A 52,481-nucleotide genomic window follows, 5' to 3' on the forward strand; every position below is an offset into this window, starting at 1 on the left:
TGTTCCGGGAGCGGGCCGACGCGGCCGTCGAGTTCCGCACATTCGCCTGCGCGCTGCGCCGCTCGGCGGCGCTCTGGCCGTCGATCGGAGAGCCGCTCCTCGACGAGTTGCTCGGACCCGACGCCGATGGCCGGCGGGGCCTTCTCGTCTCCGACGAGGCCATCGGGCGGGCGGCGAGCCGGCCCGAAGGGCTCGCGGCGCATCTGTCGGCCTTCGCGAGCCTTGCCCGGGCGCGCGGATTCGCCCGGCCCCGTATCGTGGCCTTCCTGCGGCGGCAGGACCACTGGCTGGCCTCGCATTACGCCCAGATCTCGGATCGCAAGCGCGGCGCCGGCGAGGCCGGGTTCCGGGCGACGGTCGCGGCCACGCTGGACCCCGCGGCGCAAAAGCACGGATTCGGCACGTTGCTCGATTACGCGGCGCTGCGGGCGGCGCTCGTGGATGTCGCCGGCGAGGACGGGGTTCTCCTGCTGCCTCACGAGGCGCTCGTGGCCGAACCCGAGCCGACGCTCCGCCGTCTTCTCGACTGGCTCGGCACGCCGCCCGCGCTCGCGGAGCGGCTCGCGACCGCGAAAGGACGCGACAATGTCCGCTCGGACACGGCCGGGAGCGTCCTGCAATGGCAATTGCGTCCGCCCTCGATCCCCCTGCCGCGCGGCCGCAGGCTGGCGCTGCCGGCCGGGATCTGGCCCGCGCGCCGGATTTCGCTCCCCGCCGACCTGTCCCGCCGCATCCTCGGCGCCTACGGGGACAGCAACCGCGACGTCGCGGCGGCGACGGGCCTCGATCTCGGCCGCTGGGGCTATTTCGCCGGCCCCGCCACGGTCTGAGCTTTCGTCTTCAGCCGGAGGGCGCCTGCCCGGACGACGCCTGCCGAGCGTGATGCCCGGCCTCGAGGCGGCGGAGACCGGCCCGCAGGGCATACGGGGCCATCATGTAGGGCAGCCAGGCCAGATGCGACCGGCCGGGCTTCTCCGCCAGCGCCGCGAGCACCAGGGCCCGCCCCTTCCACGCCAGGCCCTCCGGCTCGCGCAGCTCGCGCCGGGCGCTTTCCATCAGATAGGCCCGCGCCTGCCCGGTCCGGCGCAGGGCGTGGCGGTTGCGTCGCCACAGCATCTCGCGCGCCGTCATGTTGGCGCGGAACGCCCGGGAGCGCCGGTCCGGCCCGTCGTCGCGATAGACCACGAGCGGGCCGGGCACGGCCGCGACATCGTAGAGCCGGGCCACGCGCTGCAGCCAGTCCCAGTCCTCGATCGCGGGCAGGGACGGATCGAAGCCGCCGATCGCCGCCACCGCCTCGCGGCGGACCAGCCCGCTCGAGGTCGGGGCCCGCACCGGATTGTCGAGGAGCGCGGCGTCGAAGATGTGCCCCGACGGCCCCGCCCGGTGCGCGACCGATCCCTCCGGGCCCGCGATCTCGAGGCCGGTATGGCAGAACCCCACGCGGGGGGGCAGCGGCAGCATCAGCGCCATCTGCCGCGCGAGCTTTTCGGGCCGCCAGAGATCGTCGGAATCGAGAAACGCGATCCACGCGCCCCGGGCCTCCGCCACGCCGCGGTTGCGCGCGCGGGCGACGCCGCCATTGCTCTGCCGGATCACGCGCAGGCGCGGATCGCCGATCCGGGCGAGCCGTTCGGCGGTTCCGTCGGTGGAGCCGTCGTCGACCACGAGAAGCTCGAGATCCCGCCAGGTCTGCGCGAGGACGCTCGACGCGGCCTGTGCGACGAGGGCGGCGCGGTTCCAGGTCGGAATGACGACGCTGACCAAGGGGCCGGTGCGGGGCAGGGGGCCGACCGATGCGGGTAACGCCGCCGGCGGGGGCGGCGTCGCCGGCGGCGTCCGCCATTCGGCGCGGCGCGCGGCCAGCCGGGCGGTGAAATTCGTCGTCCGGTGGCGAAGGACGGCGCCCGGCGGGGACCCGCCCGCGCGGCGCAGGAGGGCGGCGATCTCGCCCGTGACCGCGTGGCCGCCGGCATCCCGCGCCAGTTCGCCGAGGGCCTGGGCCAGGGGCGCGCGATAGGCGCGGAGGCGTCCGGCCTCCTCGAGCGCCGCGACCGTGTTCGCGAGCGCCCGGAGCCGCGACCGCAATCCCGCCTCCGAGAAGCGGCGCCCGCTCAGCGAGACCGATCCCTCCGGCGCCCGCCGGTAGAGCGCGAGCCCGTCCCCGATCGGGATCCCCTCGACACCGCGCGCGAAGGCGCGGCGCACGAGGTCGCCGTCGTCGTCGACGCCGCAACACTCGTCCCAGCCGCCCGCGGCCTCGAGCCCGGCCCGCGTCCAGAGGATCGCGCAGGGCGGCCAGTAGCGCCCGGTGAGCCAGCCGGCGAGCAGGTCCCGACCCGGCCGGGGCGGCGGAACGGAGGGCGGCCGGGCGATCCAGGCATCGCCTTCGAGCTCGTAGCGGTCCCAAGGGCACAGGGCGAAGGCGCGGTCCCGCCCCTCGAGCGCGGCGACGAGCGCGGCGAGCGTCGGCGGAGTCACGAGGTCGTCGGCGTCGAGGAACATCAGCCGGTCGCCCGTGGCCGCTTCGGCGCCGATGTTGCGCGCCACCGTCGCGCCCCGGGCGGGGCCGGCCAGCACGCGCACCGGGGGGCCGAAACCGGCCGCGATGGCGCGGCTCTCGTCGGTGGAACCGTCATCGACCACGATCACCTCGTCCGGCGGCCGGGTCTGGTTGAGGATCGCGCGCAGCGTCTGGGCAAGGAACGCGGCGCCGTTGCGGCAGGGCACGATCACGGAGAGGCGGGTCATCCGGCCACGTCCAGCGCGGCCTCCACCGCCTCCGGGTCGACCGCAAGGTCGCGGCGGAGCGGATGGCCCGCGCCGACGCCGCGGGCCGCGACGTAGCCGTAGCGGTGGCCGAGCGCGGCGGCCATGGCGTAGAAGTTCGGGTTCGGATAGCCGGGATCGGCGATCTCGACGATGGTCGTGCCCGGGGCGCAGAACAGCATGTTCGCGAGTCCCGCGCCGTGCGGGGCGAGCAGGATCCGCGTCCGCGCCATCAGCGCGACCTGCGCGTCGAAGCCGAGCCGCTCCATCTCGACCGCCTCGAAGCCGCGCCCCCGCAGGAGCGGCAGCAGCGTCTCCTCGCCCAGAAGGCTGCGCCCGCGGGCCGACCGGCGGCTGACGAAGACCTTGTCCTCACCTGCCGACGCGTCCGCGGCCGCGGCGCGGGCGGCGCCCAGAAGCTCGGGGCGGAAGCGGTCGCATTCGAGCACGAGAAGCTCCTCGGCGGCGAGCGCCGCGCCGCGCGGCAGCTCGGCCGCGGGACGCACCCCGATCCGTTCGAGGCTCGCGTCGAGCCAGACGGGGCGGCCGGCGGGCAGGACGAGGTCGCCCAGCAGACCCCGGTCGCGCAGGAAGACGAGCTTGCCCAGATGCGCGGTGAACCAGTGCGCGTAATTGTCGAAGACCCGCTCCGCGATCCAGACGGCGCGCCGCCGATGCAGGTCGGGCGTGCGCCGCGCCAGGGCCGCGTGGAAGGGGCGGTGGCGGATCTCCCGCAGATCGAGGCTCCGTCCGGCCGCGTCGAGGATCGCGGGGGCGAAGTCGCCGGCGGGCGTTTGTCCCGCGAGCACCCGCGCATTCGCAATCCGCAGCAGGCGGGTGGGTCCGGCGGTGCGCGTCGGCACGTCGCGGAAGGCGAAGCCGAACCATCCGGGATCGGAGGAGAGATCCGACGCGGCGCGACCGAGGGGAAGGTCGGTCGCGACCGTCGTGGCGGGATGGATCGTTTCCGCGATCGCGGCCTTCGCCGCCGGGACGTGGCGCCGGTAGCGCCCGCCCAGCAGCGCGGGCGGCAGTCCGGCCTGCGCCGCCCGGCCGGCCCAGCGGTCGCGCCACCAGCGCAGCCGGCGGCCGGCCCGGCCGCGCAGGCCGGTGATCTCGGCCTCGGCGGGCGAGACGTAGAGGGGCACGTGCTGGCTCATGTCGGCTTCGTTTCCTTCACGTCGCGAGCGTCCGGAACAGCGCGGCGTAGCGTCCGTAGCAGGCATCGTCCGAGAAGTGCTCCGCCCGCGCCCGGGCCGCCCGGCGGGACAGCCCGCTTTCGGTCGACAATCCCCGCGCCAGCGCCGCGCGGAAGGCGGAAGCGTCGTCGGGCGGAACCACGATGCCGGTCCCCTCGCTCAGCACGTCCGGGATGCCGCCGATCGCGGTCGCGACCGCCGGCGTGCCGCAGGCCAGCGCCTCCAGAAGGGCGAGCGGCATCCCTTCGCGGCGGGAAGGCATGGCGAAGAGGCGTGCCCGGCGCAGTTCCTCCCGCAGTTGCTCGGGTCCGAGATGACCGGCGAGGCGGACGCGCGCGCCGAGGTCGAGTTCCGCGATCCGCCGCTCGAGCAGGGCGCGCTCCGCGCCCTCGCCGGCGATCGTGCAGCACGCCTCCGGCAGCCCGGCCAGGGCCTCGAGGAGGATATCGAAGCCCTTGATCGGCAGAAGCCGCCCCGAGGCCACGATCCGGTCGGGCTCCGGCTCCGAGGGGCCGGGACGCCAGAACGCGGTGTCGGCCCCGTTCGCGATCATGTGCAGCCGGTCTTCGGGGGCGCCGCGCGTCTGCGCCACGCGCGCGAGTTCGCGCGAGACGACCGTGACGGCGTCCGCGGCGGCGAGAAAGCCCGGAAGCCGCGCCGCCATCGCCGGCGTCGGGTCGAGCAGGTCGGCGCCGTGACCGGACAGGACCAGCCGGTACCGGAAGACCGGACGCAGCGCGACGAGATAGGCCGCCGCGCCGGTGACGAAATGCAGGTTCACCACGTCCGGCCGGATCCGTGCGAGGAGGCGGGCGAGCCGCAGGAGTGAGCGCCCCGCGTCGGGCAGCGCCCGCAGCGCGGGGCGGCCGCCCTGTCCCGCCCCGACCTCCAGGGTCAGCCGCGCGCCGGGCGCCGCCTCGTCGGGGCCGGCCCGGACCGGCGCGAGACCATGCGACGGAAGCGTCTCGACAAGGCGGTCCATCATGCGCTGCACCCCGCCGCGATCCGATCGGGGCGTGGCCGAGACGAGCAGGACCCGGGGAGGTCGCGGTGCGGTCATGTGGATCCTCGATCGGTCCGGGTCGGGACGAGCTATAGAATCCGGGTCTCGCTGCACCAGCCCGAAAGCGTCCGCTCCGGGGCCGGCATCTTCCCTGGACCTTCTGTGAAAGGACGCTCTTTCCGGCAGACAGAACGTACGCAACCGCACGAAAATCATCGTGGCGAGAAGGGAACCGCCGACGGATGTTCTCATGTTACGACACGTGTTTACAAATCCTTGAACCATGCTTAGCCGAAAAGATTAACGGCTCGGCGCTGGATGTGGTGTGAACCCGAGGGAAGTAAGGATTAACGAACTTCTTCGAAATCGGGAACAGGATCGGGCCATATCGCTTGGTCCGAAGTATGGTCCGTTTTTTTCCTGCTGATCGCCTGCGGCCGATCCTCGAGTACAGAAATTTTGGAATTATGAGGTTGCCCGATGCGAACTGCGCAGGACGTTTCGATCGTCGGAGCCGGACCGGCCGGCCTGACGGCGGCCTACGAGCTCCTTAAGAACGCGCCGGACACCAAGGTCCGGGTTTTCGAGGCGGGAAAGCTGGTCGGCGGCATCTCTCGGACCGAATCCTATAACGGCTTTCGCATCGATATCGGCGGCCACCGCTTCTTCACCAAGGTCGAGCGGGTCAGCGCGCTCTGGCGCGAGATCCTGGGCGAGGCCTTCGTCAAGCGCCCCCGCCGGAGCCGGATCTATTATCGCGGCAAGTTCTACAACTACCCGCTCAAGCTCTTCAATGCCCTGGGCAATATCGGACCCTACGAGTCCACGCGCATCCTGCTCAGCTACTTCAAGTGGAAGGTCTTCCCGAACAAGAGCGAGGAGAACTTCGAGCAATGGGTCATCAACCGCTTCGGCGGCCGGCTCTACATGCATTTCTTCGCGAGCTACACGGAGAAGGTCTGGGGCATCAAACCCAGATACATTCAGGCCGACTGGGCGGCGCAGCGGATCAAGAACCTGACGCTGCACAAGGCGGTGTGGAACGCGATCTCGGGGGCCAACGACACGGCGAGCCTGATCGAGGAGTTCGACTATCCGCGCACCGGGCCGGGCCTGATGTGGGAGCGCTGCACCGAGCTCATCGAGGAGGCCGGCGGCCGGGTCGAGATGGAGACCCGCGCGATTCGCTACGAGCGGGAGGGCAACCGCATCACCGCCGTGATCGTCGAGGGCGCGAACGGCGAGGAGCGCGTGGAGGCGGATCATTTCGTCAACACGATGGGCTTGCGCGATCTTGTCGCCGCCATCGACCCGCCCCCGCCGCCGCATGTCGTGGCGGCCGCGGAGAAGCTTAAATACCGCGACTTCCTGATCGTCGCCCTGGTTCTCGACGACCGCGACCCGTTCCCGGACAACTGGGTCTATGTCCATTCCCCCGACGTCCGCGTGGGCCGCATCCAGAACTTCCGCTCCTGGTCGGAGGACATGGTCCCGAACGATACGCAGGCCTCCATCGGGATGGAGTATTTCTGCCAGCAGGACGACGAGATGTGGGCGAAGTCCGACGCGGACCTGATCGCGCAGGCGGCGAAGGAGCTCGAAGCGCTCGGCCTGAGCCGGGCCGAGCTCGTCTCGGACGGCAAGGTGATCCGTCAGCCCAAGGCCTATCCGGTCTACGACGCGAACTACAAGAACGCGGTCGCGGTGATCGGAGAGTGGATCCAGAGCCTCGAGAACCTGCAGACGGTCGGACGCAACGGGCTGCACCGCTACAACAACCAGGATCATTCGATGCTGACCGCGATCTACGCGGCCGAGAACATCCTCGGGGCGGACCACGATCTGTGGGAGGTCAACGTCGAGCGATCCTACCACGAGGAGATGCAGGTCCCCGCCGACAAAGAGCGCGCCGCCTGACATCGTGCCGCATGTCCGGGCCGCACCGCTTCTGACGCTTCGGGGCGTGCCGATCCTTTTCGGCATCGCCGTCCTGCTCTCCTGGCCGATGGTGCTGGGCGCGGCCGCCTACGTCTTCGCGGACACGCCGAGCTACCTCAACGGCGGCGCGCGCATCTGGGACGTGATCACGAGCTTCGCGGAGGCGATCGCCCGGATCGGGGAGGGCCCGGTCGCGGCGAGCGACGACGCGCTCGCCGACCTGTCGGTCAACGCGCGGGGGCAATCGACGACGGGACGGTCGTTCCTTTATTCCTTCTTCGCCTTCGCGACGGTCTCGTTCGGCGGGGCCTTCGCGCTGGCGGTCGCGCAGGGCTTTCTCGTGCTCCTCGTCGCGGCGGCGCTGATCGGCCCCGAGGCGCTGGCCCGGCCGAAGCGGCTCGCCGCGGGCACGGCGTTCGTGGTGCTGGCGAGCAGCCTGCCGTGGTACGCCGATTACGTCATGCCCGACGTGCTGGCCGCCGTGCCGATCCTGTTCGGCGCGCTCCTGGTCAGCCGGTTCGACCTGCTCTCGCGTCCCCAGCAGGTCACCGTCACCGCGGTCACGGCCTTCGCGGCGGCCTCGCATTACGGGCACGGTCCGCTGATGTTCGGGATCGCCGCGCTGGCCGTCGGGGTGCAGCTCGTCCGCCGGTCGCTCGGCTTGCCCGCCCTGCTCGCGGCTGTCGCCGTGGTGGCCTTCGCGCCGCTCGCCAATGTGACGGCGAGCATGGCGGTTCTGAAGGAGACGAGCCTCGCGCCGAAACGCCTGCCGATCCTGCTCGCGCGCTCGCTCGAGGACGGGCCGGCGCGCTGGTATCTGGAGGATGCCTGCCCCGGGGCGGATCTGGCCTTCTGCGAGGTGTTCGGCGATCAGGTGCCCAGCAATGTCGGCATGTTCCTGTGGACGCCCGAGGGGATCGACGACATCACGCCGGCCCAGCTCGACGCGATCCGGGCCGAGGAGTTCACGATCCTGCGCCGCGCGTTCCTGCGCTACCCCGTGCAGCAATCCGTCTCGCTCCTGGGCAATTCGGCGCTGCAGATGGTCCGGGTCGGGCTGGACGAGCATCGCGCCGCGGGTCCGATCGGGGACGACATGCAATATGCGGGTCCGGCCGGGACGACGGGCGCCGCACTGATCGGCGCGTTCGACGACATCCTGCCCTGGACCACGCTTCTGGGCGCGCTCCCCCTTCTCGCGCTGGCGCTTGCGGGGCGTCTCGACGGGGCGCAGCTTCGCATCCTTGCCCTGACGCTCGCGGGACTCGTGCTGAACGCGCTCATCTTCGGAGGGCTTTCCGCCCCGGTGGACCGCTACCAGGCGCGCGTGATCTGGGTCCTGCCGTTCCTGTCGGCGCTGTTTCTCGCCGCGGCGGAGCTCAGGCCCGCCGCCGCCGCTCGCGGACCCGCGCGGCGCCGTAGCCTGCGATCATCGCGACCTGACTGAGCCCGATCAGGGCGCTCTGCCCCAGCCTCTTGTGTCCCGGGCGGCGCAGCGGATAGGCCAGCATGCCCAGATAGAAGCCCGCCCCCTCAAGCTTCGCGCGCGTGTCGGCGCGGGTGTCCATCGCCCGGTGCAGATCCCGCAGGCCGCGCCCGTAGCCGGCATGCTGGCGCCAGAACGCGGCGAGGTCGAGCGCGTGCGCATGGTCGACCACGGCGTCCGGCTCGTAGCGGAGCGTCCCGCCGGCGGCGCTCCAGCGCAGGCTCAGGTCGCGGTCCTCGGAGGCCACGGCGAAATCGCCGAAACCTCCGACCGCGAGGAAGTCCTCCCGCCGGAAGCAGAGGTTGTTGGTGGTGAAGAAGGTCATCGCGCTGCCGCGGGACTGGTAGAAATCGTAGAGATAGCTGCTCAGCGTCTGGCTCGCGGCGGAATAGACGTTGCGGTCCAGCGCGTTCTCGATCCGCCCGCCCACCAGCCGCTGCGCCGCGCCGCCCTGCGCCGCCACGAGCCGGTCGAGCCAGTCGGGGCGCGGCCGGCAATCGTCGTCGGTGAAGCAGACGAGCTCGGACCCCTCGGCCGCCCGCACGCCCGTGTTGCGCGCCTGACCCGGCCCGGCATTCGCCTGCCGGATGCACTCGACCCAGTCGAAGCCGGCGCAGACCGGGGCCAGCGGCGCGTCGCTGCCGTCGTCGACGACGATCGTGCGGACCGGCCCGCCATCGAGCCGCGCCAGCGTCTCGAGGCAGGTGCGGAGCTCCGCCGGCCGGTTGTAGCTGGCGATGATGATGGCGGTGCGCCGCCTGAGCTCGCTTGCGTGGTCCATGTCGGTCATGGCGATCCCTGTCCCTGGCCCGGTATCTGATCCCGGCGCGCTCTACCGCGATCCCGCGCCCGCCGCATCCCCGCGCCGCCCGAAGAGCCGGTCGAGGCCGGAGCGCACCCAGAAGAAGCCGAGCCCGCCGCAGAGATAGTGCACCCAAAGGACGGGCACGGCCGCGACCGCGTCGCCCGGGCGCTGCTCCCGCAGGAGCCGGGCGAGGAAGCGCCGGTTCGCAAGGCCGAGCACCGCGAGCGACGCGGCGAGGAGGGCGAGGCCCGCGCCGGGCGCAAGGGCGAGAGCCGCGAGGCCGAGGAGCGAGGCGGCGACGCAAAGGACGGAGAGGTGGCCCGCGCGGCTCACGTTCAGGGTCGCCGGCGCGGCCCCGTGGCGCGGCGCGGCGAGGAGGCGCGCCCAGGGGATCGCCCGGTCGAGAAGGTCGGTCCGCGCCATCCCGGCGAGCGACCAGCGCTTCAGATGCGTGCCCTGCAGCGCGGGGCAGATCGCGATCGGGCGGTCGCGCGCATGCAGGCGCAGGCCGAACTCCACGTCCTCCATCATCCGTTGCCCGGCATCGAACCCGCCCGCCGCCTCGAAATCCGCGCGGCGGACGGCGCCGCAGCCGGTCCAGAAGGTCGAGGCCGGCCCCGCCCCCTCGAGATGGACGTGACGATGCAGCATGTTGCGGATGCGGCTCACGCGTCCGGGCGCGGCGGGCCGGGCGTCGTAGGCGCCGAAGATCGCGGCGTGGTTCGGGTGGGCAGCAAAGAAATCCGCGATCACCCTGCGCGCGTCCGGGGCCACGACCACGTCGGAATCGACGAAGAACAGGATCTCCGCGCCCGTCGCGGCGGCGCCAATGTTGCGAGCCTCCGCCGCGCCGGCGTTCCGGGCGAGACGGATCGGCTCGACCCCGCGGGCGCGGCAGATCGCGGCGGTGCCGTCCGCGGAGGCGTCGTCGACCACGCGGATCTCGCCCGACGCGAAGCCCGCCGCGAGCAGGCCGTCGAGGCAGGCGCCGATCTCGGCCGCGCCGTCGTGGACGGGCACGACCGCGCCGATCGTCGGGTGGTTCGTCACGGCCCCGGCATCCCTACCGCGTCGCCCGCGCCAGCAGCGCCTTCAGGCGGCCCGGCAGGACGAAGTTCCCCAGATGGAACAGAAGCTCCGCCCGGCCCGGCCGCGCGAAGGCGCGCGCCTTGCGCAGGAGCGTCACGAAGGCGCGGCGGTCCCCCTGCCGCGCCGCGCGGATCGAGGGCAGGGTCAGCACGAAGGCCGAGGCCGCCGCATCCGAGACCAGATCCCGCCGCGCATCGATCCAGGCCACGTCGTCGCGCCAATTCCCCTTCATGGAGATCCGGTCGCGGTCGTCCATCCGCCAGACCGACCAGGGCCGCTCCGGCGCGGCGAAGACGAGGCCGGTCCCCGCCGCCCGCGTGGCGCGCAGGAGCCAGTCGATATCCACGAACCGCTTGCAATCGGGATCGAAGAACACCTCCTCGAACAGCGCGCGGGGCGCGAGGATGGTCGAGGTCTGCACCGCCCCGTCGCCCGTCGGCGGCTGGCGGCGGCGGAACAGGTAGTCGCCCGTGGGCTCGCCCCGGGCGGGCAGGCGGCGCGGCCAGAGGAACTCCTCGGTGTCGTTCCGCGCGAGGAACCGGCAGGTGACGATCGGGCGCGGCAGCGCGCTGTCCCGCGCGGCCGCCATCTGCGCGGCGAGCTTGCCCGGAAGCCAGAGATCGTCGTCGTCGAGAAGCGCGATCCAGTCGCCCCGCGCCGCACGGATGCCGCGATTGCGGGCCTCGGCATTGCCGACATGCGCGCCCGGACGGACGATGCGAAGACGCGGATCGTCGAGCCGCCCGAGCGCCGCGATGGCGGCCGGGTCGTCGCCGTCGGGCACCACGATCACCTCGAGCGACGGCCCCGCCTGCGCGAGCGCCGAGCCCACGGCCTCGAGCACCATGTCGGGGCGCCCGTAGGTGGGGATGACGACGGAGATCTCCGGGGCGATACCGTTCATGGCGCCGTGCCTTCCCGCTCGAGGAGGTACATCTGCCGCTGGCCCGAGCTGAGCGACGTGACCACCATTCGCCGCCCGTCCGGCGCGGGGCAGGGATGCAGGTCGCAACGGAACGGCCCGCGCGCCGGGACATGGCCCGCGAACCGGGCGACGGTCTCCGACGCGCCGGTCCGCCGGTCCCATTCGAGGAGCGCGACCTCCTCCCGGTAGGGGGTGTCGAAGACGAAATGCCGGCCCCCGGCGTCGAGGTGGCGGGCATGGACGTTGTCGGTGACGAGCCCTTCGGCGAGCGGGCCGAGATCCTCGCCCCCCCCGGCGGCGTCGCGCACGATGCGCAGGCCGCCCCGGCGCCAGTAATAGAGCGTCGTGTCGTCGAGCCAGATCACGTGGCTCGTGGCCGGGGCGAGGAGGCGCGGCGCCGCGCCGTCGAGCCCACAGGTCAGGCTCACGCCCTGCGCGTCGTTCCAGGGGCCGCCCAGGCGACGCCAGCGGAGCTTCACGGTGAAGCGCGCGCCTCCCGGCGCGATCTTGGCGTGGTTGAACCAGTAATGCATGCGCGCCCGCCGCAGCCGGTCGCGCCAGCCGCGATGCCTGTCGAGGAGGCGCACGGCCTCGCGGAGCGACAGGACCATGCGGCTCTCGCCCGTTTCCATGTCCATCGCCCGGATCCCGGCATCGTCCGGCCGCCGCGGTCCCGGCCCGGTTCCGCCGGGATAGCCGTAGCCGGGCCGCAGCCGGTCGAGACGCACGAGGTCGAGCGACAGCGCCGTGCGGCCGTCGGGCGCGACGGCGTAGACCTGCCCCGGCAGGGTCCGCGTGGTCCCCGTTCCGGTGTCGTGGACCCGCGCGACGATCCGGCCCCCTTCGCGGTCGTTCCAGACGAGACGCGGCCCCCCCGCCACCCATTGCGCGAGCGGCCCCTGCTGCCAGGACCAGGCGCGACTTTCCCCGACGCGGTGCCAGCTGCCGGGGCGGGCCACCTCGGCATATCCGACCTCCACCGCGTCCTCCGGCCCCGGATGGCGGTCCGGCGCGGGCGGTGTCCAGCCCGCGACCCGCGCCCCCGCGCCGTCGAAGACCGGGATGTCGTAGTAGGAATGCGCGTGGGCCTCAGCCCCCGAGGTGAGTTCCGTGCAGCGCCAGGTCATGTCGCCATCCTGACCCGCGCGGCGTTCCCCGCGAGGCTGGCGGCGAGGCCGGGACGCCTGCGCCCGAGCCAGCGGGCCTGCCGCCAGAGCGCACGCGCCATCGTGGCGCGCATGTCGCCTAGAACCTCCGGACCTTCGCGCCGGCGGGCGGCGGCCGCGATCCGTTCCATGCCTGCGAGGCCCGCCCGGATCGCCTCGGGCGCGAGCGGGCGGTAGCCCTGCCAGAGATCCACCGTCGCGGCGACGTCGTGGCCCGGCGGCAGGCCGCCCAGATAGGCCCGCTGGACCCGTTCGGGCACGCTCAGGCTCAGCGCCCGCCCGGGGGCCCCGCGCCTCCCCGTCAGCGAGGTGCCGTGCACCCGGTAGCGCAGGAGCGGTTCGGTCAGGTTGTCGAGGCGCGCGCCCGCGGCGAGCATCCGCGCCCAGAGATCGCTGTCCTGCGCCGTCCAGTAGGCCGCGTCGTAGCCCCCCACGGCGCGCAGGGCCGCGGTACGGATCATCGCGCCGGGATGGAGCAGCGAGCTGGTATAGAGCGTGCGGAAGCGGATGCGGTCGGGTCCGGTGACGGGCGCCATGCGCGCGAGTTCCGCGCCCGCCTCGTCGATCCTGACGCAGCCGCAGGACAGCGCGTCGAGGCGCGGATCGGCGCCGAGGGCGGTCGCCTGACGAAGGAGGCGGTCGGGCGCGTAGAGGTCATCGCCGTCGGCCCGCGCCACGAGCGGCGCCCGGACATGGCCGAGCCCGAGATTGAGCGCCGCGGCGAGCCCCATCGGCGCCGGCGCCGCGAGGACGCGCACCCGCGGATCGGCTTCGGCCCAGGCGGCGAGGAGCGCGGGCGTCGCGTCGCTGCTGCTATCGTCGACCACCACGAATTCGAGGGCGCCGCCCGGGTCGGCCTGGGCGCGCAGGCTCGCGATGGTTTCGGGCAGATGCGCCGCCCCGTCGCGCACCGCCATCAGGACGGAAACGGCCGGTCCGGTCATGCGTGCGGGCCCTGTCCTGCGATGGCCGAACCGCGAGGCGGCGCGGCGGTCCGCCCCTGTCGCCCGGAGGACGGTCCTCGCGGTCCGGATGAATCTCGTCTCATTGCACCATCAGCCCCTTCGTGCCGGCCGCCCATTCGCCTCGTGCCACAACGGAACGGCATTCCCAAGGGATCGACCTGTCTCGCCCCGGTTCGATCCTTGGCCGGCTGGACACTGCGTCACAGACGAATGCCCGTTTCTTTCGGGCGAGGGCTTCCGCCGGCCCGGTCGAAGGCGTCGGGGCGGACATTGTTCACGAAAGCGGTGGCCGCGAACGGAGGTACGGCGTTCGGATGGCTAATCGACGGCAATCCGTTCCTGCGCCCTGAGATCCGCCACGATCTCCCGCGCCGAAGCCCGGGTGTAGTGGCCGTAATCGGCAAGGTAGGGCACGCCGCCCTCCGTCAGGAGACGGCATTCGTCGGGACAGATCAGGTCGTAGAGCGAGACGTAGCTGGCCCCACCCCAATCCGTGTTCGCCATCCGGCGGTCGAGGGCGCGGAGCTCGGGGTCGAGGAAGCGCGTCATGTGGGCGCCGTCCCGGCGGAGGTTGCGCGCGAGGATCGCGGGAAAGCTCGTCAGGTATTCCGGCGTCGGCCCCAGGATCACGACCCGGTCCACATGGGTCAGAAGGTAATCGACGGTGTCCCGCAGGGGCTCGATGTCCTCGGCTTCCCAGCGGGTGGAGAGCAGGACGGTGTCGATGCCGCCCCGCGGGACGTGCTCGCGCAGGACGGGACCGATCACCCGGGGGCAGTACCAGTCGCCGGCGACGTCGATGGTCGGCGTGCAGCCGGTGCTGGCGGCGAACTGGAGATTGAGGTCCGCGAACGTCTCCTCGAGCGCCGGCATCAGGTGTTCGGCATGGCTGTCGCCCATCACGAGGAGCGTCGGGCGCGTCGGGTCCGTCGGCAGGCAGGTGTCCGGATCGAAGGCCCTGTCCTGACCCGGAACGCGCGCGTGGATCAGGCAGGGATGCACCTCGAGATCGGTGCGGTAATCGACATAGCTCGCGATCCGGCGAACCTCGGCGGAATGGCCGCCCCAGATTTCGGCCCCCGCGACGAGGCCGCCGCCCAGTCCGGCGGCGAGGGCGAGGCCGCCGAGCGCGGTGGCGTTGACGGCGAAGGCCGGCCGCCGGCGCATGGTTCGGCCGCGGAACGGCTCCTCCACGAGGGTGTAGCTGAACCCCGCCGCGAGAAGGGAGAGCGCGCAGATCGCCGCCACGTCCCAGGCGTCGAGCGCCGGATCGATGCGCAGCTTCCAGAACACGATGATCGGCCAGTGCCACAGGTAGAGCGAATAGGAGATCCGGCCGATCGCCACGAAGGGCCGGGCGCCGAGCACGCGCCCCACCGGCGTGCCCTCCGCGCAGGCGATGAGGAGCATGGCGCCCAGGGCCGGATAGATCGCGTTCGCGCCCGGAAAGACCACGTCCTCGTCGAGCCCGAAGATGCCCCAGGCGACGAGCGCCGTGCCGAGCGTCGCGCCGATCCCGCGCCACCGGGCGCTCCCCCGGTCCGCGAGGCCCGCGACCGCGGCGAGCGAACCCAGCCCGAACTCCCAGGCCCGCGTCGGCAGTAGGTAGAAGGTCGCGCTGTCGTAGCGCACGGCACCCCAGACGCTGAGCCCGAAGGAGAGGAGGGAGACCGCGACGATCGGGACGACGTAGCGGCGGCCGAGGACGCGCGCGACGAGAAGGAGGAACAGCGGCAGAAGGAGGTAGTACTGCTCCTCCACGGCGAGCGTCCAGGTATGGAGAAGCGGCGCCGTCGCGACGTCCGGCGCGAAGTAGTCCGAGAATTGCCAGAAGTAGAAGTTCGAGACGAAGAGCGAGGCCGCGGCGACCGACCGGCCGAGCGCCCGGGTCTCCTCGGGAAAGAGCACGAACCAGCTCGCCGCGACCACCGCGGCGATCACCACGAGATAGGCCGGCAGGATGCGCAGGAAGCGGCGCTTGTAGAAGGTCCAGATCGTGAACCGGTCCTCCGCGATCTCCTCGACGATGAGGGAGGTGATGAGGAAACCGGAGATGACGAAGAAGACGTCGACACCGGTGAACCCGCCCGAAAAGAGCGCGACGTCGGCATGGAACAGCACGACCGGAACGATCGCCACGGTCCGCAGGCCGTCGATATGCGGTCGGTACTTCATTCCCGGGATTTCTCCTCCATCGCGCCCACCCTCCGTGCATCGGGCTGACCGGAAGAAAGGCCGCGAGGTTCCGCCGGTCAAGTTCGCCCGCCGGTCATTCGTCATGCCTCACGGAAACGGGATCTCCGGAAATGCCGACACCATCTCTTTGACTTTCGGGAGGAAATTTGTAACAATATCATTACATTTTCCGTTCGGATATTATTGGGCGCAGAAATGGTTTCCAGAAACCCCGCCAGGATTCGGATCTGGATTTCCGGTACGGCCTTTGTCGTCAGCGTGATCCTTCTTGTCGCGACGGGTCTGATGACCTGGCAGGAATGGTCGTCGAATCTGACATGGCATCTCGATCTCGGCGTGGAGAACAACGTCGCGGCCTGGTGGTCCGGCGCCCTGCTGGCGGCTTGCGCCTTCTTCGCGTCCGACGGATATGCCCGGTTTCGTCACGACGACCGGCCCGCCGCTCGGGCCTGGCTGGCGATCGCCGCGATCCTGCTGTTCCTGTCGGCCGACGAGATCGGCTCCCTGCACGAGCGGCTGAGCCTGTTGGGAAAGGCTCTGAACCTCGGATCCTGGGCCTTGCTGTTGCCCTTGGGCGCCCTTCTGGGCTCCGCCTATGTCTGGTCCGCCATCGTTCTGTCGCGTCGCGGGGATGCGGAACGGCGGCGCGTGCTCGTCCTTTCGCTGGGCTTCGGCCTCCTGGCCTCGGTCGCGCTTCAGGAATTCATCGAGCACGCCGTCGCCTGGGAGAGTCCGGCTGCGAAAGCGCTCCGGCGCGTCGTGGAGGAGGGGACCGAGCTTGCCGGGATGCTCGTTCTCCTGCGCGTCACGTCCGGGAACAGTTTTGCTTCGGAGGAGCGGCTTCCGTTCCAGTCGTTCTTCGACGCGTTGAAGCCGCTCGGAATGATCGTCCTTTTCGCCGCGCCCCTTCTCGTGGCCGTCACGCTCTGGCTGCCCGATCACGGCATGCGCGGACGTCCGAGCGACTGGCTCGCGGCGGTGATGTTCCTCGGCGCCGGTGCTCTGGCGGCCCGTCACGCCGTCTTCTCGCGGGAGAACGTGACGGGCGCCTTCGCCCTGGTTCTTCTTTGCGGCATGGCCTCGGTCGTGTCGGTGGCGGTGGAGCCTCAGAAGACGATGGAGACGGGGCTCTTCGATCTGGGCGCCCGCGCGATGACGCTCGGCCTGGTGGTCATGGCCATGGGGGCGATCCTGACGCTCTTTACATCGGTCCACTGGCAGGAAGCGGTCCTGCTTCACGGCATGGTCCTGATCTATCTCATCGTCCCCGCGAGCCTCTTTTCAGGGCACGTCTTCCCGCTCATCCTGGGCGGGATCGCCTGCATCGGCGCCGCGCGTCCGACCCGGGAGGAAAGGCTCGCCTGTGCGGCTCCCGATGCCGTGGTCCGGTAAGGCGATCTTCGCAGGAACGGACGAGGGAGAGGATGCGGAAAGCGGGCGTCGTGCTCCCTTCAAGATCGCCTGCCGAAACCGATGCGCCGGTCTGGCCGGATGTCTCAGCTCCCCGCCAGCACCGTTCTGAGCGCCGCGTCAGGCGCGGGGCCATTCGCTGATCAAGCTTATCTGTAGCTTCGAGGCCCCGCGAAACCGGATAGGGCCGACCTTTTACGCCGCCGGATCGCCTTCCGGAATGAAGCGCGGCAACGGGTCCACCAGTTCGTCGAGGACGCTTTGCAGGCGGGCCTCGGCGGCGGCATCGTCTTCGGTGGGAGCAATCAATGTGGTCAGGCGGACCAGCGCGCCGTCGGTGCGGCCGGTGCGGATGCCGTCGAGCATCAGCTGGAACTTCGCCTCGAAGTCCCATGCGATCCGCCGCTCCTTCTGCTGGAACCAGTAATAGACCATCATCCGCGTCTCGCCCATCTGGATGATCGCGCGGTTGAGCTCGAACGGGCGGTCGCTGCCCATCTCGTCGGCGACGTCGGTCCGCTCGAGCCAGGCGATCTCCCAGCCGGAACCGGGCAGGCAGACCTCGGGCGAATGCACGCCGCCCTTCGACTGGTCGTCGTACCAGGCCATGAAGAGGCCCACCGTCTCGGCCGCGTCGGGCTGGGCCAGCGTGACCTGATGGTAATCGTCGGCGCCGAGCACGCCCTCGACCCGCTCGTCGAGGAATTGCCGCGGGCCGGCCTGCTCCCACTCTCCCAGGGTCCGCGGGAACAGCGCGAAGCTGTCGCGCGGCACCGGACCGGTATTGCGCTCGGGCAGGGCGGTGAAGGCCGCCGCGGCGCCCAGGAGCAGCACCGCCGAGGCGATCAGCGCCGCCGAGGGGCGCACGAGGCGGATGCGCAGGAATTGCGGCACCAGCCCGTCCATCTCCAGATCCAGCGCCTCCGACAGCGAGCGATGGTCGGAGCCGAGCTTCATCATCGCCCAGGCGAGGACGAAGAGCAGCACCACGCAGGCGATGAAGATCACCCAGCCCTCGAAGAAGTGGGTGAACCCTTCGAGCCAGTCGAGCCCGTAGGTGTTGGCAATGTAGCCGCCGATGGCGATGCGGACCGAGTTCATCACCACGGTGATCGGCACCGCGGCCAGAAGCAGCACCGCCTTGTGCCAGACCGGCCCCCGGTAGAGGCAGGCGAAGACGTAGGAGAAGGACATGATCGGGAACAGGTAGCGCAGGCCCGAACAGGCCTCCGCCACGTGCAGCTTCACCACGCCCAGATCGATGATGTTGCCGTCGAGATAGACCGGGACGTCGATCATCCGGAGCATCGAGACGCCGAGCTCGGAGGAGACGAACTGCAATCCCGTGGTCATCTTGTAGTAGATCACGCCGGGCAGCGGCAGCATGTAGACGAGGTGGACGACGCCGGGCCAGAAGTTCTTGCCCGTCTGCCAGCCGAAGGAGATCAGGAGCAGCCCGCCGACCCAGAGGATCAGCGCGTAGGCGACGATGTCGTCGATATTGGCAAGCCGGCCGAGGCTGCCCATGAGGACGGCGAGGAGCACCACGGCGACCCCGACCCATCGGTCCCGCTTGGGTCCCGGATCGGCGGGGTATTCCTTGAGTTGACGCAGGAACAGCAGGCCCGAGAGAATCGGGATCAGGGGCCCGTGGCTGTATTCGGGAAGCTGCCACGCCTCGAGCAGCGCCACGGTGCCGGGCCAGAAGAACAGCCCCGCGCCCAGAAGCGCGATCGCCAGCCAGACGAGGCCGGAAAGGGAGGTGCCGGCCAGCGAAAACCCGGTCGGAGAGGCGGAGCTGGAAACGGACATGCCCGAAATGCCTTTCGAAAATACGCGCGGACCGATAGCAGATGCGTTTCCATCCGCCAAGCGGCGGTGCCGCGTAGGCACCGCTCGAACGGGCACGTATCATCAAGAATTGAACGAAATCCTGCCGAATGGAAATGATTGTAGCGAAATCCGGCATCGTGAACGGGTGGACCCGGTCCTTCGTCTCGAACGGATACGCACGGGGCTTGGTTGGCGAAGTCCCCTCCTGTAGCCCTTCCGCCGGACAGAGTGTTCACTTCTCCGGGAAAGCGCAGCGATGACCGAACCCCGCCACAAGGTCCTGGCCATCGCCGAGGCCGCCAATCCCGAATGGGTCAGCGTGCCGCTGGTCGGTTGGTCCATGGCCCGTGCGCTCGCGGGCGTGGCGGATGTCCATCTGGTCACGCAGATCCGCAACCGCGAGGCCATCCTGCGCGCGGGCCTCGTGGAAGGCCGCGACTTCACCGCCATCGACAGCGAGGCCGTGGCCGAACGCATGCACCGCCTTTCCACGGTCCTGCGCATGGGGGAGGGGCGCGGCTGGACCATGAAGACGGCACTCGAAGGGCTGGCCTATCCCTATTTCGAACATCTCGTCTGGAAGCGGTTCGGCGCCGAGATCGCGGCCGGGGCCTACGACGTGGTGCACCGGATCACGCCGCTCTCGCCCACCATTCCCTCGGGGCTCGCGTCGAAGGTGGCGGCGACGGGTACGCCCTTCGTGCTGGGTCCGCTCAACGGCGGCGTGCCCTGGCCCCGGGGCTTCGACGCGGAGCGGCGGCGGGAGCGGGAATGGCTCTCCTACGTGCGGAGCGCCTACAAGCTGCGCCCGGCCCGGCTCCGGACGCTCGGGGCCGCCGCCGCCATTCTCGCCGGCTCGCGCCACACCGCCTCGGAGATTCCGGCGCGGTTCCGGTCCAAAACTGTCTGGCTCCCCGAGAACGCCATCGATCCCGCGCGCTTCGACCAAATCGCGGCGCAGGCGACGGCCCTGCCGCTCCGGGGCTGCTTTCTCGGGCGGCTGGTGCCCTACAAGGGCTGCGACATGCTGATCGAGGCGGCGGCGGAGCTATTGCGGGACGGGCGCCTCGTCCTCGACATCGTGGGCGACGGGCCGATGCGCGCCGATCTCGAGCGGCAGGTGGCCGAGGCGGGCCTGTCGGAGGCCGTCACCTTCCACGGCCAGGTGCCGCACCAGGAAGTGAAGACCATCCTGTCCCGCGCCAACCTTCTGACCTTTCCCTCGATCCGGGAGTTCGGCGGCGGGGTGGTGCTCGAGGCGATGGCGACGGGCGTCGTCCCGCTGGTCGTCGATTATGCCGGGCCGGGCGAGCTGGTCACGCCCGAAACGGCGATCACCGTGCCGATCGGGCCGCGTGCCCGGATCGTGGCGGATCTGCGCGCCGCGCTGGAGGGCGTCGCCGCGCGGCCCGAACGCTTGAAACCGATGGCCGAGGCCGCCCGGCAACGGGCACACGCATTGTTCACCTGGGAGGCCAAGGCCCGGCAGATCGCAGAGGTCTACGACAAGGTCACGGGCCGCCGCGCGGCGTGGCCCGATCCGATCGGGTAGGCCGGGTCGTTCGAAGATTCGAAACGGTAAGGCTTCTTGTGTTGGTCTGTCACGTATTCGAAGGCAGTCGAAGCTGCGAAGGCCCTGCCGATCGAAGGCGCCGCGTTGCGGAGCCGGGTCCGCGATCCTAGAGATCCCCCGGCACCCTGGAGAGGACACCATGGCCGAGATCGCCGTCATCGTCGTGAACTACAACGCAGGCGAGCTTGCCCTCGCCGCGGTCGAGAGCGTGCTGGCCCACGCGCATCCGGGCCACGACGTGCATGTCCACCTCGTCGACAACGCCTCGCCCGACGGCGACGGCGCGATGCTGTCGGAGGCGGCGGAAGCGCGTAGCTGGGGCGCGCGGGTCACGCTTCATCTCGAACGCGTCAATCACGGCTTCGGGCGGGGCAACAACCTCGTGCTCGAGACGCTTGCCAAGCGCGCCGCCCCACCGGACTACGTGTTCCTCCTCAACCCCGACGCGCAACTCGAGGGCGAGACGATCGCGACCCTCGCCGATTTCCTCGCTACCCATCCGAAGGCCGCCGTCGCGGGGGCGCGCATCCGCCAGCCGGACAGTCCGGAGCCGGTCACGGCCGCGTTCCGGTTCCCCTCCGCCCTCTCGACCCTCTCCGCGGCGATCAATTTCGGCCCCGTCGCGCGGGCTCTCGCGCGCCATCAGGTGGCGCTGCCGCCCGACATTCCCACGCGGCGGGTCGACTGGGTGGCGGGCGCGGCGGTTCTGGCGCGGTTCGACGTCTGGCGTGAGCTCGGCTTCTTCGACCCCGAGTACTTCCTTTATTTCGAGGAGGTGGACCTGATGCTCAGGACCGCGCGGGCCGGCTGGGAATGCTGGCACGTGGCCGAGGCGCAGGTCGTGCATGTCGAAGGGGCCTCGACCGAAGTGAAATCGCTGGTCCCCGAACGCACACGGCGCCCGGCCTACTGGTACCATTCCTGGCAGCACTATTTCCGCAAGAACCACGGCCGCGGCTACGCGCTTGCCTCCGCGGCGGCTTGGACGGGCGGGGCGGCGATCAACCACGCGCTCGTGCGGGCGCGGGGCGGGCGCGCCATGGCGCCGAAGCGGTTCTTCGGCGATTTCTGGGCCGCCGGCTGCCGCCCGCTCCTGGGTCTGCCCCCTGGCCGGATCTGAGGTCTAGCCCGGCGCGTTTTCTGACGTGACCGGGTTCGGGGAAGTCTCGGCTCGCCTCCCACGGATTGTCGCGGGATTGCCGATCGCCGTGGCGCCCTCGGGCACGTCGTCGATGACCAGCGCGTTGGCCCCGATGCGGGCATCGCGCCCGACGACGACCGCACCGGCGATGCAGGCGCCGGCCCCGATATCGACCCCGGCGCAGATGATCGGCAGATCGGCCACGTCGCGCCGATTGCGGACGCCGAAGGTGGTGTTCTGGCGGATATGCACGTCGTCGCCGATCGCCCGCGCGCTCAGGACGATGCCGCTGTGGTGCCAGATCCGGACCCGCCGCCCGAGCTTGACCGTGTACCACAGCGACATGCCGCAGACCCATTCCACGATCTTGAACAGGACGAGGTAAAGCAGCGTCGAGGGCGCGCGCACGATCTTCGGCTGACCCATGCGCCAGTTGCCGAAGCGATGCACGAAGACGGCCCAGAACCCCTGCTCGAAGAGGTTGCGGTCGTGGGTGGCGAAATCCTCCGCCACAAGCGCCCAGAACCCGATCCCCTTCGGATTCTCGTCGGTCCGCCCCCGCCGGTCGACGGGCGGGATCTCCATCGCCCGCTCCGCGGCGAGATAGGCTTCGGAAGCTCGGGACATGCCGGGCATCTCCTGTCGGGTAGTCCGATCCGTTGAATGATGCAGCAGGGCGAAAGGCGCAACGTATCCGGCTCGCTTCCGCGTTTGGTATGAGAACGGTGAGCCGGCCCTTAATGGCTCCACTCCGCAGCGATCCGTTGACCCTCGCAAGCAATGGGCGGGACACGGCTCCGACCCGGACTTGCGTGCCGCCGGCCCGCGGGGCAGACCGGGGTCGACGAAGCACGGAGGTCCGAGCCATGACGCCCACGCCCCCCGACCCGCGTGCCTACCTGCTGATCTCGCCCTGCCGCGACGAGGCGGACTATATGCGCCGCACCCTCGACAGCGTGGTGGCGCAATCGGAGCGGCCGGCGAAATGGGTGATCGTCGACGACGGCTCGACCGACGCGACGCCGGCGATCCTCGCTGAATACGCCGCCCGCCACGATTGGATCGAGGTCGTCCGGAAGCCCGACCGCGGCGTCCGTGCCGTCGGCCCCGGCGTGATCGAGGCGTTCTATTTCGGGCTCGACCAGATCGACCTCGACGCCTACGCCTATCTCTGCAAGCTCGACCTCGATCTCGACCTGCCGCCGCGGTATTTCGAGATCCTGATGGACCGGATGGAGGCCCGCCCGCGGATTGGCACCTGCTCGGGCAAGGCCTATTTCCGCGACGCGTCGGGCGCGCTCGTCTCCGAGCAAATCGGTGACGAGATGTCGCTCGGCATGACCAAGTTCTACGCGGTCGCCTGCTTCCGCCAGATCGGCGGCTTCGTGCGCGAGGTAATGTGGGACGGGATCGACTGCCACAAGGCACGCCAACTCGGCTGGACGCCGGTAAGCTGGGATGACCCGGAGCTGCGCTTCGAGCATCTGCGGCCGATGGGATCGAGCCAGACCTCGATCCATACCGGCCGCCGGCGGCACGGGTTCGGGCAGTACTACATGGGCACCTCGCCTACCTTCCTCGTCGCCTCGGCCGTCAACAAGGCGCGTCAGAAGCCTTACGTGACGGGGGGGCTCGCGATGTTGCAGGGCTATTTCGGTGCAATGATCAAGGGCGCCGCGCGGCACGGCGATGCCGAGCTCGTGGCCTTCATCCGCGACTACCAGCACCGCGCGCTCCGCATGGGCAAGGCCCGCGCCGTGGCCGAGATCGAGGCGGAGCGGGCGGGGCGCTGGCGGTTGGAGGCCTCCTGACCTCCCGTCCTGCGTAATCGTCCGCTGTTAGATGCCTGCGGGAATCACCTGTCGAACGCACCCTCCTTGAAGTGGTTTCGGGCCGGGATGCCCACGGCGATCGCGCCGGCCGGAACATCGGTCACGACGACGGCATTTGCCCCGATCCTCGCATGATGGCCGATCCGGACCGGGCCCAGGATACGCGCACCCGCACCGACATCGACCCGTTCCTCCAGGACAGGCGTTCCGCTTCGACCCTCCACGGTTCCGATTGTCACCTGCTGGAACAGCAAACAGTTCGGCCCGATCTGCGCTGTCGGATGAATCACGACGCCGTTGGGATGAGGAAGGATCAGTCCGCCCTCGATATTGGCATTCAGGGGAATGTCGGCCTGCGTCACCACCGACCAGAACCTGTGACGATACACGGCGATCCTCTTGCGAAAGACTGCGCCGCGGCTGTTCGCATTCTGATAGTCGCGGATCGCCTTCAGGAGGCGACGGGACGGATCCCACCAGCATCTGGGACGTTCCCGCGTCCAGTCGGGCGTTCTGTCGTCGGACGGCTTCAATTCTGCTCTCCGGGAGTAGTCGTTTTTGGTTGTCGAGCCAAAAAGGAATTACTTGCTGGGTCTTTGACAGAAGCGTTGCCTGATGAGCCTTCGAGGCGGAGTGTCTCGCCCCCTTCGTCTTGGAACAGCCGGGCCAGCCGAGCGGCTTCCCGGCGGATGTCGAAGTCCCGTACGACCTTCTCCCGTCCGGCCCGACCCATCTCCGCCCAACAATCAGGATCGTTCGCTAGATCAAGCAACCGTGCCGTTAGCGTCTCTACGTCGCCCGGCGGGACCAGATAGCCACTAATCCCGTCCTCGACCAATTCCGACACGCCCGCGACTCGCGTGGCGATCACCGGTTTGCCACTGGCCATGGCCTCCATCAGCACGACTGGCACGCCCTCGGCAAAGCTCGGCAGAACGAGTGCGTCGGCTGCTGCGAGCCGGGCCGCCACGTCCGCCTGTGACAGTGCGCCGGTGAAGGTCACAGCCGCCTCCAGCGGGGCTGCGAGACATTCGAGTTCGGCGCGGTCCGGCCCGTCGCCTATGATCGTCAGGTGCATGTCCGGCCGGGCTTCCCGTGCGCGGTCGAACGCATCCAGCAAGATGCGCAGACCCTTTACCGGTGCGAGGCGGCCTACGAAGACGAGACGGAGCCCCGCCTCGGGATTTGCCGGGGGCAGCATGCCGTAGAGTTCCGGCACGACGCCGCAATGCACGATCCGCAGCTTGTGCCACTGATCGGGATCGGCGTGGAGCATCGCCTGGCTGCGTGCAAAATGGCTGATGCAGGCGACGAAGCGGGCCTCCGAGATTTTGGTGTCGAGCCGCCAGTACTTTGCCTCGAACAGGTCCGAAGGGCCGTGCAGCGTGAAGCTGAACCCGGTGCCGGCCAACCGAGCGGCCAGCACACCGACGGTGGCGCTGGAATTGGCGAAATGGGTATGGACATGGCCGCAGCCCGTCCGGCGCAGATGCCATGCGAGGACCATCGCTTCGGCCAGATAGATCCCTTGGTAGACCAGCGCTCTCAGCCCCGGTGCCCGCATCCGCCAAGCAAGGGAAACGGCTTTGGCAAACGGACATGGGTGCCGCATTGCATGCCAGAGCGCAGCTGCGGCCTTGCGGGGCTTCTTTGCGGTCTCGATGATATGGAAGGTGCGTCGGGCAGCAGCCTTCTCGGCCGAACCGATCAATTGCTCCGGCCCCGCCCGGCGAACCGAGACAGGGCGGATGTCGAGGCCCAGATCGTCTAGGGCCTCGATCTCGCGCAGGATGAAGGTATGCGAGACGGCGGGGAACAGAGCCGTCAGGTAGGCGATTGGAAAAGATTGTTGGGTCATGGGGCAGTCGACCCTCTCGCGCGGTCGACCGCCTTATTCCTCCCCGACGCTCCGCAGGCAAGCCGGCGTGGCTTCAATCCTGCATTTCGAGAGCTCCTACGGATGGATAAGCCGGACGGACTTGTCCGGCGAGATCTACATAGACTGCATCTTCAACTACCGCTGCTCCAAGTACAGGAGATTTTTCCAACGGAGCTGCGTTCCAGACAGTGTCTGCCGGGGTCGCATATTCTGTATGGAACGAGGCATCACCCTTGTTCTTGTAGCCCTTGTGGCGGGGCGTCCAGCGCGGGGTCTGATCGAGCGGGGCAAAGTCCGTGACCGAAGGATTGAACCGGGGCGCGTGGGTAATGTTGTCCGCTTCCATGACCGTGAACGACCCGGTCTCCTTATCAACAAACGGCTCGCCTTCGCCGTCCGTAGACAGGTTGATGTAAGTATTGTTGTGGACCTTCACCGGGGCTCCGGTGTCGTGGCCCGCGACCGTCACGAAGCTGATCCAGTCCTTCCCACTAAAGACCGGGAGATTGGGCCGAATGCCGACGGTGTTCCGCACGGTCAGTCCGGACGAAGACGTGATGACGAAATACCGGGTCTGGTAGGATCCGACGAAGTAGCACATCTCCACGACCATGGGGGACAGCACCGGAGCGATGTTCCCGTTCATCGGGCCGTTGACGATTGAGACGTCTCCACCCTCCATCGAGCACCGGGAAACATGGTACATGCTGTCACGTCGCTGCGCCATGTTGGCCCGAATGCAGGGTTGCTCCGTCGCCACCTCGGGAACATTCGGGAACCAGCCGCAGCGCGTGAACATGTCGTTGCCGTCGATCTGCACATGGTGCGGGATGAATAACTGAAAGCGCATCGGCCCGTGGCCGTTGTGCAGGCGCGGGTCATAGGTCTTCGGACCACCCGACAGTGCATCCACATGTTGCGAAAGCCGGTTGCCCAGAAGCGCGATGCGCCCGCAAGCCTCCATATAGAGGCCGTAGTCCTGCCAGTTGGTTACGAAAGTGTTGTGCAGGCAGAAGCGGCCGGCTTTCGCAGCATCCCCACTCTTCTGAGTAAGCCAGAGCATCGTGTAGAAAAAGCCGCTGCTTTCGCAGTTTGTGACAAGCATGTTCACGGCCGACTGTGCGTGGAGCTTGAAGCACGGCCCCGCCTTGTCGCCGCCCGTTTCGGTCGTGGAGTCCCACGCACCCTCAAACTGCAGGCCGTCCACGATGATCTGCGAAGACGTGTAATCGTAGTGTATCTCCATCAGGGGCTGCTCATATGTGGTGCCCGTCTTGCGGATAACGGGCTTTGCCCCCGATCCAGGCGCTGCGCAGAGCATGAACCGCTTGAGGCTTCGGCAATCTAGCTTGCCTGTGGTGAACGTCTCGCCCCGCGCGAACATGATCCGGCAATCCGTCCCGGCCCCGAGCGTGAAAGCTCCGGAAGCGGTCGGGGAGTGCTTCGACCCGGCGGGACGATTGGGGTGACTGGAATTGGCCGAGACAAAGATCGTCTTGCTGCCTGAATAGACCACGTCGGGGTCCGCGACCGTAATCGGATCGAGCGTAATCGTGATGTTCTTCCCTGAGGACGGCTCGATGATGAGAACGGACGGCGTATAGGTACCCGGCTGCTGATAAACGTGGGCGACCTTGCGTCCGTAGCCCTTATTCGCGTCCTTCCACTGCGCCAGCACATTGGTAGGCGCCGTAAAGGTTGCGCCATCGTCGCCGAAATCCCAGAGATAGATCAGGTCGTGGTCCTGGGCGTTGTAACCGGTGGCGCTGAAGGGAGCGTTCCAGCCCGCGAGATCTGTTGCTTCAAAGAAGACGGATTCTGGTGCCACCTGCAGCGGGGTCCGTTCGATCAGGAGCTTAACCGAGACATCACCCGAGCCTTTCGGCGGCAAAGCTACGAAATCAGGCGTTGCCTGTATATTGTGCGTAAGCGATCCCGAAACCGGTCCCGCCGTATGACTGCCCTGCGCAGCGGAGACTGCACCAGTAACAAGAGCTGTCGATGCGAAAAAAATGGTTTTCATAGATTAGTCTCCGGCCAAAATAGCGTAGGTCTTAGCGCGTTCAGTTGCGGTTAGCGCTTTCGTAAGGGCGATGCCTCGGACGTTGCCAATGAACTTGTCTGAGAGGATGCTGAGCTTGGTTCCAACATCCGTGATGTTAGAAAGGTCGACACCGCGCATATGGAGAGTCACGTAATCTTCAGTTTCCGACCAAGCTGCGCTAACCGCGTTTTGTTTCGAGGTCACCGGTGATCCATCGACCTCGTAGATAATATTCTGTTTGGCTGCCTCTACCATATGCGGAGAGGTTTGATTGCCGGGGTTGGCGATCCCCCAAGCTGCAATGCCGCTTACATGAAGAGGAATTAGCGTAGTATCTAACGTCTTGATCCGGATGAACAACTCCATTCCATTTTCCAGCTCAACAAGAGGACTGGCGGGTTCGATCCTGTCTGTATAAGACCATTCGACGTACCCATCTCTTGCTGTAGGACATCCATACCTTGGCGCCCTGGCATAATGGTTGTCGTTGCCCGAGAGATCCTCGAACTGCTCGACGTCTTGGTCGTTGTTACTGACTTTCTTGCCGCCGATCCGGTCGGCGTAGAGGTGATCTTTCGTCCGCAGATCGAAGACGACGACGCCGTTTGGAATGGCCGCAAATCCCTTCGGTGCGGGCGTAGGGGCGGGTACTTCCACTGCAATGGGCATCGGCTCGGTCTTGATGGCGTTGGAAATCTGATAGGCGTTCCCGAGCGTCTCGCCATAGGTGATCGACGCCTCGTAATCGTCGGCCAAGGTGTAGGTCGATCCCGTGGCGTCGGCAATCGGCGTGTCGTCCTTGCGCCATTCGGCCATGATCATCGGGGCCGGGTTGGCGCCGTCGTAGACCCACAGGCCGGGCGTGGCCGTCAGGGTGCTTCCCATGATAGCGTCGCCGGAGATGACGGCCGGCTTGAGGTTGATCGCATCCTTCGCAGCGAGTTCGGCGGTGTCGACCTCGTATTCGCCGTCATAGGCTCCGGACTCCGTAACGGTCAGCGTGACCACGCCGTCATGAGCCTTGATCTCGATCGTTCCGTCTTCGGGGAAAAGGATCTCCGGCACCGGAAGCTCTTGCGACGGCGGACTCGGCTCGACAGGATCGGGTGTTGCCGGCGGCTCGGGCGTCGCCGGGGGATCGACGGGCTCTGACGGTTCGGCAGAATCGTCCGGCTCGGGCGCTGTGGGGGCCTCGACCGGATCGACGGGTTCGGACGGCGGCTCCGTCTCGACGACCGGGATCTCGACCGTGGCCGGCGGCGAAAGCGTCTCCTCGATCCTGCAGATCGTGTAGGTGCCCGCCGAAAGGAACGTCCGGACGTCCTCGCCTTGGAAGACGATGCGGCGCGTTCTTTCGTTCGTGTCGGTATTGGTGAATTGGTAAAGCGGCATAGGAGATCCTATTCTGCGGTCAAAACGAAGCTCTCGAAGATCGGCGCCTCAAGGCCTTTGAGAACGGAGACCGATCCTGGATCGACCAGCACGGAGCCGTCGAAGACCGGGGTGCTGCTTCGGTCCACGGTCAGCACAAAGCCCTCGAAGATCGGCGCCTGGAGGGGCGTAGCGGGAAAGGCCGATCCCGGCTCGACCAGCACGGAGCCGTCGAAGACCGGCACGGCGCCTTTGTGGAGGATCGGACCGATATCCTTCGTCACACGGTACGATCCGGAAGATGACAGGTTGAAGCCCAGGTTCATCATCACGACAGGACCGAGATGCCCGTCGCCGTCGTGCCCGTCGCCCAGACCCGCGTGACGCGCACCGGGAAGGTGATGCCGGCCGCGACATAGATCGTTCCCGTCGTGCCGCTCACGGTGGTGATCCGGATCGACCCGTCCACGGCCACGTTGAGCGCGCGGCTGGCGCGCGGCAGGTCGGCCTCGTCGCTGGGCGTGATCGTCTGGACGTAGGTGGCTGGGCTTTCCAGTCCGCCCGAGAAATCGGCGAAAATGTCGTTCATGGATGTATCCTTGCCTTCGGGACGCGTCGGACACGAAGAGGCCGCACCCTGCTGTCGCGGGGTCCGGCTCTCCGTCTATGGAACGTGAATGCGCGGTAAGATCTGGATAGGAGCGGTTAACGATTCGTGAACCAATCCGGGATGCGTTCCGAGAGAGTTCAGCCTTTCGCAAGGCTCGGGTGCTAGCGCGGCATAACCATATCTGTCATGACGCGGGCGAATGATCGGGCCTCGCCTTGAGCCCGAGCCGCAATCCGTCCGTGTCGCTATCTGTCGGGATCGATGCCCCCACTTCTCGCCATCTTCGCCTGGCCTGTGATCGGCGCGGTTCTCTTCCAGAAACTGCGCCTACCCCTGGCGATTCTGGTCACGCTGATCGGGGGGTTCCTCCTCCTGCCCGAACGGGGAGGGATCGACTTCCCCGTCCTGCCGCCGCTCAACAAAAGTACGGTTCCCGCGCTCACAGCCCTGCTGATGGCTATCCTGCTGGTCTCACCCCGTAGTCCGGAAGTGGGACTCGCCGGGGCCTGGTCGCGCCTGACCCTTGCGCGGTTTCTGCTACTGGGATTGATCGCCAGTGCCTTTCTGTCTGTCGCGACCAATTCGGATACGCTGGTCTACGGGGGGCGCGTCCTTGCTGGCCTAAGTCTCTACGACGGGTTCTCGATCGTCCTGAACACGTTGATGATGGTTCTGCCGATGTTTCTGGCGCGGAAATACCTCGCCACGCCCGAGGCCCATCGGATGGTGCTCCTGACGCTCTGCCTCGCCGGGCTGGCCTATTCATTCCTAGCTCTGGTTGAAATCCGGCTTTCGCCACAGCTTAATCGATGGATCTACGGGTTTTTTCCGCATTCTTTCGCCCAGCACGTCCGGGGCGGTGGCTATCGTCCGCTCGTCTTCCTGTCCCACGGGCTGGTCCTCGCCATCTTCTTTTCCGGCACGATCTTCGCCGCCATCGGCTTGGCACGGCTCGACGCGCGTCGCCGGACCCAGTTCCTGCTCGCGGCCTTCTGGCTCTTGGCGGTGCTGACTCTGTCGCGGTCCCTCGGCGCGCTCGTGATCACACTGGCGCTTCTCCCGGTCGCCCTGTTCCTCACGATCCGGATGCAGATGATCTTCGCCGTGATCGTCGCCTCCATCTTCCTGACCTATCCCGTCCTGCGTGGATCGGGCTTCGTTCCGCTCGATCGCATTACGTCCGCGGCCGCGAGCATCGACGCGGGTCGAGCCAGCTCCCTGCAGACCCGTTTCGACAACGAGGAGATGATCCTCGGAAAGGCGGAGCAGCGGCCGATCTTCGGCTGGGGATCCTGGGGGCGCTGGCGGGTCTACGATTCCGAAACCGGCGCGGACATCACCATCTCCGACGGCCACTGGGTCATCGTCATCGGCGCCGGAGGATGGACGCGCTACCTTTTCGAGTTCGGCCTGCTGACGATGCCGATCTTCCTGCTGTTCCTGCGATCGGGACAGCTCAGGGTCGGGCGCGAAACCTCGACGCTGGCCTTGATCCTCGCCGCCAACCTCATCGATCTCATTCCGAACGCGAGCGTCACGCCAATCACCTGGATTCTCGCCGGGGCATTGTGGGGCCGCCTCGAGGTCAAGGCGCCCGAACACGCCGCGGAAACCAGTGCTTCGGTTGTGGTCGACGAACCAATTCGCGCCTATGTGCGATCCGCGATGCCAGAAACAATGTCCCGACCGACAGCAATGCATACGCGCAAGGCAACGCAGACGCAGGCGCGCGACGAGAAGGAGGCGCACGCGGCACCGACCAGCCTCTACACCCGCCAGACGACGCGCATCACGCGCACGCCTGCCGGACGATCCTCCCGCCGGAAACCCACGTGAACCGGGATCCTGGAGAGACGCACCCGATCCTCGCCGCGATCGCCATCGGTCGCAACGAGGGCGCGCGGCTGATCGCCTGTCTCGATGCGCTGGTCCCGCAGGTGGACCGGGTGGTCTATGTCGACAGCGGCTCGACCGATGGCAGCGTCGCGGCCGCGCGGGCGCGGGGGGCGGAGGTGGTCGAGCTCGACATGACCCAGCCCTTCACCGCCGCTCGTGCCCGCAATGCCGGGCTGGGGCGGCTGACGGGGCAGGGGGCGGACCCGCTCTACATCCAGTTCGTCGACGCCGATTGCGTGCTGCAGCCCGGCTGGATCGGTACGGCCCGCGCCTTTCTCGACGCGAACCCGGAGGTGGCCGTGGCCTGCGGGCGGCGGCGCGAGCGTCATCCCGAAGCGTCGATCTGGAACGCGATGATCGACGCCGAATGGGACACGCCCGTGGGACAGGCCCGCGCCTGCGGCGGCGACGCGCTGATGCGGGCCGCCGCGCTCCTCGAGGTCGGCGGCTACGATCCGACCCTCATCGCGGGGGAGGAGCCGGAGATGTGCCTGCGGCTGCGCGCCCGTGGCTGGAAGATCTGGCGGCTCGACGCGGAGATGACATTGCATGACGCGGCGCTCACCCGCCCCGGCCAATGGTGGCAGCGTGCGCGCCGCGCCGGATATACCTACGCCGAAGGCGTGGCGATGCACGGGCGTGGACCCGAGCGGCACAGCGTGGCCCAGCTTCGTCGCACGCTCGCTTGGGGGATCGTCCTGCCACTCGTCACCCTTCTTGGTCTGTTCGTCACCCCTTGGGCTGCACTCCTCCTGCTTGTCTGGCCGCTGCAGATGCTGCGTCTTCACGTGCGCGGATTGGATTGGCCGCAGTCGGTGTTTTTGACGCTGGGTAAGCTGCCCGAGGCGCAGGGGGCGCTCACCTATCTCTGGCGGCGCCTGACGCGCGCCCGGGCGCGGCTGATCGAATACAAGTGAGGCCCGGTCAGGCCGCGTGGGCCATCTTCCACGATCCGAGCGTGTCGAAGGCCGCGCGGATGGTCACGTCCATGTCCATGTAGCGGTAGGTGCCGAGCCGGCCGACGAAGGTCACGCCCTGCTCGGCGGCGGCGGCCTCGGTGTAGCGCTCGAGCGTGTCGTCGCCCGCGACCTTGTGGATCGGGTAATAGGGAATGTCGTCCTCGCCGCAGGCGCGGCTGTATTCGCGGAACAGGACCGAGCCCTCGTGATCCTCCCAGGGGCTGAAATGCTTGTGCTCGGTGATCCGCGTGTAAGGCACCGACTCGTCGCAATAGTTCATCACCGCGCAGCCCTGCACGTCGCCGTCGCCCGTGACCCGCTCGAAGTCGAGCGTGCGGTATTTCAGCCGCCCGTAACGGTGTCCGAAATAGGCATCGACCGGCCCGGACCAGAAGACATGGTCGAACGCGTCCTTCCGGGCGGTGTCGAACTTGGTGTTCAGCGCGACGGAAATGTTCTCGTGGTCGAGGATGTTGCCGATCATCGCCGTGTAGCCGTCCTCGGGCATGCCCTGGAAACGATGCGCGAAGTAGTTGTCGTCGTAGCTGAAGCGCACCGGCAGGCGCTTGAGGATGCTCGCCGGAATCTCGGTGGGCTCCACGCCCCATTGCTTGCGCGTGTAGCCGAGGAAGAACGCCTCGTAGAGGTCGCGGCCCACGAAGCGCAGCGCCTGCTCCTCGAAATTGGCCGGCTCCTCGATGGTCGTGTCGGCCTGCGCCTCGATAAAGGCGCGGGCCTCCGACGGCGACATGGTGCGGCCGAAGAACTGGTTGATGGTGAGCAGGTTGATCGGCAGCGAGAAAACCCGGTCCTGGGTCCGCGCCTTGACCCGGTTCACGTAAGGAACGAACCGCGCGAACCGGTTGACGTAGTCCCAGACCTCGGCATCGTCGGTGTGGAAGATGTGCGGCCCGTAGGCATGCAGCATCACCCCCGTCCCGGCGTCGCGCTCGGTATGGCAATTGCCCGCGATATGGTCGCGTTGCTCGAAGATGCTGACCCGATGGCCCGCCTCCGCCAGATCGCGCGCGATGACCGCGCAGGACAATCCCGCCCCTGCCATACCGATATGCATCGGAAATCCACCTTTTCGTCAATGATCCCGGCCTGCCTATCGCGAGCGGGCCCCGTTTTCCAGCGGGGGCTGCGATAATGGCAAACGCCGGATCATTGACCCGGATCGGCAGATCGCCCATCCCTCGACCGATCGCCGCGGAGACGTGGCCCTACGGACCGGAGCCGACGTGACGGGAACTGAACGGACCGACCGATTGAAGCATACGGCCCGCAAGGTCGGGCGTCGGTTGCGCGCCGGCCCCCTTGGCGACGCGGCGACGAAGGCCCGGGCCCGCATGGCACGGGGCGTGGAGGCGCGGACGCTGCTCCTGGTCTCGGACCGCTCGGTCTATACCAGCGAGCAGCAATTCGCACCCATCCGGCGCTTTTCCGGCCGGATCGCGGGGCGGTACGGGCTGATCGCGAAGTTCTGCACGCTGGACGAGGCCCGCGCGATGTCCACGGAGGCATTGCGAAGCCATGCCGCCATCGGCCTGAAGCTCGACTTCCGGACCCCGTCCGAGGCGGCGGGCGCCATCGCGGGGGAGATCCTCGGGCGGGTCCGGGGGACGGCGACCAGGGCGCTGGTCTTCGACGGCGACGACGACCTGTCGGTGCTTTGGCCGGACATGCTCGGTCGATGCGACCTCTACATCAAGAAGCATGCCTATGCCGATGTGTCTGACTACACGCAGGCGCGGGTGGGAAAATCGAATCTCACGGATTACGTCGCGACGGAATTCGGAACGTCCTTCGCGGACAACATCATCCCCCGGTCCGGCGGGATCGACGCGGCGGAGGCGGCCAGAATCGTCGTCGGCTGGAACATCGCGCTCGACGACAAGATCCACGATCTGAGCCGCGACCTGCCGCCGCCCGACGCCGCGACCAAGGACATCGACCTGTCCTGCCGGGCGAGCGTCGCGCCGGATGTCTGGACCTATCCGATGCGCAACGCGGCGGTCGAGGCGCTGCGCACGCTCGACGGACGCTGGCGGGTCCACGCTCCCGTCGACCGCGTGCCGCAGGCCGAGTATTACCGCGAGATGATGCGGAGCCGGATGTCGGTGAGCCCCTACGGGTTCGGGGAGCTCTGCTGGCGGGACTTCGAGTGCATCCTGTGCGGCGCCGTTCTGGTGAAACCGGACATGTCGCATCTGAGGACCGCGCCGGACCTGTTCGTGCCCGGCGAGACCTATGTGCCCGTCGCCTGGGACTTCTCGAATCTGGAGGCGGTCTGCGAACCCTACCTCAAGGACGAGGCGCGCCGGGCGCGGATGGCCGACCGGGCGCGCGCGATCCTTCTGGAAGCGTTGGGCCCGGACTGGTTCCTCGATCGCTTCGGAGAGGTGATGCGGCGGGCCGGGGTTCTCTCGACCTGAACTTACGACCGATAGTGCTGTGGCTGCGGGCGGAACGGTCGCGTCAGTCCCGGGGCTTCGACAGCGGTGCCGGCTCGCCGCCCAGGGGGCGGGGGTCGATCAGAAGCGCCATGATCCAGCCGGCGACGAAGCCGCCAAGATGCGTCTCCCAGGCGAGCTGGCCGTCCATCGCCCACCAGAACACCACGTTGAGCGCGACGAGCAGCAGCACCGCGCGGATCACCGGCCACATCGCCTCCTCGAGCGAATAGCGGTCCACGTAGGTCCAGGCGAGGATGCCGCCCACCAGTCCGAAGAGCGCGCCCGAGGCGCCGACCATGGGACGCAGATCCGAGGCCAGAAGCCCGAACCCCGCGCCCCCGCCCAGAATCGCGGCCCCGTAGAGCAGCCAGAACCCCCGGCCGCCGACGCGGTCGATCACCGCCCGGCCCAGAGACCACAGCGTGATCATGTTCACGATCAGATGGACCGGCCCACCATGCAGGAAACCGTAGGTGAGAAACATCGTCCAGGGCTGCACCGCGTAGTTCGGCCGCCAGTTCCCCAGAAGCCCCGGCCAGAAGCCCGCGTAATCGTAGGTCAGTTGCCGCAGCCGGGGCATGCCCAGCACCCCCAGATCGGCCAGCGACAACGTCACCTCGATCAGGGTGCAGAGAAGGATGAGGCCGATCAGTCCGTGCGCCGCTGGCCTCAGCGGCGCCACGAAAAGGTTCTCTGGAGACCCACGAAGATCTCGCTGTCGGTATCGTCCTCGGCGACCTCACGGTCGTTCTCGCTGTAGCCCGCCCCGCTGACCAGCGACCAATCCTGCGTCAGCACGCGGCTGTAGGTGACGTCGAAGGCGGTGCGGCGGGCGTCGTCGGCATCGCCGCTCTGGACGGCGGTGTCCTGCAGCGAGATCGTCCCCGTCACGAAGTCGACCGGGGTCAGCTCGCGCGTGACGCTGGCCGAGAGCGTGGTGCTGATCGTCTCGTCGCCCTCGATATCGGTGAGGTAGTATTGCCGAAGCGAGACGTTCAGCTCGCTGCGCGCCAGATCCTGCGCGTAGGACAGCGAGAAGAGCGGGGAGAAGTCGTCGTTCTCGTAGACGATACCCAGCCCGTAGGCGAGCGTGGCGGTCGGGAAGTCGATGTTCTGGCCGAAATTCAGCTGCGTGCGCTGGCCGTTCTCGGTCACGTCGGAGGTGAGCCGTCCGGTCAGCGCGCCGCGCGGCTGCGCCTTGCTCAGGCCCAACCCGAAGGTGAGGCCGTCGTCGACGTCGCGGTCGCCGTCCTCGTCCACGGTGACGCGCTCGTAGCCCACGCTCGCATCGGCCTCGAGCGTCGGCGTGACGGCCAGCTCGACGCCGGTGCTGACGCGCTCGCTGCGGCGGTCGCGGTCGTCGCCGTCGAGATCGACCACGCTGCCCGAGACCGTCGCAGCGATCCGCGGGTCGAGCTGGAAGCGCAGCGACAGGCCCGCCCGGTTGGTGGTGGAATCCTGCAGCCGGTCGTCGGTCGTGCCGTCCACCCGCGTGTCGAAGCGGCTGAGCGTGAAGGCGCCGCCGAAAGGCGATTCGAGACCGAAGGCCACGGCGAGGCCGAGGCTCAGATCCCGCCGCGTGCCCTCGTCGAGGATAAGGAAGCTCGTCTCGGGATCGACGAAGCTGTCGTCCACGTCCCGCTCGGCGTAGCTCGCCGTGAGGTCGATCTCGGTTTCGCGTGTCCCGAAGCTGTAGCCCAGCTCGACCCGGGGCTCGTCGAGGCCCGAGGGGGTGTCGGCCTCGCTGCTCAGCCCTTCCTCGAGGCGACCGGTCGCCTCGAGGAAGAACTGCCGGGAAGCGGTGATGTCGCGGATCGCGAGGCCCAGGCCGGTGCGGGCGATCAGCCCGTCCTCGTTGCCGCCGTCGTCGGAATAGACGAGCTGCGGCGAGATGCTGAACGTGCCGAGGAACCCGCCGTCCCCGGCTTCCTGCGCCTGGCCCGCGGCGGTGCCGAGCAGACCCCAGAGAGCGGTGGACGCGACGGCCCCGCGGCGAACCTGTCTCAAGGTTGCCATCCCTTACTCGAAGAGCCGGCGTTCCGGGACGAGGATCACGTCCCCTTCCTGCAGGGCGAAATCCGGGGTCAGGAGGGCCCCGTTGGTGATCGCCTTGTAGTTGATGACCACGACCTGCTGGCGGCGGGTCTGCGGATCGGTGCGGCGCAGCTGGATGCGTTTCTGCGCGGCGAAGCGCGACAGGCCGCCCGCTTGCGACAGCGCCTGCAGGAAGGTGGTGCCCGGCGTGACCTGCTTGAGACCGGGGGCGGTGACCTCGCCCAGCATGTAGATGTCGATGGTCGGCCCGAGCAGCGCGTTCGGATCGATCGGATCGGGCTCGCGCGGCTGGACGCCGACGAAGACGTTGGGGGGCGAGGTGAAGTTCGATCCGATCGCCTCGGCGATGGACGCCTGGACCTGACCGATCGTGCGGCCGCCCGCCGTCAGCGTGCCCGCGAGCGGAAAGCTGATGCGCCCGTCGGGCAGCACCGTGACCGAGCGGTTGAGGCCGGAATCCTCAAGCACCTCGACGCTGAGAACGTCGCCGCTCCGGATCCGGTAATCCTGCTGCGCGACCGCGATTGTGGCGACCAGGGCGAAAACCGCCGCCAGTGCCATGCGAATTGCCATCACCATCGAAAACTCTCCTGCCCTCTGTCGCCGGCTGCGCGGCACGTCCCAGCCGGTTCTCGACGCTTCGCGGGCGAATCGGAACCCCTGACGTCCCGGTACGCCCGATTATTTCGCGACCGTAGTGTCTTCGTCACGTTTCCGGCCGCCATGGAACGAACGGCGGCCGGGGAATGGGGGCTCAGTTGCCGCTTTCGGTTTCGGCCGGCGTGGCCTCCGAATCGGCCGCGGCGATCTCGTCGGGCAGGCTCAGCACGAGGCCGCGGGCGGTCTCGATCTGCGGGCGCTGGTCGGTGGCGTCGGCGAGGTTCACGGCGCGCTCCATCCGCGCGAGCGCGTCGGCGGGCCGGCCGAGCGCGCGGTAGACCTCGCCCAGATGGTACTGGACCAGCGGGTCGTCCGGCAGGCCCGAGGCCGCGCTCTCGAGATAGGGCAGGGCGGCCTCGCTGTCGCCGCGCTTGTGGGCGATCCAGCCATAGGTGTCCTGCATCGGCGGCAGCTCGGTGTCGCGCATCCGCCGCGCGATCGTCCAGGCCCGGTCGAGACTCTCGGGGTCGTCGCGATAGGTGGCCAGAAGGCTCGCGAGGTTGTTGACCACGACGACCGAATCCGAGTTGCGCTCGTAGAGAGTCTCGTAGACCTCGATGGCCGCGTCGATCTGGTTGTCCTGTTCGAGAAAGGACGCCTTGCCCCAGAGCAGCCGCGGATCGTCGGGAAGGTGCGTCAGCCCCTCCTCGATCACCGCCTGCGACGCCGCGCGGTCGCCCGTGCGCAGCTTCAGCCGCGACAGGTCGATCCAGAGCGCGGGGCGGTTCGGGTCGGCCTCGATCATCTCGCGATAGAGCGTCTCGGCCCCCGCCACGTCGCCCGAGGCGGCCCGGGTCACGGCAAGCGCGTATTTGAGCTGCGGATCCTCGGGATTGTCCTGCTGCATCTGCGTGGCCATGGCGAGCGCGCCCTCGACGTCGCCGGTGCCGAGCCGGGCCCGCAGCAGCGTCAGCTGCGAGGACAGGTCGGCATCGGCCCCGTCGGCTAGCGTCTCGAGGTAGTCCATCGCCTCCTCGGTGCCGCTCTGCGCCTCGATCCGCGCGGCCTCGAGGCCGTCGGCGGCCTGCCGGGCCTCGGGCGAGTCGATCCGGCGCAGCGTGTCGACCACCTGCCCGGTGCGCGCGTAATCCTCCATCGCCATGTAGAGCTGGCCCAGCGTCAGGAGCAGATCGAGATTGCCGGGGGACAGCCGGAGCGCCGGCAGCAGGATGTCCTCGGCCGGCAGGTAGCGCTCCTCCTCGATGAGCAGGCGGGCATAGCGGATCGACTCCGCGGGCGCATTGCCCGACGCTTCGACGGCCAGTGCGAGGAAGTCGCGCGCGAGCTGCGGGGAGCCCGCGCGGATATAGGCGTCCGCCATCAGCGTCATCGCCTCCGAATCCTCGGCCTCCTGGTCGAGCGCGGTGCGAAGTGCTGCGATGGCCGCGTCGGTGTCGTCCTCCTCGATGTTCCAGCGGGCCTGCATCTTGAGCGCTTCGGGCTGCGTGGCGTTGCGCGCCAGCACCTCCTCGATCTGGGTGCGGGCGCCGACCTCGTTGCCCATCGCGAGCAGCATCCGGGCGAGCGTGACCTTGATCTCGTCGGTCTGGTCGGACGGCTCGGCCCCCGCCAGCACGTCCTCGACCTCGGCCACGGCCGCGTCCTGCGCGCCGCCCGTGAAGTCCATCCCGGCACGGATCATGCGGAACGGCACCGGATCGGCGGCGGTCGCGATGGCGTCCTCGATCTCGGCGCGCGCGGCGTCCTCGCCCTTGGTCTGGATCAGGAACTGGATGACGTCGACGCGCGGCCCGGCCTCGCCCTCCGGCGCGGCCTCGGCCAACTCGCGCAGGAACGCCTCGGCCTTGTCGGTCTCGTCGTTGGACATGAAGAACCGGATCAGGCGGGTCTTCGGGCCGGTCTCCTCGGGCTGGAGCTCGACCATGCGGCGGAGCTGCGCCTCGAGCGCGTCGGTGTCGCCGATTTGCGCCAGCACGCCGGTGAGCTGCTCGTTGTAGACCGGGTTCTCGGGATCGCCCTCGAGCAGCGCGCGGATCAAGACCAGCGCCTCGGAGAACTCGCTGTCGCGCAGGTGATTGTCGATCAGCACGTTCTGCAGGATCGTGTCGTCCGGCAGGTCGGCGAGCTGCGCCTCGGCCTCGGCGGCGAGCTCGCGGCGGGCGGAGGCGTCGTCGTCCTGCGCGGCGTCGCGATAGGCGCGCGCGGTCTCGATCACCCCGACGCGGGGATCCTCGGGGGCGAGTTCCTGCGCCGTCTGGCCGTGGCGGTCGACCTCGTCCCAGTTGCGGCCCTCGAAGGCCATGCGGGCGAGCTCCAGCCGCGCCTCGAGATCGTCGGGATACTGCTCCACGAGGCGCAGGTACTGGCTGTAGGCCTCCCGGCGGTTGCCGCGCTCGACCATCAGCTGCGCGAGCAGGCGGCGGGCCTCCAGGTGGCTTCCGTCGAGCTGGAACACGTTGCGGAGTTCGACCACGGCCCGGTCGGGATCGCCCTCGGAAATCAGGGCGAGCGCCGCTTCGTAGTGCTCCGCCGCCCGTTCCTCGGCGCTCTGACAGGCGGTGAGCCCGAAGCCCAGGGCCACGATGGCCGCGATGCGAAGAAACCCAGTTCCGGTCATTCCCGATACCCTCGTGACGGTTGTTTGGCGCTCCCTATACCAGAAGACCGGCCCGAGACAGACTCGGCCGGTCACGGTCAGGCGACGAAATCAGCCCAATTCGTCCTAGAATTTTAGCGGTTCAGTAACCCGTCGCGCGCAGGACGACGCTCACACTGCGCAGGATGATCCAGATATCTATCCGGAAGGACAGCGTGCGCTCGTAGACGTCGTCGAAGCGGACGCGGCCGACGAACTCGCCCTCGTTGCGCTCGGAGACCTGCCACAGGCCGGTGATGCCCGGGCGCAGCCGGTAATAGGCCTCGCCGCAATACTCGTCCTGCTGGCTGAGCATCATCGGGCGCGGGCCGACCAGGGCCATCGTGCCGTTGAGCACGTTCCACAGCTGCGGCAGCTCGTCGAGCGAGGTCTTTCGCAGGACGCGACCCGCCAGCGTGATGCGGGGGTCGTTCTTGAGCTTCTGGTTCGCGTCCCATTCGGCCTTGGCCTCGGGATCCGCCGCCAGATAGGAGGCCAGCTGCGCATCGGCGTCGGGCACCATCGTGCGCAGCTTCCACAGGCGGAAATGCCGTCCGTCCCGGCCCACGCGGATCTGGCTGTAGAACGGATTGTGCCCGTCGAGCGCCACCAGAAGGATCATCACCGCCAGCACCACGAGCGTGATCGGCGCGGTGCCCAGGATGAAGACCGTCTCGAAGACGCGCTTGCCCGCACGCCGGTAGGGGGAGGTGCGACCGGCCCGGGCGGGGGCCTTGTTAAGAACAGGGGAAAGGGCCTTCGAGAGAACCGGGTAGGACTTCGCGGTCTCCAACGTCGTCGAGAACATCGCCATATTGCAGAACCCCCGGAGAAAAATACCCGGGCCTTTTTATAAAATTGTCGAGCCCGGGACTGACTCGCTTCCCCCCGGAACGGTTCAATCCCACGCGCCAAATCGGCACGATGTCGTTCTAACATCTCTAAAAATCGACGCAAAGCCTTCTTTACGCGAAGCATCAAAGATTGCAGAAACGCAACGTTTCGAGCGGTTTCCGGAGACCCCCCGCAGAACGTGATCGAAGAAACGCCACGTCAGTTCTGAACAGGCGGAACTTGCAGGGAATTCAGTGCGTTCAGTCCGGTTTCCGTGCTCGCTGGAAGAAATCCGGGGCGAATCAAAGCGGTAGGGTCAGGCTGGCCGGTTCCGCGGTCGGGAAACACCCGACCCCCTCATCACGCGGGCGGAACGGATTGCGGGTGGTCCCGACCGTGCCAAAATTGTAGTGTAGACTCTATTTTAGCGGGTTCGCCCGCACATTGCGTTTCATCTCCTTCCTCACGAGGCTTCCGTTCCGTGACCACCGACCTCTACAGCGCACATTTCGGCTTTCGGGAACGGCCGTTCACGCTGTCGCCGGACCCGGACTTCCTGTTCTGGTCCAAGGCGCATCTGCGGGCCTTCTCGGTGCTGGAATACGGCCTCATGACGCGCGCCCCGCTCACGGTCGTCACCGGCGAGGTGGGGATCGGCAAGACCACCCTGGTGCAGGCGCTGCTCGACCGGCTCGACGACGAGGTGACGGCGGGGCTTCTGTCGAACGTCCAGGGCGACCGCGGTGCGCTCCTCCGCTGGGTTCTGAACGCCCTCGATGTGGACGACATGCCCGCGGGCAGCGACTACGTGGACCTGTTCCAGCGGCTGCAGGACTTCGTGCTCGACGAATACGCCTCCGGCCGGCGGGTCGTGCTGATCATCGACGAGGCGCAGAATCTCGGCTTCGACACGCTCGAGGAGCTGCGGATGCTCACCAACATCAACTCGGGCAAGGACGAGCTCCTGCAGCTCATCCTCGTGGGCCAGCCCGAGCTGCGCGACATGATCTCCCGGCCCGAGCTCAGGCAGTTCGCGCAGCGCGTCTCCGCGAGCTACCACCTCGATCCGATGGATCTCGAGACGACCCGCGCCTATGTCGACCACCGCCTGCGCCATGTGGGCGGCGACGGATCCGAGTTCACCCCCGAGGCGGTGGCGGCGATCCACCGCGAGTCGGACGGGGTGCCGCGGATCATCAACAAGCTCTGCGACCTCTCGCTCGTTTACGCCGCAAGCGCCGGACAGGAGGAGGTCGATTCCGACACAGTCCAGGAGCTCGTCAATGACGGGCTCGTGCTCAAGACGAGGACCGGACCCTTGCTGCTCACCGACCCGCTCGAGAACGGCGTTGCCGGAAAGGCCGCGGAATGAACCTCGATCTTCGCTTCTACTGGAGCCTGTTCCTGCGGCGTTTCCCGATGATGGCGCTGTTCATACTGGTCTGCTCGGGGCTCGGCGTGATCACCGCGCTCAAGCTGCCCGAGACCTACTCCACCTCCGCGCGGCTTCTCGTGGAATCACCGCAGATCTCGAACGATCTGGCCGCCTCGACGGTGCAGTCGAACGCGATCGAGCAGCTCGACATCATCGAGCAGCGGCTGATGACCCGCGCCAACCTGATCGACATCGCCAACCGCTTCGACGTCTTCGCCGATATCCGCGCGATGTCCCCCGACGAGGTGGTCGAGGCAATGCGCGGCAACACGCAGATCCGGCGCTCCAGCGGGCGCGACGAGGCCACGCTGATGACGATCGGCTTCGAGGGACGCTCGGCCCGCATCGTGCAGGCAGTGGTCAATGAATACGTCACCCTCATGCTCGAGACCAATGTCGAGTTCCGGATGTCGCGCGCCGAGAACACCCTCGAGTTCTTCCAGGAGGAGGCCCGCCGCCTCGGCGAGGAGCTCAGCCAGAAGAGCGCCGCGATCGTCACCTTCAAGTCCGAGAACGCCGACGCGCTGCCCGAGGACCAGGGCTACCGCCTCGATCGCCAGACCCTGCTGCAGGAGCGTCTCTCGCGGACGGAGCGCGACCTCTCTGCCGCCCAGGCCCAGCGGCGCGACATCATCAACATCTTCGAGACCACCGGCTCGGTCCGCGGCGACATCGCGCCCCGGTCCCCGGAGGAGCAGCAGCTCATCGCCGCACGCGCCGAACTGCGACTGCTGAAGACGGACTACACCGACACCAATCCCCGGGTGATCCGCCTGCAGAACCAGGTCGACCGCCTCGAAGCCGTGGTCGAGGCGCAGATCGAGGCAGGCATGCCCGAGGGCGCCGAGCGCAAGACGCCCGAGGAGGCCATGCTCGAGGCAACGCTCTCCGAGATCGACAGCCGGATCGAGAACCTCTCTGCCGACATGGAATCGACCGAGACCGAGCTCGACCGCCTCGCCGCCGCCATCTCCGCGAGTTCCGCGAACGGCATCCAGCTCGCCGCGCTCGAGCGCGATTTCGAGGCGACGCAATCGCGCTACCAGTCCGCCGTGCAGAATCTCAACGCCGCCCGCCTGGGCGAACGGATCGAGACCACGGCGCAAGGGCAGCGGGTCACCGTCATCGAGAACGCCAGCGTCCCGAACGAGCCTTCGGGGCCGAACCGTCCGAAGGTCGCGCTGGCCGGTGCGGCGGCAGGGATCGGGCTCGCGGCGGCCTATTTCGTGCTGCTCGAGTTCCTCAACCGGACGATCCGCCGCCCCGCAGAGGTGCAGAGCCGTTTCGGCATCGTGCCGCTCGCCTCGATCCCCTACATGGAGAGCCGCCGGCATCGGTTCCTGCGCCGCGCGAGCCTCGTCGCCGCCACGCTGATCGTGGTGATCGGCGTGCCGATCGCCCTGTGGTACATCGACCAGACCTATCTGCCCCTGGATCTCGTGGTCCAGAAGGGGCTGGACCGGCTCGGCCTGGGCTGAGCGCCGGCCCGCCCCACCCGAGAACCGAATCGAGGATCTGAGACCGAGATGGAAAAACTGCAAGCCGCTCTGGATACGGCCCGCAAGACCCGGTCGGGCGTTCCGAAGGGCCGGATCGCCACCCCCAGCGGGCGCCGCATCGCGCCGGGCGACGGCGAAAGCCTGTCGGTCCTCTGGCGGGAGCTTGCTCCGTTCGACGTCGACAATACCCTGCTCGAAACCAACCGGATCGTCAGCCGCGCGGCCAACAGCGCGGCCGCGCCTTTCGACATCCTGCGCACCAAGGCGCTCCTGCAGATGCGTCAGAACGGCTGGAAGCGGCTCGCCATCACCTCGCCGATGCCGAGCTCGGGCAAGACGACGATGGCCTGCAACCTCGCGCTCGGCCTCGGCCGGCAGCGCGACCTGCGTGCGATCCTCTTCGACCTCGACCTGCGCGACCCCTCGGTGCACGAGGTCCTGCAGGTCCGCCCGCAGGCCTCGATCGGCCGGGTGATGTCGGGAGAGGTCGATTTTGCCGACCAGGCGATGCGGTTCGGCGACAACATCGCCGTCTCGATGGCCCAGCACGCCGAGGTCGACCCCGCGCGCCTGCTACTGGCAGAAGAGACGGCGCATGTCCTCGACGAGATCGAGGCGCGCTACCGGCCCGACCTGATGATCTTCGACCTGCCCTCGATGCTGGTCAACGACGACACGCGTGCCTTCCTCAAGAACGCAGACTGCGCCCTCATCGTCGCCCGCGCGAACACCACCCGCTACGCCCAGTTCGACACCTGCGAGCGCGAGATCACCGAGCAGACCAACGTCCTCGGCGTCGTCCTCAACGCCTACCGCCACGCGGGGAAGGGCGGGGACTGAGCCGCGGGGCGCTGCCGCCGTTTTTTCTGGAACCTTATGCCCGACGAAGCCGTCGAACCGGAACATTCCGACCGACCGTCTCGATCGCGCGCCTGACCCACGCGTCCACGGGCCGGTAAAGAAGCCATAGAAGCGTCCCCCCGGTGACGGCTACGACCACCGCGACGAGGGGCGGCAGGGTCCCCGTGATCTTCTCGAGCAGGCCGCGGATCTGGAAGTGCGTCAGATAAATCATCAGCGAGGCGTTGGCGACGTGCCGCAGGACGGGTGTCAGCACGCGGGGCACGCTCACCGCGGGGAGGAGCGCAATCGCCAGCACCGCCACGACGACGAACCGGATCTCGGGTCCTGAAAAGGCGATCCAGCCCAGCAGGAACACCCCTGCCGTGCCGAGACGCGCCGGAAGGCCGCGTGCGAAATGCATCGCCGCGCCGCACAGGAACATCCACATCAGCAGGTGCGGCAGCCGCCGGAACAAATGGTCGGTGTCCCAGATCCGGTCGCTCGCGACCATGATCCCGACCGCTGCCACCGCTGCCCCGAGCGTCAGAAGGAAGGGACGCGCGGCCAGCGCCGCACGGCACCGCGCCGAGAAGAGCGGCAGCGACAGAAGCGTCAGGCCCTGCACGTAGGCGTCGATGAACCAGGCATCCCCCGCGATGTCGGGCCGGATCCAGTTCCCCAGAAGCGTGTAGGCGAGCGGATCGCCGTATCCCGTCCCGGCCCAGATCGCGAGGCCGACGAGCCAGGTCAGCACCACGATCCGCAAGAGCAGGGTAAAGATCGCGCCGACATCGCCGGTCCGCTCGACCGCCGGGATCGTGAACATCGCGAAGTTCAGCCCGGCAACGAAGAAGAGGGCGAAGGCCCCCGTGCCGCCGTAGTCGAAGAGGCCGAAATGGCCGATCACGACAAGGCAGATGGCGAGCGCGCGGATCAGGGTGGGCGTGTCGAGGCTCGCGAAGGGCGAGGGGGCCTTCGCCTCCAACGCGCCCGCCGGCACCTCCTGCCAGTTCTCCGGCAGCCCGCCCAGAATACGCTCCAGATCGAGCGCGACGGCCAGATAGGTGAGGCTGTCCCCGCCCAGGTCGACGAAGCGCGTCCGGTCCGTCACCGTCCGGCCGGGGAAGTTCGCGCGGAACACCTCGAGCGCGGTGCGGGGCTTCGCATGCGCGGACGGAGTCGACGGAGTGCCCGCCTCCGTCGGCTCGGCTTCCATGTCCCGGCGAAGCGCCGCGCGCCGGATCTTGCCGGACCCGGTCCGGGGCAGGGCGTCCACCTCGCAAAGCCGGAACGCGTCGCCCGCCGTGACGCCGCGCAGGGCCAGCGCCGCGACGATCACGGGCCGCGCGACCTCCGGCGCTTCGATCGTCCCGCGCTCGATCGCGACGAGGGGCAAATGGCCGCGCATCGGATCGGGCACGCCGACCACGGCGAAGCGGCCCTCGAGCGCCGGCAGGGCGGCGGCGATGTCGCGTTCCAGCCCCTCGGCGCTCAGCTTGATGCCGCCGAGGTTGATCTGGTCGTCGAGCCGGCCGCGGTAATGGAGATGACCGCCTTCGATGGCGCCCGCATCCTGGGTCACGAACCAGCCCTCGTCGTCCGTGAGCGGATGCAGCCTACCTTCCGGGTCGAGCCGGCCGAGCGCGACGTGCTCCCCCCGCAGACAGATCCGGCCCGTCGCGTCGATCCGGACCTCGACCGGGCCATCCACCGCGCCAACGGAATCGAGCGCGTCCGGATCGGTTTCGGAGATGTCGAGAAAGGTGGAGCGCGACGCCTCGGTCAGCCCGTAATGCTGCACGATCCGGGCCCGGGGGAAGAGGTCGCGCATCGCGGACTTCTCCGCGCCGGTCATGAACTGGCTGCCGATCTCGATCCAGCGGACCCGGTCGGCCACCGGCGCGAAGAGATCGGCGGCACGCAGGATCACCCGGGCAAGACTCGGCACGACCGAGACGGCGTTCACCTCGCCCGCTGCCAGCAGATGGCGCAGCTCGATCGGATCGAAGGCCGCGGGGATGTAACTCCGCCCGCCCGCGGCCGCGACCGCCCGGACCCGTCCCAGCCCGAAGGAATAGGCCACCGGGACGCCCACGTATTCGCGAATCTCGGGCGTGACGCGCATCGCCGCGTTGAGGCGCTCCACCGTACTGTCGAGGTTCCGGCGGCTCAGCACGATGGCCTTGGGCAGGCCTTCGGTCCCCGACGAAAAGACGATCTGCGCCGGTTCGTCTGAATGCGATAGGGCGAGGGGCCGGTCGAACCATGCTCCGCTCGCGGCCGGGACGTCGACTTCGACCGCCTTTGTCAATACGGGATGCGTCGCCACGTCGGGTCGCACGACGGCGAAAAGGCGGCTCGCCTCGAGATGGTCGAAGACCGCGCCAAGGAACGCGACGTCGTTGCGGGCAGGCAGGGCATGGACGGGAGCAGAAAGTCGCTTCATGGGAAGAACGTCCACTTCGACGGCTGAGGAATGCCTCGCGTGGATGGTCGACGACGTTTAAAGCCCGGTTCGCGCCTGGAACGATAATCTCAAGCAAGCTATTTAAATGTAAGGAAATGCTTCTGTAGGCAGCATCTACAATTGTGCCGGTGCATCGGAAGGTCGTGAAGCGACAACCTTTCCTTCGGCGCTCCTATTCGGCTTACGCCGGGCAAGCTTGCATCCCGGGATTGATGCGTGGAGACGCTTCCTTAGCAAAGCGCCTCGTATTCGCCGAAGCACTCTCGATCCTTCCCGAACTGGTCCGGTCACGTGATAGCTCGCCTCAGAACCTTCGTCTCCAGCGACAGCATCCGTGACCGTGCTCTAAAGGGAACCGCGATCTCCGTTGTGACGGTCGGGGCTGGCCATGTCCTGCGCTTCGCCTCGAACCTCGTCCTGACGCGCCTGCTGTTTCCCGAAGCCTTCGGGCTGATGGCCCTCGTGCAGGTCGTCCTGTCGGGAATGACGCTGATGTCGGATATCGGGTTGCGCATTTCGGTCATGCAGAACCCGCGCGGCGACGACGAGGACTTTCTTAACACCGTCTGGACGATGCAGGTCCTGCGCGGCGTCCTTCTCTGGCTGATAACCTGTGCCCTGGCTTTCCCCATGGCAGAGGTCTACGACCAGCCCCTTCTGATGAGCATCTTGCCGGTCGCTGGTCTCTCTCTTCTCGTCAAGGGATTTCACACGACTAACGTGCTGACCGCACAGCGGCACATGCGGATTGCCCGCTATTCCTGGATGACCCTCATCGCGCAGGGGGCCCAGATTGCGGCCATGGCGATCCTAGCCTACATCTTGCAATCGGTCTGGGCGCTCGCGATCGGAACGATCTTCCATGCCGTCGTCATGCTCTTCCTCTACCAGAGATACGTGCCCGGGATCCGGAACCGGTTTCGCTATGACCCGGCCAACATGCGGGAGATTTTCTCCTTCGGAAAATTCCTCTTCATCAGCACGCTTGCGACCTTCGCCATCTCCCAAAGCGACCGGGCCATCCTGGGCTTGGCCATCCCGATCGACCTTCTGGGCATCTACGGGATCGCTTTCACGCTCGCGACGCTGCCCTCGACCCTGTCGAGCTCCGTAGTCGGCTCGATCGTCTTTCCGCTCTACCGGATGCGCCACCCATCCGAGAATCCGGTGAACCGGGCGAACCTGTTCCGGGCCCGGCGCCTCGTCGTAGGCGGGACCCTTGCGCTCAACGTCTCCATGGCAATGATCGCTCCGTGGTTCGTCTCCCTGATCTACGACGACCGCTACGTCCTGGCCGGTCCGATTGCGGTGATCCTTTGCATGGCAAACGTGCCACTTGTTGTGTTCAGCGGTGTCATGCACGCGGTTCTCGCCAAGGGAGATTCCTTCCGCGTCATGATCATGAACGTCACGAATGCGGTGCTCCAGACAGGGTTCATGTACGTCTTCGTCATGTCGACCGGGATTGTCGGAGCGGCGCTTGCTATCGGTCTGACCCAACTCCTGACCTATCCGCTTCTGGCCATGTTTCTACGGCGCTATGGAAGCTGGGACATTCGAGGCGATCTGGTCCTCATGTCCGGAGGACTCACGGCAACCGGGCTGGCCTGTGCATGGCATTGGGACAAGATTCAGCAGCTGCTCTAGGCCTATCTACGGCGTTGTTGCACGAAGGCTGCCCGGGATTCACATCGCGAGTCCCGCGGCATAGTTGGGTGGCATGTCCAAGCCCGCGCCCATCCGCTACCGCACTCTGAACTGGTCTGCCTACAACGCCGCGCTGCGTGATCGCGGATCGCTGAAGGTCTGGTTCGACCCGTCGACGCCGTGGCATGCGGCGCCTTCGGGCAAGCGCGGCGCGGAGCCAGTCTATAGCGGTGAGGAGGATCAGGAAACGGCCCGGGGGACCGTTTCCCCGACGAGCGCGATCCAAGCGTGCCTGACAGCTGACGGTGAAGGTCCTATTCGGCCTGCCGCTGCGGCAGACGACCGGCTTCGTGGCAAGCCTGCTGCGGCTCGTGGGCCTCGATTGGCCGGTTCTAGTTTTCTCGACGCTCTGCCGACGCCAGAAGGCGCTGGCCATGCAGCTGTGTAATTTCAAGCTTGGTTGCGACACGTCTTTGATCCTTCACGTGATCCGTTTCATTTCGGCGGCGAAGGCTTCCGCCGGGGTCGCGTAGCCGAGGCATTTGCGTGGCGTACCGTTGAGCCGCGCGCAGAGCTTCGTGAGCGCGTTCTCGGTCAGGTCCGCGACCGGCGTCTCCGAGGGCAACCAACGCCGCACGCGGCCGTTCGCGTTCCCGACCGCACCTTTCTGATGCGGCGCCTGCGGGTCGTCCGAGCCAGACGTCGATCCCGGTGGCCTTCGTCAGCTTGGGCCAGGCCAGAAATTCGAGTCCTCGGTCGAACGTGACCGAGCGGCGGGCCGGCGCTGGCAGGGGACCGAGCAGTCCGGCCAGTCGGCCCAGGACCCGGCGCGACCGCCGATCTGCGTTGCGATACAGCGCCACGTAGCGCGTCTTTCTCTCCATCACCGTCGCGACGTTGGCGTTTCCATGGCTGCGCTGGAAGATCATCAGATCGTTCGGCGCGCTTACGCGGCCCCGCCGGGGCCACGGTCACGCCTCACCCCAATGGCCGAACTCTTGGCGTCCAGCCACGGCTTCAGACCGCCGATGGATCGAGCGGTTCTCCGGGAACACCGCCGCACGTGGCTTGCGACCCAGGCGGACGCGCCGTTTCTTGCGCCGGTACGGCAGAAAGCGCGCAAGCCGCCGTTCCCGGCCTTCGTCCGAGTAGACGCAAGCGTAAATCGTCTCGTGGCAGACGTACACGCCGCTGCCGTCGCGCCGGAGCCGACCGGCGATCTGCTCCGACTCCAACCAGCCCGCAGCCGGTCGATGATCGAAGCGAGAAGCAGCGGCTCCCTTGCGAGCTTCCGCCGCCGATATCTGCGTCGCGCCGCCATCGTCTGCGCCACCGAGCTGTAGTCGCCATCGAGATACAGGTTCTCTTCGTCGGTGAACCTGTTCCGCTTGAGCTCACGATAGATCGTCGAGCGGTGACGTCCGATGTTCCGCGCGATCTCCGCCACGGCTACGCGCGCGTTCATCATTCGCTCAATATGCCGTCGTTCCTCGATCCCGAGCTCCACATGCGCCATCGTGCTTCCTCCCAATCCGTCAGAAGGATCGGAGACATGTCGCAAGCCAGAATAGAATCGGCCCGGCAACAAAACGTGCGCTTGCAAGTATTATTATGTAATTATCACTTGCGACAACCCGCTTGTATTGTGCGGAAATCCGCCGAGTATTCTAAATACTGAACAGTTCTTCTGGAACGCGGGCCATCCTAAGCCGGCCGTTGATCGGCGCGTCGTCGCCAATCCATTGGAATATCCGAAACGGAAACTACGCGGCGATCGCAATGACGGTTGTAGTTCCGACCTGTATGTTATGCATTGAATCTATGACGAAATTGACCGGCTTTCCAAGAATTACATAATTTTCAAGATAATCAGTTCCAGATGTCAATCCGGTATATCGGCTAATTTTCCAATTGCTCTGCGAGAACCCGCATCTGCGGGGGCGGGCGTCCGCTGATCTGCCCGGGGGTACGGTTGTTTCCCGACAAAAACCTAAGCAAACCGTCCCGATCGAAAATACCTGTATCGAGACAAGATGATAGAGCCGGATGTCCCTACGTCAAATGCCGTTTCTTGTCTTAACCGATTGGAAACCATGCTGTCCGAAACCACTGACGCGATAACGGCTCCGATCAACCTGACCAGTCACTGATCTGGTCGCTTAACTCCATCTTAACCCAGAATCACAACCACAGGTTGCATCACTGGAACGCCAAGCGGGCGCTCGACCTCGCTTGCACGCATATCGAAGAGGATAGAAACTTGGCCAAACCCCGCGTGATCATCACGACCGACATCGGTGGCGACGACAAGGACGACGCCCAATCGTTCATCCACGCCCTGCTCTACGCCGACGAGGTGGATTACCGCGGATTCGTCTCCACGATGACGGATGATCGCAGCGGCAATCCCGACTATCACTTCAACCGGATCATCGACGCCTATGGGCGGGATCTGCCGAAGCTGCGCGAGACCGGCGACTACCCTTCCACTTCCGAATTGCGCGGCCTCATCCACAAGGGTTCGGTCAACCCGGACTTTCCCGGCTCGCTGTCGAGCGGCGCGCGTCACATCATCGACGAGGCCCGCGCGGCTTCTCCGAACGATCCGGTCTACCTGCTCGCCTGGGGCCCGGTCCACGACATCGCCGCGGCGCTGAAGGCCGCGCCCGACATCGTCGACAACGTCCGCGTCTACAGCATCTACGGACTGGGACAGGATCGCGTGAATCCCGAAGCCTATCAGTGGATGAAGGACGCGGTCGGCAATGACGGCCGCTACTCCGATCTCTTCTGGATCAATGCCGAAGAGAGCTTCCGCGGCATGTATGCCGGTTCCTCCGGACAGAACGATCCCGGCCGGAACCTGAACTGGGTCAAGGACAACGTCGACGGCCACGGCGCGCTCGGCGATCTGTTCCACGACGTCTATTCCTATGACCTCTATGGCAACGGCGGCTCGGCGAAGGGACTGAAGATGGGGGACACCCCGTCGCTTCTCTACGTCCTCGACGAAATCAACAACGACAATCCCGGCGCCCGCAGCTGGGGCGGATCCTTCGCGAAGAACGGCTGGGGCGACAACACCTGGGACGACCGCGACGGCTCGGGCGACCGGCTCGGCAGCTACGACGGCGCCCGAACCGTTTACGAGCAACGCGGCGAAGTCTGGGGTGATTTTGCCGATCGGCTCGACCGTGCTAGGGACGGCTCCGGACGAAAAGACAACGATTCTGTTGACTTAGGGGAAAGCGACGCGGGGGGCGCGTCAGAAAGTTCGGGGGATGAAATGATCAGGACGGGTAGGACGCAGGCCGAGGATTTCGACCTCGCGGGCGGCTACGTCTACGAGGACCGCAGCGCGAGCGCGGGCGGCGCCAACATCAAGGTCAATGGCAGCGGCACCGCCCAGGCGACCTTTGACGGCGCTTCGGGCCGCTACGAGATCGACGCGGGCTGGCTCAACGAGAATGACGGCCGGGCGAGCTTCGCGCTCCGGGTCGACGGCGAGACCGTGAAGAGCTGGGACGGCGCGGGCGGCAGCAACGGCGAGGAGGTCGCCTCGGTGAGTGTCGACCTCGAGCGCGGCGACACGATCGAGCTCGTCGGCCGCAGCGACGCCGGCGAATACGCCCGCTTCGACTGGATCGAGATCGCAAAGGCCGACAGCGGCTCCGCGCCCGACGCGTCGAACGACGACGCGCCCTCGGCCCCTTCCGCACCCTCGGCGCCTTCCGCACCCGCGGCACCGTCCGCGCCCTCGGGCACGACGATCGGCGTGCAACGGATGCAGGCCGAGGATTTCGACCTCGCGGGCGGCTACGTCTACGAGGACCGCAGCGCGAGCGCGGGCGGCGCCAACATCAAGGTCAATGGCAGCGGCACCGCCCAGGCGACCTT

The 52,481-nt window shown here is 67.7% G+C and carries 41 protein-coding genes and 1 pseudogene (1 of these 42 only partly in view); 16 read left to right on the forward strand and 26 right to left on the reverse strand.

Annotated features, from left to right (window positions below; all coding sequences use genetic code 11):
• A protein-coding gene (locus Q1B08_RS12980) for a hypothetical protein (RefSeq protein WP_299819410.1) crosses the window boundary here: on the forward strand, positions 1-830 show its 3' portion. 136 nt of this gene lie to the left of the window's left edge; the window shows 830 of its 966 coding nt (coding positions 137-966); the start codon falls outside the window, past its left edge; the stop codon is at positions 828-830.
• A gap of 10 nt (positions 831-840) precedes the next feature.
• Here the strand turns inward: Q1B08_RS12980 and Q1B08_RS12985 are convergent, their stop codons facing one another.
• Genes Q1B08_RS12985 through Q1B08_RS12995 form a run of 3 tightly spaced genes read right to left on the reverse strand, consistent with a single transcriptional unit; the run spans position 841 to position 5,028 of the window.
• Positions 841-2,751, reverse strand: a complete 1,911-nt coding sequence (locus Q1B08_RS12985; protein ID WP_299819412.1) for a glycosyltransferase — start codon at positions 2,749-2,751, stop codon at positions 841-843.
• The gene (locus Q1B08_RS12990) at positions 2,748-3,929 is read right to left on the reverse strand and encodes a glycosyltransferase family 61 protein (protein WP_299819415.1); all 1,182 of its coding nucleotides are present in this window, start codon (positions 3,927-3,929) and stop codon (positions 2,748-2,750) included. The genes Q1B08_RS12985 and Q1B08_RS12990 overlap by 4 nt, the downstream gene beginning before the upstream one ends.
• Before the next feature lie 16 nt (positions 3,930-3,945).
• Positions 3,946-5,028, reverse strand: a complete 1,083-nt coding sequence (locus tag Q1B08_RS12995; protein WP_299819418.1) for a glycosyltransferase family 4 protein — start codon at positions 5,026-5,028, stop codon at positions 3,946-3,948.
• A gap of 423 nt (positions 5,029-5,451) precedes the next feature.
• Between Q1B08_RS12995 and Q1B08_RS13000 the strand changes: the two genes are divergently transcribed.
• Together Q1B08_RS13000 and Q1B08_RS13005 are read left to right on the forward strand one after the other, a co-directional pair.
• Positions 5,452-6,888: an NAD(P)/FAD-dependent oxidoreductase gene (locus Q1B08_RS13000; protein ID WP_299819421.1), complete on the forward strand. Its 1,437-nt coding sequence runs from the start codon at positions 5,452-5,454 to the stop codon at positions 6,886-6,888.
• Between the two features lie 4 nt (positions 6,889-6,892).
• On the forward strand, positions 6,893-8,356 hold the full coding sequence (locus tag Q1B08_RS13005; protein WP_299819424.1) for a hypothetical protein: 1,464 nt from the start codon (positions 6,893-6,895) through the stop codon (positions 8,354-8,356).
• Here Q1B08_RS13005 and Q1B08_RS13010 read toward each other — a convergent pair.
• The 6 genes from Q1B08_RS13010 to Q1B08_RS13035 all read right to left on the reverse strand — a co-directional run bounded on the left by Q1B08_RS13010 (position 8,289) and on the right by Q1B08_RS13035 (position 15,520).
• Complete coding sequence (locus Q1B08_RS13010) at positions 8,289-9,185, reverse strand: glycosyltransferase (RefSeq protein WP_299819427.1); 897 nt, start codon at positions 9,183-9,185, stop codon at positions 8,289-8,291. The genes Q1B08_RS13005 and Q1B08_RS13010 overlap by 68 nt on opposite strands.
• Positions 9,186-9,227: 42 nt before the next feature.
• On the reverse strand, positions 9,228-10,250 hold the full coding sequence (locus Q1B08_RS13015) for a glycosyltransferase family A protein (RefSeq protein WP_299819430.1): 1,023 nt from the start codon (positions 10,248-10,250) through the stop codon (positions 9,228-9,230).
• Between the two features lie 13 nt (positions 10,251-10,263).
• Positions 10,264-11,193 (reverse strand): glycosyltransferase family 2 protein, encoded by a 930-nt coding sequence (locus Q1B08_RS13020; RefSeq protein WP_299819432.1) that lies wholly within the window; start codon positions 11,191-11,193, stop codon positions 10,264-10,266.
• A complete protein-coding gene (locus Q1B08_RS13025) occupies positions 11,190-12,341 on the reverse strand; it encodes a hypothetical protein (RefSeq protein WP_299819435.1) in 1,152 nt (383 codons plus the stop codon). Before Q1B08_RS13025 ends, Q1B08_RS13020 begins: the two co-directional genes overlap by 4 nt.
• Positions 12,338-13,324 carry a glycosyltransferase gene (locus Q1B08_RS13030; RefSeq protein WP_299819438.1) on the reverse strand — a complete coding sequence of 329 codons (987 nt, stop codon included), beginning with the start codon at positions 13,322-13,324 and terminating at the stop codon, positions 12,338-12,340. Before Q1B08_RS13030 ends, Q1B08_RS13025 begins: the two co-directional genes overlap by 4 nt.
• Positions 13,325-13,663: 339 nt before the next feature.
• Positions 13,664-15,520, reverse strand: coding sequence for an acyltransferase family protein (locus Q1B08_RS13035; RefSeq protein WP_299819441.1), 1,857 nt, complete (start codon positions 15,518-15,520; stop codon positions 13,664-13,666).
• A 306-nt stretch (positions 15,521-15,826) separates the two neighbouring features.
• Between Q1B08_RS13035 and Q1B08_RS13040 the strand changes: the two genes are divergently transcribed.
• On the forward strand, positions 15,827-16,933 hold the full coding sequence (locus tag Q1B08_RS13040; protein ID WP_299819444.1) for a hypothetical protein: 1,107 nt from the start codon (positions 15,827-15,829) through the stop codon (positions 16,931-16,933).
• 213 nt (positions 16,934-17,146) lie between these two features.
• On the opposite strand, the gene xrtD is transcribed toward Q1B08_RS13040, so the two are convergent.
• Positions 17,147-18,763, reverse strand: coding sequence for a VPLPA-CTERM-specific exosortase XrtD (gene xrtD, locus Q1B08_RS13045; protein WP_299819447.1), 1,617 nt, complete (start codon positions 18,761-18,763; stop codon positions 17,147-17,149).
• A 277-nt stretch (positions 18,764-19,040) separates the two neighbouring features.
• Between xrtD and Q1B08_RS13050 the strand changes: the two genes are divergently transcribed.
• Positions 19,041-20,336, forward strand: coding sequence for a glycosyltransferase (locus Q1B08_RS13050; protein ID WP_299819450.1), 1,296 nt, complete (start codon positions 19,041-19,043; stop codon positions 20,334-20,336).
• 160 nt (positions 20,337-20,496) lie between these two features.
• Positions 20,497-21,477, forward strand: a complete 981-nt coding sequence (locus Q1B08_RS13055; RefSeq protein ID WP_299819453.1) for a glycosyltransferase family 2 protein — start codon at positions 20,497-20,499, stop codon at positions 21,475-21,477.
• A gap of 3 nt (positions 21,478-21,480) precedes the next feature.
• Here Q1B08_RS13055 and Q1B08_RS13060 read toward each other — a convergent pair whose 3' ends face one another.
• Positions 21,481-22,125, reverse strand: a complete 645-nt coding sequence (locus Q1B08_RS13060) for a hypothetical protein (protein ID WP_299819457.1) — start codon at positions 22,123-22,125, stop codon at positions 21,481-21,483.
• Between the two features lie 239 nt (positions 22,126-22,364).
• Here Q1B08_RS13060 and Q1B08_RS13065 point away from each other — a divergent pair, with 239 nt between their 5' ends.
• Entirely contained in the window at positions 22,365-23,309 is a 945-nt protein-coding gene (locus tag Q1B08_RS13065) for a glycosyltransferase family A protein (protein ID WP_299819460.1), read from the forward strand.
• 44 nt (positions 23,310-23,353) lie between these two features.
• Here Q1B08_RS13065 and Q1B08_RS13070 read toward each other — a convergent pair whose 3' ends face one another.
• The 6 genes from Q1B08_RS13070 to Q1B08_RS13095 form a co-directional block, all read right to left on the reverse strand.
• On the reverse strand, positions 23,354-23,863 hold the full coding sequence (locus tag Q1B08_RS13070; protein ID WP_299819465.1) for a serine acetyltransferase: 510 nt from the start codon (positions 23,861-23,863) through the stop codon (positions 23,354-23,356).
• On the reverse strand, positions 23,860-25,041 hold the full coding sequence (locus Q1B08_RS13075) for a glycosyltransferase family 4 protein (RefSeq protein WP_299819468.1): 1,182 nt from the start codon (positions 25,039-25,041) through the stop codon (positions 23,860-23,862). Before Q1B08_RS13075 ends, Q1B08_RS13070 begins: the two co-directional genes overlap by 4 nt.
• Before the next feature lie 220 nt (positions 25,042-25,261).
• Positions 25,262-27,232 (reverse strand): hypothetical protein, encoded by a 1,971-nt coding sequence (locus tag Q1B08_RS13080; RefSeq protein ID WP_299819471.1) that lies wholly within the window; start codon positions 27,230-27,232, stop codon positions 25,262-25,264.
• 3 nt (positions 27,233-27,235) lie between these two features.
• Positions 27,236-28,645 carry a hypothetical protein gene (locus Q1B08_RS13085; protein ID WP_299819474.1) on the reverse strand — a complete coding sequence of 470 codons (1,410 nt, stop codon included), beginning with the start codon at positions 28,643-28,645 and terminating at the stop codon, positions 27,236-27,238.
• Between the two features lie 8 nt (positions 28,646-28,653).
• Positions 28,654-28,908, reverse strand: coding sequence for a hypothetical protein (locus Q1B08_RS13090; RefSeq protein ID WP_299819477.1), 255 nt, complete (start codon positions 28,906-28,908; stop codon positions 28,654-28,656).
• 44 nt (positions 28,909-28,952) lie between these two features.
• Positions 28,953-29,213 carry a hypothetical protein gene (locus Q1B08_RS13095; RefSeq protein WP_299819480.1) on the reverse strand — a complete coding sequence of 87 codons (261 nt, stop codon included), beginning with the start codon at positions 29,211-29,213 and terminating at the stop codon, positions 28,953-28,955.
• 282 nt (positions 29,214-29,495) lie between these two features.
• Between Q1B08_RS13095 and Q1B08_RS13100 the strand changes: the two genes are divergently transcribed.
• Both Q1B08_RS13100 and Q1B08_RS13105 read left to right on the forward strand, forming a co-directional pair.
• A complete protein-coding gene (locus Q1B08_RS13100; protein WP_299819483.1) occupies positions 29,496-31,070 on the forward strand; it encodes a hypothetical protein in 1,575 nt (524 codons plus the stop codon).
• On the forward strand, positions 31,067-32,047 hold the full coding sequence (locus tag Q1B08_RS13105; RefSeq protein WP_299819486.1) for a glycosyltransferase family A protein: 981 nt from the start codon (positions 31,067-31,069) through the stop codon (positions 32,045-32,047). The genes Q1B08_RS13100 and Q1B08_RS13105 overlap by 4 nt, the downstream gene beginning before the upstream one ends.
• 7 nt (positions 32,048-32,054) lie before the next feature.
• On the opposite strand, the gene glf is transcribed toward Q1B08_RS13105, so the two are convergent.
• On the reverse strand, positions 32,055-33,164 hold the full coding sequence (gene glf / locus Q1B08_RS13110) for a UDP-galactopyranose mutase (RefSeq protein ID WP_299819489.1): 1,110 nt from the start codon (positions 33,162-33,164) through the stop codon (positions 32,055-32,057).
• Positions 33,165-33,360: 196 nt separating this feature from the next.
• On the opposite strand from glf, the gene Q1B08_RS13115 reads away from it, so the two are divergent.
• A complete protein-coding gene (locus Q1B08_RS13115) occupies positions 33,361-34,527 on the forward strand; it encodes a glycosyltransferase (RefSeq protein WP_299819492.1) in 1,167 nt (388 codons plus the stop codon).
• Between the two features lie 43 nt (positions 34,528-34,570).
• On the opposite strand, the gene Q1B08_RS13120 is transcribed toward Q1B08_RS13115, so the two are convergent.
• From Q1B08_RS13120 to Q1B08_RS13140, 5 genes are all read right to left on the reverse strand, one after another.
• Positions 34,571-35,230: a rhomboid family intramembrane serine protease gene (locus Q1B08_RS13120; RefSeq protein WP_299819495.1), complete on the reverse strand. Its 660-nt coding sequence runs from the start codon at positions 35,228-35,230 to the stop codon at positions 34,571-34,573.
• Positions 35,218-36,555, reverse strand: a complete 1,338-nt coding sequence (locus Q1B08_RS13125; RefSeq protein WP_299819498.1) for a hypothetical protein — start codon at positions 36,553-36,555, stop codon at positions 35,218-35,220. The genes Q1B08_RS13120 and Q1B08_RS13125 overlap by 13 nt, the downstream gene beginning before the upstream one ends.
• Before the next feature lie 12 nt (positions 36,556-36,567).
• Positions 36,568-37,182 carry a polysaccharide biosynthesis/export family protein gene (locus Q1B08_RS13130; RefSeq protein WP_299819501.1) on the reverse strand — a complete coding sequence of 205 codons (615 nt, stop codon included), beginning with the start codon at positions 37,180-37,182 and terminating at the stop codon, positions 36,568-36,570.
• A 175-nt stretch (positions 37,183-37,357) separates the two neighbouring features.
• Positions 37,358-39,841: a tetratricopeptide repeat protein gene (locus Q1B08_RS13135; RefSeq protein WP_299819504.1), complete on the reverse strand. Its 2,484-nt coding sequence runs from the start codon at positions 39,839-39,841 to the stop codon at positions 37,358-37,360.
• A gap of 121 nt (positions 39,842-39,962) precedes the next feature.
• Entirely contained in the window at positions 39,963-40,673 is a 711-nt protein-coding gene (locus Q1B08_RS13140) for a sugar transferase (protein ID WP_299819507.1), read from the reverse strand.
• A gap of 501 nt (positions 40,674-41,174) precedes the next feature.
• Here Q1B08_RS13140 and Q1B08_RS13145 point away from each other — a divergent pair.
• The 3 genes from Q1B08_RS13145 to Q1B08_RS13155 are packed head-to-tail and all read left to right on the forward strand — an operon-like array spanning position 41,175 to position 44,467.
• Complete coding sequence (locus Q1B08_RS13145; RefSeq protein WP_299819510.1) at positions 41,175-42,065, forward strand: AAA family ATPase; 891 nt, start codon at positions 41,175-41,177, stop codon at positions 42,063-42,065.
• Positions 42,062-43,606: a chain length-determining protein gene (locus tag Q1B08_RS13150; RefSeq protein WP_299819513.1), complete on the forward strand. Its 1,545-nt coding sequence runs from the start codon at positions 42,062-42,064 to the stop codon at positions 43,604-43,606. The genes Q1B08_RS13145 and Q1B08_RS13150 overlap by 4 nt, the downstream gene beginning before the upstream one ends.
• A 48-nt stretch (positions 43,607-43,654) precedes the next feature.
• Positions 43,655-44,467 carry a CpsD/CapB family tyrosine-protein kinase gene (locus Q1B08_RS13155; RefSeq protein ID WP_299819516.1) on the forward strand — a complete coding sequence of 271 codons (813 nt, stop codon included), beginning with the start codon at positions 43,655-43,657 and terminating at the stop codon, positions 44,465-44,467.
• A 34-nt stretch (positions 44,468-44,501) separates the two neighbouring features.
• On the opposite strand, the gene Q1B08_RS13160 is transcribed toward Q1B08_RS13155, so the two are convergent.
• The gene (locus Q1B08_RS13160) at positions 44,502-46,916 is read right to left on the reverse strand and encodes an AMP-binding protein (RefSeq protein WP_299819519.1); all 2,415 of its coding nucleotides are present in this window, start codon (positions 46,914-46,916) and stop codon (positions 44,502-44,504) included.
• 312 nt (positions 46,917-47,228) lie between these two features.
• Here Q1B08_RS13160 and Q1B08_RS13165 point away from each other — a divergent pair, with 312 nt between their 5' ends.
• On the forward strand, positions 47,229-48,584 hold the full coding sequence (locus Q1B08_RS13165; RefSeq protein ID WP_299819522.1) for an oligosaccharide flippase family protein: 1,356 nt from the start codon (positions 47,229-47,231) through the stop codon (positions 48,582-48,584).
• A 73-nt stretch (positions 48,585-48,657) separates the two neighbouring features.
• A pseudogene (locus Q1B08_RS13170) lies at positions 48,658-49,027 on the forward strand (transposase); the annotation flags it as partial.
• A 38-nt stretch (positions 49,028-49,065) separates the two neighbouring features.
• On the opposite strand, the gene Q1B08_RS13175 reads toward Q1B08_RS13170, so the two are convergent.
• Together Q1B08_RS13175 and Q1B08_RS13180 are read right to left on the reverse strand one after the other, a co-directional pair.
• Positions 49,066-49,221, reverse strand: coding sequence for a hypothetical protein (locus Q1B08_RS13175; RefSeq protein ID WP_299819567.1), 156 nt, complete (start codon positions 49,219-49,221; stop codon positions 49,066-49,068).
• Between the two features lie 309 nt (positions 49,222-49,530).
• A complete protein-coding gene (locus Q1B08_RS13180) occupies positions 49,531-50,100 on the reverse strand; it encodes a helix-turn-helix domain-containing protein (RefSeq protein ID WP_299819525.1) in 570 nt (189 codons plus the stop codon).
• Positions 50,101-50,844: 744 nt separating this feature from the next.
• On the opposite strand from Q1B08_RS13180, the gene Q1B08_RS13185 reads away from it, so the two are divergent.
• Positions 50,845-52,481, forward strand: a 1,637-nt coding sequence (locus tag Q1B08_RS13185) for a nucleoside hydrolase-like domain-containing protein (RefSeq protein WP_299819528.1), incomplete at its 3' end; no start/stop codon positions are given.

It is taken from the genome of uncultured Jannaschia sp. (genome assembly GCF_947494025.1).
In the GTDB taxonomy this organism is placed as follows: domain Bacteria; phylum Pseudomonadota; class Alphaproteobacteria; order Rhodobacterales; family Rhodobacteraceae; genus Jannaschia.

Excerpts from the sequence above, each read along its gene's own strand:
- Q1B08_RS13150 (WP_299819513.1), top strand. The coding sequence starts at position 42,062 with ATGAACCTCGATCTTCGCTTCTACTGGAGCCTGTTCCTGCGGCGTTTC.
- Q1B08_RS13010 (WP_299819427.1), bottom strand. The coding sequence starts at position 9,185 with ATGACCGACATGGACCACGCAAGCGAGCTCAGGCGGCGCACCGCCATC.
- xrtD (WP_299819447.1), bottom strand. The coding sequence starts at position 18,763 with ATGTCCGTTTCCAGCTCCGCCTCTCCGACCGGGTTTTCGCTGGCCGGC.
- Q1B08_RS13155 (WP_299819516.1), top strand. The coding sequence starts at position 43,655 with ATGGAAAAACTGCAAGCCGCTCTGGATACGGCCCGCAAGACCCGGTCG.
- Q1B08_RS13095 (WP_299819480.1), bottom strand. The coding sequence starts at position 29,213 with ATGAACGACATTTTCGCCGATTTCTCGGGCGGACTGGAAAGCCCAGCC.
- Q1B08_RS12990 (WP_299819415.1), bottom strand. The coding sequence starts at position 3,929 with ATGAGCCAGCACGTGCCCCTCTACGTCTCGCCCGCCGAGGCCGAGATC.
- Q1B08_RS13065 (WP_299819460.1), top strand. The coding sequence starts at position 22,365 with ATGACGCCCACGCCCCCCGACCCGCGTGCCTACCTGCTGATCTCGCCC.
- Q1B08_RS13130 (WP_299819501.1), bottom strand. The coding sequence starts at position 37,182 with ATGGTGATGGCAATTCGCATGGCACTGGCGGCGGTTTTCGCCCTGGTC.
- Q1B08_RS13055 (WP_299819453.1), top strand. The coding sequence starts at position 20,497 with ATGGCCGAGATCGCCGTCATCGTCGTGAACTACAACGCAGGCGAGCTT.
- Q1B08_RS13035 (WP_299819441.1), bottom strand. The coding sequence starts at position 15,520 with ATGAAGTACCGACCGCATATCGACGGCCTGCGGACCGTGGCGATCGTT.
- Q1B08_RS12995 (WP_299819418.1), bottom strand. The coding sequence starts at position 5,028 with ATGACCGCACCGCGACCTCCCCGGGTCCTGCTCGTCTCGGCCACGCCC.
- glf (WP_299819489.1), bottom strand. The coding sequence starts at position 33,164 with ATGCATATCGGTATGGCAGGGGCGGGATTGTCCTGCGCGGTCATCGCG.
- Q1B08_RS13040 (WP_299819444.1), top strand. The coding sequence starts at position 15,827 with ATGACCTGGCAGGAATGGTCGTCGAATCTGACATGGCATCTCGATCTC.
- Q1B08_RS13050 (WP_299819450.1), top strand. The coding sequence starts at position 19,041 with ATGACCGAACCCCGCCACAAGGTCCTGGCCATCGCCGAGGCCGCCAAT.
- Q1B08_RS12985 (WP_299819412.1), bottom strand. The coding sequence starts at position 2,751 with ATGACCCGCCTCTCCGTGATCGTGCCCTGCCGCAACGGCGCCGCGTTC.
- Q1B08_RS13160 (WP_299819519.1), bottom strand. The coding sequence starts at position 46,916 with ATGAAGCGACTTTCTGCTCCCGTCCATGCCCTGCCTGCCCGCAACGAC.
- Q1B08_RS13020 (WP_299819432.1), bottom strand. The coding sequence starts at position 11,193 with ATGAACGGTATCGCCCCGGAGATCTCCGTCGTCATCCCCACCTACGGG.
- Q1B08_RS13025 (WP_299819435.1), bottom strand. The coding sequence starts at position 12,341 with ATGACCTGGCGCTGCACGGAACTCACCTCGGGGGCTGAGGCCCACGCG.
- Q1B08_RS13085 (WP_299819474.1), bottom strand. The coding sequence starts at position 28,645 with ATGCCGCTTTACCAATTCACCAATACCGACACGAACGAAAGAACGCGC.
- Q1B08_RS13100 (WP_299819483.1), top strand. The coding sequence starts at position 29,496 with ATGCCCCCACTTCTCGCCATCTTCGCCTGGCCTGTGATCGGCGCGGTT.
- Q1B08_RS13060 (WP_299819457.1), bottom strand. The coding sequence starts at position 22,125 with ATGTCCCGAGCTTCCGAAGCCTATCTCGCCGCGGAGCGGGCGATGGAG.
- Q1B08_RS13135 (WP_299819504.1), bottom strand. The coding sequence starts at position 39,841 with ATGACCGGAACTGGGTTTCTTCGCATCGCGGCCATCGTGGCCCTGGGC.
- Q1B08_RS13030 (WP_299819438.1), bottom strand. The coding sequence starts at position 13,324 with ATGACCGGACCGGCCGTTTCCGTCCTGATGGCGGTGCGCGACGGGGCG.
- Q1B08_RS13140 (WP_299819507.1), bottom strand. The coding sequence starts at position 40,673 with ATGGCGATGTTCTCGACGACGTTGGAGACCGCGAAGTCCTACCCGGTT.
- Q1B08_RS13180 (WP_299819525.1), bottom strand. The coding sequence starts at position 50,100 with ATGGCGCATGTGGAGCTCGGGATCGAGGAACGACGGCATATTGAGCGA.
- Q1B08_RS13080 (WP_299819471.1), bottom strand. The coding sequence starts at position 27,232 with ATGAAAACCATTTTTTTCGCATCGACAGCTCTTGTTACTGGTGCAGTC.
- Q1B08_RS13000 (WP_299819421.1), top strand. The coding sequence starts at position 5,452 with ATGCGAACTGCGCAGGACGTTTCGATCGTCGGAGCCGGACCGGCCGGC.